Here is a 56,406-nt window from a genome sequence, read left to right as displayed (position 1 = left end):
GACGGCGCCTGGAGCCCGGTGTGGGCGTCGATGCGCGCCCTGGCGGCCGAGTACGGCGACGAGAACGTCCGCCTGGTGGTCTGGTTCGGCTGAGGCGCGCCGCGGCCGACCCGTCGAAGCCCGGCCGTCACTCCCCCGCCAGGACCACGACCTCCTCGGCGGCGAACGTCACGCCCACCCTCGCGCCCTCCTCCGGGGCCTCCCCGAGGGGGCACTCCGCCTCCAGGGCGGGGCCGTCGGCCGGGCGCAGCAGTACGGCGACGTGCCGGCCGCGGAACGTCCGGGCCTCGACGGCGCACGCCAGGCCGTCCGACGGAGCCCCCAGCCGGACGCCGCCCGGGCGTACGAGGATCTGCCGCGCCCCCTCCGGCGACCCGTCCGGGACCGGGATCTTGCCCCACACGGTCTCCGCGGCGGCGCCGGTCACGGTCCCGGCCACGATGTTGTCGAAGCCGAGGAAGCGCGCCACGAACGCGGACGCCGGCCGCTGCCACACCTCCAGCGGGGTGCCGGACTGGGCGATCCCGCCCTCCCGCATCACGACGACCCGGTCGGCGAGCGCGAACGCCTCCCCCTGGTCGTGGGTGACCGCGAGCACCGTCGTACCCAACCGGGCGAAGAGGCCCCGCAGTTCGACCACGAGCCGTTCCCGCAGCCCTCGGTCCAGCTGGCCGAGCGGCTCGTCGAGCATCAGCAGCCGGGGGCGCGGGGCGAGGGCGCGGGCGAGCGCCACGCGCTGCTGTTCGCCGCCGGAGAGCGAGGCGACGGCTCGCCCCGCGGCGCCGGGCAGTCCGACGAGGTCCAGCAACTCCCGTACGCGAGCGTCCCGTTCGGCCCGCTCCACTCCGTGCATCCGCAGCCCGAAGGCGACGTTGCCGCCCACGTCCCGCTGCGGGAAGAGCTGGTGGTCCTGGAACATCAGCCCGACGCCGCGCCGGTGCGCCGGCACCCCGGCCTGGTCCGCGCCGCCGAGCAGGATCCGCCCGCCGTCGAGCGCCTGGAGACCGGCGACGGCCCGCAGCAGCGTGGACTTGCCGCTGCCGCTCGGCCCGAGCACGCACACGATCTCGTGCTCGGCCACGGTCAGGTCCACCGAGTCGAGCACGGCCCGCCGCCCGAACCGCACGGTCGCGTCCTTGAGCGTCAGCATCAGAACTCCCCGGAGGTCCGGTCGGTGCGGAGCCGTTCCAGCAGCAGCAGGGCCACCGCGCACACCACCATCAGAATCGTCGAAAGGGCCATGGCCTGGCCGTAGTTGAGCTCTCCGGGCCGGCCGAGCAGCCGGGCCACGGCGACCGGCAGCGTCGGGCTGTCGGGCCGGGCGATGAAGACCGTCGCCCCGAACTCGCCGAGGGACACCGCGAAGGCGAACCCGGCCGCGATCAGCAGCGCCCGCCGCACCAGCGGCAGATCCACCTCGCGCCAGGCGCGCAGCGGCGACGCCCCGAGCACGGCCGCCGCCTCCCGCAGCCGCTCGTCGACCGCGCGGAGCACGGGCAGCATCGTGCGGACGACGAAGGGGACGCCGACCAGCGCCTGCGCGAGCGGCACGAGGATCCAGCTCGCCCGCAGGTCGAACGGCGGCTCGTCCAGGGTGATCAGGAAGCCGAAGCCGACGGTGACGGCGGAGACCCCGAGCGGCAGCATCAGCAGCGCGTCGAAGCCGCGCACGAGCCGTCCGGCCCGCCGGGTCAGCGCGGCGGCCGCGAGTCCGCCGATGACGAGAGCGATCAGGGTGGCGACGACGGCGTACCGGAGCGAGTTCCCGATCGTGTCCAGCAGCGGGACGAGGAAGGTGCCGGAGGGGTCCGGGGTCTGCAGCGCCCGGTAGTAGTCGAGGCCGTATCCGTCGGAGGTGGCGAAGGACCGCTCGACGAGGACGCCGAGCGGCAGCACGATCAGCAGGGCGACGGAGAGCAGGACGCCCGCGAACAGCGCCCACTGCCCGATGCCCCGGGGCCGGCGCGCGGTCTGCTCGGGCGCGACCAGCTTGAGCGCGGTCTCCCGCCGGCGCACGGTCCGGGCGTGCACGGCGAGGACCACGCCGACGGCGGCGAACTGCACCATCGTCAGGATGGCCGCCGTCGTCAGATCGAAGCGGATGACCGTCTGCCGGTAGATCTCCGTCTCCAGCGTGGAGTACGTGGATCCGCCGAGGATCTGCACGACGGCGAACGAACTCGCGGTGAAGAGGAACACCATCAGCGCGGCTGCGGCGACGGACGGGGCGAGGGCCGGCAGGGTCACGGTCCGCCAGGCGGTCCAGCGGGACGCCCCGAGCACCCGGGCGGCCTCCTCCTGGCGCGGGTCGAGCTGCGCCCACAGCCCGCCGACGGTCCGTACGACGACGGCGTAGTTGAAGAAGACGTGCGCGATCAGGATCGCCCACACCGTGGTGTCGAGCCGCACGCCCCACAGCTCGTCGAGGAGCCCGCCGCGTCCGACGAGCGCCAGGAAGGCCGTACCGACCATGACGGTCGGCATCACGAAGGGCACGGTGACGACGGCGCGCAGCAGCCCCTTGCCGGGGAAGTCGAAGCGGGCGAAGACGTACGCGCCGGGCAGCGCGATCAGCAGGGTCAGCCCGGTGGAGGCGAGTGCCTGCCAGAGGGTGAACCAGAGGGCGTCGAGGATCTCCGGCCGGCCCAGCGTCTCGCCGAACCGGCCGAACCGCCACGCGCCGTCGACCCTGAGCCCGCGCTCGACGATGGAGACGACGGGCCAGGCGAAGAAGAGCGCGAAGAAGGCGACGGGCACGGCCATCAGGCCGAGCCGCGCCGCGCTTCCCCTGCGGTCGGGAACTACTTCAGAACGAGCGACGACCACTGCTGGATCCACTGGTCACGGTTCTCGGCGATCTTCTCGGGCGCCATCGTCAGCGGCTTGTCGATCACCACGCCGTGCTTCGTGAAGAGCTCCGGCAGGGTGGCGTCCTCGGCCACCGGGTTGACGAACATCTGCAGCGGCATGTCGTCCTGGAACTTCTTGGAGATCAGGAAGTCGATCAGGGCCTTGCCGCCCTCGGGGTTCTTCGCCCCGTTCAGCAGCCCGGCGAACTCGATCTGCCGGAAGCAGGTGCCGGTGGAGACACCGGTGGGCGCCTCCTTGGGCTGCGGCTCGGAGTAGAGGACCTCGACCGGCGGGCTGGAGGCGTACGAGACGACCAGCGGGCGGTCGCCCTTGGCCTTCTTGCCGCCGGCCGAGCCGGAGAACTCCTGGTTGTAGGCGAGCTCCCAGCTGTCGACGGTCTTCACGCCGTTGGCCTTGAGCTTCTTCCAGTAGTCCTGCCAGCCGCCGTCGCCGTACCGGGCGGCGGTGCCGAGCAGGAAGCCGAGGCCCGGGGAGGAGCGCTCGGGGTTCTCGACGACCAGCAGGTCCTTGTACGCGGGCTTCGCGAGGTCGTCGAAGGTCTGCGGCGGCGCCAGCTTCTTGTCCGCGAAGTACTTCTTGTCGTAGTTGACGCAGATGTCACCGGAGTCGATCGGGGTGACCCGGCGCTCCTTGTCGAGCTGGACCTCGGCGGGGATCCGGTCCAGGCCCTTCGCCTCGTACGGGACGAAGATCCCGTTGTCGAGCGCGCGGGACAGCAGGGTGTTGTCGACGCCGAAGAAGACGTCGCCCTGCGGGGAGCCCTTGGTCAGGATCTCCTTGTTGACCGCCTCGCCCGCGTCACCGCTCTTGAGGACCTTGACCGTGAGGCCGGTCTGCTTCGTGAACTCCGCCAGCACCTCCTTGGAGGCATTGAAGGAGTCGTGGCTCACGAGGGTCACGGTCTTCGGCACGGGCTCACCGCTCTTGCCCGCCGCGCCCCTGATGTCCTCGGTACTGCAGGCGGCGAGGGCCGTGACGCCCAGCGCGGCGGCTACGCCCGCGGCGACCATCTTCTTGGTGATCACTGAAATGTCCTCCTGGGTGTGACCAGGAAGAGACGCGGCCCTGCCGACCGGAAGGCGGGCAGGGCGCAACAGCTCGAGTTACGACCGAACTTCCTACCCAGAATGACCTGGGCAAGGTTCAGAGGGTCTGCGGTCCTGACCGCACTCTCAGCGCTGTGGCGCTCCCCTGTCGGAATATGCAGATGTGTTCGAGCACAGAGTACAAGGTCAGCGTTCGGACGCCGCCAGCTGTCCACAGGCGCCGTCGATCTCCTGACCGCGGGTGTCACGGACGGTCACCGGGACGCCGTGGGCGGCGATGGCCTCGACGAACGCCTTCTCGTCCTCGGGACGCGACGCGGTCCACTTCGACCCGGGCGTCGGGTTCAGCGGAATGAGGTTCACATGGACCCTCTTGCCCTTGAGCAGCCGCCCGAGGAGGTCGCCTCGCCACGCCTGGTCGTTGATGTCGCGGATCAGGGCGTACTCGATGGAGATCCGGCGGCCGGACTTCTCCGCGTACTCCCACGCCGCGTCGAGGACCTCACGGACCTTCCAGCGCGTGTTGACGGGCACGAGGGTGTCGCGCAGCTCGTCGTCGGGGGCGTGCAGGGAGACGGCGAGCCGGCACTTGAAGCCCTCGTCGGCGAAGCGCAGCATGGCGGGCACGAGACCGACGGTGGAGACCGTGATCCCGCGCTGCGACAGGCCGAGACCGTCCGGCTCGGGGTCGGTGAGCCGCCGGATGGCGCCGACGACGCGCTTGTAGTTGGCGAGCGGCTCGCCCATGCCCATGAAGACGATGTTGCTGAGCCGCGCGGGCCCGCCGGGCACCTCGCCGTCACGCAGGGCGCGCATCCCGTCGACGATCTGGTGCACGATCTCGGCGGTCGACAGGTTCCGGTCCAGACCGGCCTGGCCGGTGGCGCAGAACGGACAGTTCATCCCGCAGCCGGCCTGCGAGGAGATGCACATGGTGACCCGGTCCGGGTACCGCATCAGCACGGACTCGACGAGCGTGCCGTCGTGCAGCTTCCACAGGGTCTTGCGGGTGGTGTCGTCGTCGCACGAGATGTGCCGGACCACGGACATCAGGTCGGGCAGCAGCTCGCCCTGCAGCTTCTCCCGCGAGGACGCGGGAATGTCGGTCCACTCGGCGGGGTCGTGGGCGTACCGCGCGAAGTAGTGCGTGGACAGCTGCTTCGCGCGGAACGGCTTCTCGCCGATCGCGGCGACGGCCTCCTTGCGCTCGGCGGGCGTGAGGTCGGCGAGGTGCCGCGGCGGCTTCTTGGCTCCGCGGGGGGCGACGAAAGTGAGTTCTCCGGGCTTGGGCATGGTGGTACCAGTGTCGCAGACGGAACCCTGTGGCCTGGGGCGGAAGCCATGGGCGGCGGTCGTCATGGCCGTCCCCGGGCGTCGCACGTGGCCCTCGGACGGCCCAGGACTTCCCTCCCCACTCTTGCTCGGCGAGCGAAACCCCAGATCAGGGCGTGTGCCATCGCCAGCGCGCCGAACCGGCGGAGGCTCTCCCTCGTCCAGGCGCACCGCCCTCACCCGACTCCCCAGGGAGGCATCCGGGCCGCCCGCGCACCTGGCCCCGCACGCCGACGGCCCGGCTCCCGCTGTGATCGGGATGCCGGGCCGTCGCCGCGTGTGCTTCGGCTCGCTGGTCTCAGGGGTTGTCGAACAGACCCGGGTCGACCCGGGCGCTGATGCCCTCGATGGCGCCGTCGGGTGCGAGCGACACGTCGACGATGACGGGCTGGACGGGGTGCGGCGGGAGGATCGGGTTCGGCGGGACGACGGGACCCGGCGGGAAGACCTTGAAGAAAGTGGGGCGGAAGGTCAGCGGGGTGACCGGGCCCGGCGGGTAGGTGACTTCGTTGGTGTCGCTGCCGACGAAGCGGTAGCTGTCGCCGCTGACCTCGCCGATGCCGGTGGTGTTCAGCAGGGTGCTGGTCACGCGGGCAGTGCCGCCACCTCCCGGCTCGGGATCGGTCACGACCCGGACCCGGACGCTGCCGGTGATGTCGATCGGCTCCGAGAAGAGCGCGCCGAACGTGCCACTCAGGGGCAGCACGACGGTCTCTCGGTCGATCTCCTGTGCGGGCTGGGCCGCCGCGGTGGTCGTGGCTGCGGTGGTGGCCAGGCCCAGCGTGGCCAGTATGAAACCGGCCTTCGTGGCGGCGCGCGTGAAAGGACCGCGCATGGGTGCTCCCATCGGTGAGGCGGGACCGCGTCGTGACGCCCGTCCCGCGAACGGAATCCCAGCCTGTCCAGTCGACCGGACACGTGTCGCGCCGGACCGGACCGGTGGAGTGACAGCGCCGCCGACGGGACCGCGCGCTCGTCGAAGCCGGTGAGTTCACCGGGCTCGGGCATGGTGCTGCCGGTGTCACAGACGCGCGCGGGTGTGGGCCGGGCCGTCCCGGCGGCCCCGGGGTACCGGAGGGGTGCCCGTAGTCCCGCTCGGCCCTCAGACGGACCGGAGCGTGTTCGCGGCGTGCTCCCGCACCGCGATCCGTGCCAGCTTCGTCAGCATCATGCCGTTGCGGACGGCGACGAGGTAGTCCACCGGCAGCCCGTGCATCCGGGTCCCCGGGCCCCGCAGCGGATGCCAGTCGAGCGTGAAGAGCGTGTGCTCGCCCCACGGGAGCAAGGTCATCGCGATCCGGGCCGCGCCGAAGGGCTCCGCCCGCGCCTCCAGCTCCAGCCGGCGCTGCGGCTCGCAGATACGGACGACGACCGTGTCGTCGAGGGTGAGGGGGCCTCCGCCGACCCGGACCTTCAGCCGCGCACCCACGTCCGGCCAGTGCGGGTCGGCCGCCAGGACCTGCTGGGTTCCCGTGACCCACTCCCCGTAACGGTGACCTTGGGACAGCAGCCGCCAGACCTCCGACGGCGAGCTCAGGATCAGACGGCGGTTCCGGGCCACGCCGATCACGCTCCTTCCGGACGGTGGGGCCGTCACGGGCTCGCCTTCCGGCGCCCCGGGCCTCACCCCCAGACTCACGCGGACCGCCCGCCACCGCCCTCCAGCACGTCCGAACGGATTCCGGCCGCCCCGCGCCCGCCCCCTCAGGTCCGCGCGGCGCCGGGCTGCCTGGAAGGGATCCGCGGGGTGAAGAACAGCGCGAGGACGGAGGACAGCGCGAGGATCGCGAGGGCGGCCCGCAGGCCGTCCAGACGGGCGGCGGCGTTCGCCTCCATCGCGGCCTGAGTCACCTCCGGCGTGGTGCCCGCCTCGTCGAGAGCCGTCATCAGCTGCTCGTCCGACAGGAACGGCACACCGCTCTGCAGCTCGACGGCGGCCTTGTTCTTGACCTCGGCCGGGATCGCCGCGTTCTGCTCGACGCTGGTCAGGAACGAGGCGGTGAGCGCCCCGATGAGAAGCGACCCGGCAAGTGCCGTACCGATCGACGCGCCGAGATTGGTCACCGCGTTCTGCACGCCGCCGACCTCCGCACTCCGGCTGTCCGGAACGGCCGACACGGTCACCGAACCGAGCTGCGAGGCCAGCGCCCCCATCCCCAGCCCGATCAGCAGCAGGGGAACGGTCACGATCTCCGCGCCCGCGTCGGCGTCGAGCGCGGCCATCATGGCGAGCGCCCCCGCCAGCAGCGCCAGCACCCCCAGCCGCACCACCCGCCGCGGCGAGACGTCCGGGAGGAAGCGCGGGATCAGGACGGCCGCCGCCAGCAGCGTCAACGAGAGCGGCAGGATGCGCGCCCCCGTCGCCAGCGCGGACAGGCCCAGGGCGATCGACAGATAGAGCGGGACGACGAAGAACACGCCCATCTGGACCAGGTACTGGAAGAAGAACATCGTCAGACCACCGGTGAGCTGCTTGTTCCGCAGCATCTCCGGGTCGACCAGCGGCTCCCGGCCGCGGACCGCGAGCCGCGCCTCCCACCGCAGGAAGAGCCACACCAGCAGCAGGCCCACCAGCATCGTCCACACGACCATCGAGACACCCAGCCACGACGGCGCGTCCGGCTTCGGCCGGAACCAGCCCCATTCGTCCGAGCGCAGCACACCGTAGACGAAGATCCCGAGCCCGAGCGCGGACAGCACGACCCCGAGGAGGTCGATCCGCGGCCGCTCCTCCCCCACCGCGTCGGCGATGCGCCGGGCGAACACCAGGATGACGAGCACCACCAGGACCTCACCGGCGAAGACCCACCGCCAGGAGAAGTACGTCGTGGCGACACCGCCGATCAGCGGCCCCAGGGCGATGGCCACCGCCCCGGCGGCCGCCACGATGCCGTACGCCCCCGCGCGCCGCTCCGTGGCGAAGTTCCCGGCCACCAGAGCCACGATCGCCGGCATGATGAGCGCCGCACCGATCCCCTCCAGGAACGACCAGCCGAACAGCAGCAGCGGAAGGTTCGGCGCCAGCGCCGTGGTCAGGGACCCGCAGCCGTAGACGACACAGCCGATCATGAACGCGCGCCGACGGCCGATCAGCGCCCCGACCTTGCCCCCGGGGATCATGAACATCGCCATCACCAGCGTGTACGCCGTGATCGCGCCCTGGATCCCGGTGACCGTGGTCCCCACGTCGTCGGCCACCGTCGCGATCGAGACGTTCATGACGGAGCTGTCGAGCGCCATCAGGAACTGACCGGCCGCAAGGGTCAGCAGGACCAGTCGCGCCCCCGCCGCCGGGCCTTCCGCGCTGCCTCCCCTGGGTGCCATGGGCGCATCGTGCCAACGCCCCCGACGGCGGAGCGACGACCCGCCGGAGACGTCCACCGCATGGCGGCACCGACAAGCGGAAAGGGCCCGCCGTCCCCCACGGGGGACGGCGGGCCCTTCACCACGAACGCCTGCCTCAGGTCGTACCGACGAACAGCACGAACAGCAGCCACACCACCGGCGCGGTCGGCAGCAGGGAGTCCAGCCGGTCCATGATGCCGCCGTGACCCGGCAGCAGCGTCCCCATGTCCTTGATGCCCAGATCACGCTTGATCATCGACTCGCCGAGGTCACCGAGCGTCGCGCTCGCCGCCACCGCCAGGCCCAGCAGCAGACCCTGCCACCACGAACCACCGTCGATCAGGAACTCCATGCACAGCGCGCCCGCCGCCATCGCGAAGCCCACCGCGCCGAACAGACCCTCCCGGGTCTTCCCCGGACTGATCCGCGGAGCCAGCTTGTGCCTGCCGAAACGCCAGCCGATCGCATACGCGCCGGTGTCGCTGACCACCGTCAGCACGAGGAACGTGAGCACGCGCTCCGCCCCGTCGTCGGCCGTGAGCATCAACGCCACGAACGTCGCCAGGAACGGCACGTAGAACGCGGCGAACACACCCGCCGTGACGTCCTTCAGATAGCCCTCGGGCGGCTCCGTCATACGCCACACCAGCACCGCGAGCGCCGTGAGGGCCATGGCGACCCACGCACCCTCGACACCCCGGACGTACCCGGCCACCACCATCGCCGCACCGCCGACGGCGAGCGGGACGAGCGGGGCCTTGATGCCCTTGCGCTCCTGCAGACGGGACGTGAGCTCCCACAGACCGACGACGACGGCGACCGCTATGACACCGACGAACGCCGCCTTCCAGATGAACAGGGACGCGACGATCACGGCGCCTAGCCCGACGCCGACCCCTATGGCCGCACCCAGGTCGCGCCCCGCGCTCTTCTTCTGCGGAGCCGCGGGCGCGGGCTGCGACGGGCTGGACATGGGCTCCTGCGGGTGCTCGTTCGGCGTCTCGTCACGGAACAGGGGACCGCTCCGCTGAGCGGCCCCCCGGTCGTGGTCGTCCTGGTGATCGCCGGCGGGGACGTCGGGCACGATGGGCATGGGCCGAGTCTGCGCCGCCTGCAGCCCATCGTATGCGGGACCCGCCGGGGCAGGCCCCTGGTCGGGCCCCCAGTAGCCGGAACCGGCCGGGGCCCCCCAGGAAGAGTCGTTCATCAGACCTCGAGCAGCTCGGCTTCCTTGTGCTTGAGCAGCTCGTCCACCTGCGCCACGTACTTCGCGGTGGTGTCGTCGAGCTCCTTCTCGCCGCGGCGACCCTCGTCCTCGCCGACCTCGCCGTCCTTGACCAGCTTGTCGATGGTCTCCTTGGCCTTGCGGCGCACGGAACGGATGGAGATCTTCGAGTCCTCGGCCTTGCCCTTGGCGACCTTGATGTACTCGCGGCGGCGCTCCTCGGTGAGCTCCGGGAACACCACACGGATGATGTTGCCGTCGTTGCTCGGGTTGACACCGAGGTCCGAGTCACGGATCGCCTGCTCGATGTTGCGCAGCGCGCTCTTGTCGAACGGGGTCACCACGGCCATGCGCGGCTCGGGCACCGAGAACGACGCCAGCTGATTGATCGGCGTGATGGCACCGTAGTAGTCGGCCACGATCTTGTTGAACATCGCCGGGTGCGCACGGCCGGTGCGGATCGCGGCGAAGTCCTCCTTGGCGACCACGACGGCCTTCTCCATCTTCTCCTCGGCCTCGAGGAGGGTCTCTTCGATCACCACTTGCTCCTGCGTGTCGTCGCGTCTTGTCCTGCACGGTGTACGACCGGCAGGGCTCTGTCCATCCCCTCGCGGGGAGGTACCCGGATTCGAGCCGAGGCTCAGGCCCGGGTGCCCTGGTCGCTCACGAGAGTGCCGATCTTCTCACCCTTCACCGCGCGCGCGATATTGCCCTCCGCGAGCAGTTCGAAGACGAGGATCGGGAGATTGTTGTCGCGGCACAGCGTGATGGCGGTGGCGTCCGCGACCTTCAGGTCCCGGGCGAGCACCTCGCCGTACTCCAGCGCGTCGAACTTGACCGCGTCGGGGTTCGCCTTCGGGTCGGAGTCGTAGACCCCGTCCACGCCGTTCTTGCCCATCAGCAGGGCCTCGGCGTCGATCTCCAGGGCACGCTGGGCGGCCGTGGTGTCGGTGGAGAAGTACGGCATTCCCATGCCGGCACCGAAGATGACCACACGGCCCTTCTCCAGGTGGCGCACGGCACGCAGTGGAATGTACGGCTCCGCGACCTGGCCCATGGTGATGGCGGTCTGGACTCGGGAGTCGATGCCCTCCTTCTCCAGGAAGTCCTGGAGGGCGAGGCAGTTCATGACGGTGCCGAGCATTCCCATGTAGTCGGAGCGCGCCCGGTCCATGCCGCGCACCTGCAGCTCGGCGCCGCGGAAGAAGTTGCCGCCGCCGATCACGACCGCGATCTCCGCCCCGTCGCGGACGACCGCGGCGATCTCGCGCGCGATTTTGTGCACGACGTCGGGGTCGACGCCGAGCGCGCCGCCGCCGGCGAACGCCTCGCCGGACAGCTTCAGCATGAAGCGGCCGGACTTTTTGCCGTGGATGTCGTCGCCCTGTGCGGCGCCCTGGTTCATGGAGATCTCCTCGTGCACATACGACGAAGGCCATTGCCGGTGGGTCCTTGCGGTTTCCCGTACGGCAATGGCCTCCTCGTCAGATCTGCGGTCGTCCTACGCGAGCGTGGACGACTGCTTCAGACCCTACCGGGGTCCGGTGTCCGTTGCGTACGGACTCAGATGCCGACCTTGATGCGGGTGAAGCGCTTCAGGGTGACACCGGCCTCGTCCAGGATCTGCTGGACGGACTTCTTGTTGTCAAGGGCGTACGGCTGGCCGAGCAGCGTGGCGTCCTTGAAGAAGCCGTTGACGCGACCCTCGACGATCTTCGGGAGCGCGGCCTCGGGCTTGCCCTCGGCGCGGGTGGTCTCCTCGGCGACGCGACGCTCGGTCTCGACGACCTCGGCCGGAACGTCCTCACGGGTGAGGTACTTCGGCGCGAAGGCGGCGATGTGCTGGGCGACACCCTTGGCGACGGCGGCGTCGTCCTTGTCGAACTCGACGAGGACACCGATCTGCGGCGGGAGGTCCGGCATCGTGCGGTGCATGTACGCGAAGACGAAGCCGTCCGAGTACTGCGCGAAGCGGTCCAGGACGATCTTCTCGCCGAGGTTGGCGTTGGCCTCGTCGACGAACGCCTGCACGGTCTTGCCGGCCTCGATCTCGGAGGCGAGCAGCGCCTCCAGGTCGGCCGGGGAGGACGCGGCGACGTGCGCGGCCAGCTGGTTGGCGACGGCCTGGAACTTGTCACCCTTGGCGACGAAGTCCGTCTCGCACTTCAGCTCGACGAGGACACCGGAGGTGTTGTCGTCGGCGATGAGGGAGACGACGGCGCCGTTCTCGGCAGAGCGGCCCTCGCGCTTGGCGACGCCCTTCTGGCCCTTGATGCGCAGGGCCTCGACGGCCTTGTCGACGTTGCCGTCGGCCTCGTCCAGAGCCTTCTTGCAGTCCATCATGCCGGCGCCGGTGAGCTCACGGAGCTTCTTGACGTCAGCGGCGGTGTAGTTCGCCATGAGTCTGAGTTTCTCTCTCGAAGTCTGAAAGATCTACGGGTGGACGGCGGGGGCTTCGTGGGCCCCCGCCGTCGACATCCGAAACAACCGGACCTGTGAAGGTCGGGCCGTGGGTCAGGCCTGCTCGGCCTCGGCGGCCGGAGCCTCGGCGGCCGGAGCCTCAGCGGCCTCGGCCTTCTCGGCCTCGGCGGCGGCCGGAGCCTCGGCCTCGTCAGCCTTCTTCTCACCCTCGAGCAGGTCGCGCTCCCACTCGGCGAGCGGCTCGCCCGCGGCCTTCTCGCCCGGCTTCGAGTCGCCGGTCGCGGCGCCGGAGCGGGCGATGAGGCCCTCGGCGACGGCGTCGGCGATCACGCGGGTGAGCAGGGTGACGGAGCGGATCGCGTCGTCGTTGCCCGGGATCTTGTAGTCGACCTCGTCGGGGTCACAGTTGGTGTCGAGGATCGCGACGACCGGGATGTGGAGCTTGCGCGCCTCACCGACGGCGATGTGCTCCTTCTTGGTGTCGACGATCCAGACGGCGCTCGGCACCTTCTGCATCTCGCGGATACCACCGAGGGTCTTCTCCAGCTTGGCCTTCTCGCGGGAGAGGACCAGGAGCTCCTTCTTGGTGAGACCCGAGGCGGCGACGTCCTCGAAGTCGATCTGCTCAAGCTCCTTGAGGCGCTGCAGACGCTTGTAGACGGTGGAGAAGTTGGTGAGCATGCCACCGAGCCAACGCTGGTTGACGTACGGCATGCCGACACGCGTCGCCTGCTCGGCGATGGCCTCCTGGGCCTGCTTCTTCGTACCGACGAACATGATGGAGCCGCCGTGGGCGACGGTCTCCTTGACGAACTCGTAGGCGCGGTCGATGTACGACAGCGACTGGAGCAGGTCGATGATGTAGATGCCGTTGCGCTCGGTGAAGATGAAGCGCTTCATCTTCGGGTTCCAGCGACGGGTCTGGTGACCGAAGTGGACGCCGCTCTCCAGCAGCTCCCGCATCGTGACGACGGCCATGGCCGTATCTCCTTGAGTTTTCTCGGTTATGTCCTGACGCCCCGACGCGCCGTGCCACAAGGGACCGAAAGGCGCTGCCACGACCGGTGAGGGTTGGGTGGCGGGGCGTGCGAAGTCGACCCGGTGACCCGGATCGCCATAGGAAGTGTACGGGACCCGGGGCGTGCCGGGTGACGGCGCTGTCCACAACCGACCGGTATTCCACAGATACCGGCCATGATCCCCATGAAGCGGGCGCCCACGCGAGGGTGATCCCCATGCACCTCACGACACTGCTCCTGACAGCCGCCCTGATCTGGCCCGTGGGACCACCCCGCCCCGAGATCATCCGCGGCTGGGACCCACCCGCCGGCCCCTACGGCCCCGGCCACCGCGGCCTCGACCTGGCCGCCCCACCGGGCACCCCGGTGAAAGCGGCGGCCTCCGGAGTCGTCACCTTCGCGGGCCGGGTGGCGGGCCGCGGAGTCCTCACGATCACCCTGCCGAACACCGGAAACCCACCACTGCGCACCACCTACGAACCGGTGGAGGCCACCGTCGCCCCCGGCACCACGGTCACCCGCGGCCAACCCGTCGCCACCCTCACCGAGCCACCCGGGGAAACCCCGCACTGCCCGGAGTCCTGCCTCCACTGGGGCCTCCTGCGCGGCGACACCTATCTGAACCCCCTGTCGCTCCTCCGCCAGGGCCCATCGAGGCTGCTGCCGGTGACAGGGATGCCTTGACGCACGACCACGACGGGGAGGGGAGGGAGGGGGGCGGGGGGAGGGAGAGGGGGGCGGGGGGGGGAGGGCCCCCAGGGGGATCAGCCGCTGACGCCTCGGAGGGCCATGGCGACCGCCGCGTCGGCGATCCGGTCCGGCTCCTCCGCGGCTCCGAGCTCGATGCGGCGTACGGCCGCGTCCACGACGCCCTGGAGGAGCATCGCACCGAGGCGGGGCTGGGCCTGGCCGAGGTCCGCGAGCGCTTCGACGATCATGGCGACGAGACCGCCGTGGGCCGCGCGGATCTTCTCGCGTGCGCCGTCGTCGAGCTCGCTCGCGGAGATGGCGACGACCGCCCGGTGGCGCCGGTCCCCCACCAGCTCCAGCTGCTTGCGCACATACGCCTCGACCTTGCCCTCAGCCGTCTCGGCCTGGGCCATCGCCGCCTCGACCTCGGCCGCCCAGACGGGGAAGTCGACGGCGCACAGCTCCTCGACCACGGCCGCGCGGGAGCGGAAGTACTCGTACACCGAGGAGCGGGCCAAGCCCGTGCGCTCGGCGAGGGCGGGGAAGGTCAGCGCCTCCGTACCGCCCTCGGACAGCAGGGATCGCGCGGCGTCCAGCAGGGCGCCGCGCTGCATCGTCCGGTGCTCGGCCACACTGGCCGCTCGAATCCTGGGCACGGCTCCACTGTACGACCGGCCCCGCGGCGTCAGCGCCCTACGTCGGCCAGCTTGGCCCGCAGCTGCAGCACCGACTTGGTGTGGATCTGGCTGACACGGCTCTCGGTGACGCCGAGGACGTGGCCGATCTCGGCGAGGGTGAGGCCTTCGTAGTAGTAGAGCGTGACGACGGTCTTCTCGCGGTCGGGAAGCGTGTTGATCGCACGGGCGAGCAGCCTTCTGAGCTCGCGGTCCTCGGCGATCTCGACGGGATTGTCGGCGGCGGTGTCCTCGAGGGTGTCCATGATGGACAGCCGGTCGCCGCCCTCTCCTCCGACGTGCAGCAGCTCTTCGAGTGCCACGACGTTCGCGAGGGACAACTGGCTGAAAACAGCGTGCAGTTCCTCCAGAGCGATGCCCATCTCGGCGGCCACCTCGCTCTCGGAGGGGGTCCGTCTCAGCTGGGCTTCGAGGGTGGCGTAGGCGCGCTCGACGTTGCGCGCCTTCTGGCGCACGGAGCGGGGGATCCAGTCCAGGGCCCTCAGTTCGTCGATCATGGCGCCGCGGATGCGGGTGATGGCGTAGGTCTCGAACTTGATCGACCGTTCGACGTCGAATTTCTCGATGGCGTCGATCAGCCCGAAGACTCCGGAGGAGACGAAGTCGGCCTGTTCCACATTGGACGGCAGTCCGACGCTGACGCGGCCGGCGACGTACTTCACGAGCGGGGAGTAGTGCAGGATCAGCTGTTCGCGCAGCCGCTCGTCGCCTGTGTCCTTGTAGGAGCGCCACAGTTCGTCGAGCGATGTCGGTGCGGGCGGTCGCACGGTGCCTCCCCGGGCTGCTGGGGGCACCGCAGCGCGGTCAGACCCGGAGGTGTGCTGGGGCATGCGTCGCCTTGAGCCGTTCTGCTGTGGAGTGGGTCGGTGGGTGTGTCCGGTAAGGAGTCCTGGTGAGCGTAGCGTGACTGGACTGTCGCGGTGAGCGAACCTCTGCGGATCGCGCCGGTCCGGGTGGCCGCCCTCGACCACACCTTCGAACCCGGGCCGCGGCGCGTGCGGGCCCCTCGGGTGCGGCCGAGAACACTCGGTTGTTCATCGGCATCACCTTTTCACCCGAATGCTCCAGGTCAAGCACCGCCTCGCCGCGCGTTCGTCCCTTCTGGGGGGCTGTTCGTCAATCGCCAGCCATCGCCTTGCCGTTCGACGAACCCGAGGGCGTGCAGTTCGTACAGCTTGGCGAGGGTGTCGTCGGGGGTGGCGGCGGCGCGGTCGGCGATCTGTGGAGTGGGGGTGGGACGGCCGGCGGGGAGGGCTTCGAGGATGTGGGCCGTGTGGGGGTCGAGGAGGTCTCTGGGGAGTACGGGGCCGCGGCGGGTGGGGGCGAGCTGGCCCATGGCGCCGACGAGTTCGATCACTTCGTCGGCGTCGGTGACGAGGGTGGCTTCGCCGCGCAGGAGTTCGTGGACTCCGGCGGAGAGGCCGCTGGTGACGGCGCCGGGGACGCCCATGGTGTGGCGGCCGAGGCGGTGGGCGTTGCGGGCAGTGACGAGGGAGCCGCTGCGGTACTGGGCCTCGACGACGACGGTGCCTCGGGTGAGTGCGGCGATGACGCGGTTGCGGAGGATGAATCGGCTGGGGGTGGGGTGGCTGCCGGGTGGCAACTCTCCTACGAGGAGTCCTTGTTCGGCGATGCGGCCGATGAGTCCGGCGTGGCCGCGGGGGTAGGGGACGTCGACGCCGCAGGCGAGGACGGCGATGGTGGCGCCTTGGGCGGCGAGGGCGCCTCTGTGGGCGGCGCCGTCGATGCCGAAGGCTGCGCCGGAGACGACGACCCAGCCGCGTTCGGCGAGTCCTGAGGCGAGGGTGGTGGCCATGTGCGCGCCGTAGGGGGTGCAGGCGCGGGCTCCGACGAGGGCTACGGAGCGCAGGGCCCAGGCACGCAGGTCGGCCGGGCCGCGGAGCCAGAGTCCGATGGGGCGGGTGTCGCCGAGGTCGTCGAGTTGCCGGGGCCATTCGGTGTCGCCGGGGATGACGAGCCGGGTGCCGTGTCGGGTGGCTGTGTCGAGGTCGCGTCGTGGTTCGGCGGTCGCGGCTCGTCGTCGCCAGCCGTCGACGCGTTTCGCTCCGGTGCCGGGGAAGTCCGCGGTGTCGTGGGGTGGGTGGTCGGTGTCGGTGCGGGCCCGGTGATCGGCTGCGGTGGGGTGGCGGAGGCGGTGGAGGAAGCCCGTGGCGCCGTATCGGCGGAGCCAGCGGCCGGCGTGTTCGTCTCCGGGTTCGACGATGCGGGTGAGCGCGGCGCGGGCGAGGCGCTCTTCGTCGGAGGTGGCGGCGAGGCGCTCTGCGTCAGGGGTGGTGGCGGGGCGCTCTGTGTCCGGGCTGCCGCGTTCTTCGTGTGGGGTGGTGCGTTCTTCGTCCGGGGTGGCGTGGGGTGTTTCTTCCGTGCGGTGTTCCGTGCCGGGGCTGCGGTGGGGTGTTGTCGCCGCGTGGGGTGTCGGGTCGGGGGTCATGGGCGGTCTCCTGCTCCGACGGGTACGCCTCGGGTGATGCCGGTGCGCAGTTGGAGGGCGAGTGCGACGTCCTGGGCGTCGGGTCGGTCGTGTCCGGCGAGGTCGGCGACGGTCCAGGCGACGCGGACGACTCGGTCGAGGCCGCGTGCGGTGAGGAGTCCGCGTTCGATGTCGCGTTCGGCGGCGGCGAGGGCTCCGGGGTGCAGGAGGTGGCGGGTGCGCAGTTCGTGTCCGGGGACTTCGCTGTTGACGTTCCAGGGGGTGTCGGCGAGGCGGGCCGCCGCGCGGGCGCGGGCTTCGCGGACGCGGTCGGCGACGGTGGCGGTGGTTTCGCCGCGGCCGCCTTGTCCGAGGAGGTCGGATCGGGTGACGGGTTCGGCTTCGACGCGGAGGTCGACGCGGTCGAGGAGGGGGCCGGAGAGGCGTGCCTGGTAGCGGCGGACGAGGGAGGCGGGGCATTCGCATCCGGCTCCGTGGAGGGTGTGTCGTCCGCAGGGGCAGGGGTTGGCCGCGAGGGCGAGGAGGAAGCGGGCGGGGAGTCGGACGACTCCGGCGGCGCGGGCGACGACGACGTGGCCGGATTCGAGGGGTTGTCGTAGGGCGTCGAGGGCTTTGCCCGAGAACTCGGGGGCTTCGTCGAGGAAGAGGACGCCTCGGTGGGCGAGGGACACGGCGCCGGGGCGTGGGAGGCCGTTGCCGCCTCCGACGAGGGATTGCATGGTCGCGGAGTGGTGGGGTGCGCAGTAGGGGGCGCGGCGGACGAGGGGTTCGCCGGGCGGGAGGATGCCGGCGACGGAGTGGACGGCGGTGACTTCGAGGGACTCCTGTCGGGTGAGTGGGGGGAGGATGCCGGGGAGTCGTTCGGCGAGCATGGTTTTTCCGGCGCCGGGTGGTCCGGAGAGCAGGAGGTGGTGGCTGCCCGCGGCGGCGACTTCGAGGGCTCGGCGGGCATTGTGCTGTCCGGCGACGTCGGCGAGGTCGGGTCCGTCGGTGGGGTCGGCGGCGAGTCCGGTGCCGATGCCGGCGCCGGGGACGAGGAGTCCGGCGAGCATGGCGTCGGGGCGGCCGTCTTCGGCGGTTTCCTCTTGGGGGACGGGTTCGTCGGAGAGTACGGCGATGAGTTGGCGCAGGCTGCGGACGCCGAGGACGGAGACTCCGGGGACGAGGGAGGCTTCGCCCGCTGTCTGTTCGGGGACGACGACGTGTCGGTAGCCGGCTTCGGCGGCGGCGAGGACGGCGGGCAGGACGCCGCGGACGGGCCGGACGCGGCCGTCGAGGCCGAGTTCGCCGATGAGGACGAGGTCGGCGATCACTCGGGGGTCGATGCGTTCGGCGGCGCCGAGGACGGCCGCGGCGACGGCGAGGTCGAAGCCGGATCCGCCTTTGGGGACGGAGGCGGGGCTGAGTCCGACGGTGAGTTTCTTCTGGGGCCATTCGGCGTCGGAGTTGACGATGGCGGCGCGGACGCGGTCGCGGCTTTCGCTGAGGCTCTTGTCCGGGAGTCCGACGAGGGTGAAGGCGGCGACTCCGGCTTCGAGGTCGGCCTGGACCTCGACGACGACGCCTTCGACGCCGACGAGGGCGACGGAGCAGGTGCGGGCGAATCCCATGTCAGGCCACCCCGCGGGCGTGGGTGAGGGCGGGGGCGCCGCGGCGGGGCAGGACGATGCCGATGAGGTCGATGCGGACGCCGCCGTCGGGTGGTGGCCCTCCGTGGCGGTCGAGCCAGCAGGCGGCGAGTCGGTTGAGTCGGTCGGCCTTGGTGGGCGTGACGGCGGCCATGGGGTGTTCGAAGGCGCCTTCGCGGCGTGTCTTCACCTCGCAGATGACGAGGGTGTCGCCGTCGCGGGCGACGATGTCGATCTCGCCGGTGCGGCTGCAGCGCCAGTTCCGCGCGAGGATGGTCATGCCGGCTTCGGTGAGTCGCCGGACGGCCAGTTCTTCTCCGTACCGTCCGAGTGCGTTCCTCGGGTTGGTCGGGCTCGTCGGCTCGGCCGGTTCGGTCGCGCCGGTCGGGTTGGTTCGGTTCGCGGGGCTCGTGGCCTTCCCGCGGCTCGTCGCCCTGGTCGCCCTGGCCTGCTGGGTCGGCCTGGCTTGCTGGGTCGCCCTGGTCGGGCTCGTTGTGGCTTTCGCGGGGGTCACGTGGGTCGTGTTCATTCGGTACCACCTCCGGTACCGACTGTGACGCTCCGCGATCGCGGGTGTGGATCATGGTGGACGGTCGCCCGTCTGTGGACAACCGTCTCACCCTTGCGGGTGGTTTGAGCCCGCGTCTCAGCTGCCGGGGAGCTCCAGGTCGCTCTTGTTGAGCTCCTCGATGTTCACGTCCTTGAAGGTGAGCACCCGGACCTGCTTGACGAACCTGGCCGGCCGGTACATGTCCCAGACCCAGGCGTCGGCCATGGACACTTCGAAGAACACCTCGCCCTGGACCGAGTGCACCTGCATCTCGTAGTCGTTGGTGAGGTAGAAGCGCCGCTCGGTCTCGATCACGTATTTGAACAGCCCGACGACATCGCGGTACTCCCGGTAGAGCTTCAGCTCCATCTCGGTCTCGTACTTCTCGAGGTCCTCGGCGCTCATGGCATGTTCCCCTTCAGCCGTGCGTCCACCTATTGTGCGCGCCAGCCGCTCGTACCCCTAGACGATTTCCGGGGCGAGCACCACCGGCGCGCTCGGCGGTCCCTCGTCGAGCAGCCGGTGCAGCAGCTCGGCGAGTCTGGTCGGGTACACCGTCTCACGCGCCGCCGACAGTTCGGCGGAGGTCCACCACCTCAGCCCCGCGGTACTGCGCGTCTCCAGCTCGGTGAGTCCGCCGGGGGCCGTCGCGGTCTGGGTGGTTCGTGCCAGGTAGTACCACTCGTCCTGGTCCCAGCGCCGTCCGTCGAAGGGGAAGGAGCAGATTCTCTGCCAGATGACGGGGCCGAGATCGACGTCGGTGATCCCGGTCTCCTCGGCCAGCTCGCGGAGCGCCGCCTCCTCTCGGGTCTCGTCGCCCTCCAGGCCGCCGCCGGGCGTGAACCACCACGTCTGGGCCGGGTCGTCGGGCTCGTACCCGTGCATGAGCAGGATGCGGTCGTCGGGGTCGAGCAGCACGACGCGTGCGACCCGCCGCAGTTCCCGCCCGGGCGTCACCGCCCCGGCCGAACCTGCGCCGGCCGAACCCGCCCCATCCGCGCCGGCCGAGCCCGTCACCCCTGCCTGACCGTCGGTACGACCGGCCGGGCCCGTCACCCCTGCCTGATCGTCGGTACGACCCGCCTGGCCGGTCGCTCCTGCCTGACCGTCGGTACGCGTCACGTGCTCACCGTCTCCTTGCCGGGCCGTCCTCCGGCCCCGTCTCCGCGCCCACCGGACGGACCGCCGGACGCTCCGCCGGATCCGGTTCCCGGGCCACCGCCCGGAGCTCCCCCGGAGCGCCGGCCGAGTCGGGCGGCCAGCGGCCCGTAGGCGGCCCCGGTCAGGATCAGTACACACCCGGCGACGATCGCGTAGAAGAGCGGCGTCACGGGCCCGGGCTGGGAGATCCCGCCCGGCAGTGCCGCGAAGCCCTGGGGTCGTGCCAGGACGCCGTTCATGGGCCAGACGACGGCGTCGACGCGGCCGGTGACCGCGGAGCGCGGCACGGAGCCCTGGCCGGCTTCCTCGAGGTGGACGCGGGAGTCGAGGGAGTTGTGCCGCTCGTCGCCGAGGAGGAAGAGGCTGCCGTCCGGCACGGTCGCGGAGAACCGTTGTCCGGAGGCGGGGGCGCCGGGGCTCAGGTACGTCTCCTCGACGGTCTTGCCGTTCACGGTGAGCCGGCCGTCCGCGCCGCAGCACGCGACGGTGTCGCCGCCGATGCCGACGACCCGTTTGACCATCGGCCCGCCGCCCCAGAGCTGGTCCTCGAAGATGACGATGTCGCCTCGTCGGACCTCGTCGCCGTCGACGCGCTGCGCGAGGACCTTGGATCCGACGGCCAGGGTGGGGGTCATGGAGTCGGTGGGCACGCTGTAGGGCTTGTAGAGGACGGCTCCCCAGACGAAGCCGCCGAGGAAGAGGACACAGCCGACGGCCACGGCGAGCCCCGACAGGATGCTGCCGAGGCGGCCGTGGCCGTCCGTTCGTATCGTTCCGCTCATCCCAGCGCTCCCCACCCTCAAGGTCGGTTCGTCGATCTGGGACGGCACCCTACCCGCGCGTTGCTACCCGGCGGTATGCCGGGACTCGAGCCTCTTCCTGCGCCACAGCACGAGGGGCACCGCGCCGGCGAGGCCGGCCGCGCCCGGGGCCACGGCCAGTGCCTGGCTGAGTCCGGGCTGGTCGAAGGTGCTGGGCACGGGGAGCGTCGCCCAGCGGGTGACCGGCCAGGCCACGACGACCGCGCGTCCCACGACCTCGTCGTTGGGGACGGCGCCGCCGCCCGGGAGGTTCTGGTGGTAGCGGGAGTCCAGGGAGTTCTGGCGGTTGTCGCCCATCACCCAGATGCTGCCGTCGGGGATGGTGATCGGCCCGAAGGGCTTGTCGCCGCAGGGCGAGGAGCCGGGGTAGATGTACGAGGTCTCGTCCAGCGGCTTGCCGTTGAGGATGACCTTGCCGCCCTCCTTGCAGGAGACCGTGTCACCGCCCACCGCGATGACGCGCTTGATCAGGTCCTTCTCCTCGGCGGAGGGCATCAGCCCGATGAAGCTCAGGAACTTCTGCAGCGCGTTCGGGTCGGGGGTGGGCTCGCCCTCCAGCCAGCCGCCCGGGTCGTGGAAGACGACGACCTCTCCGCGCTCCGGCTCGGAGCCGAACCAGGGGGTCAGCTTGTCCACCAGGACGCGGTCTCCGCGCTGGAGGGTGTTCATCATCGAGTCCGAGGGAATCGAGAACGCCTGCACCAGGAAAGTCTTGATCAGCAGCGCGAGGAGCAGCGCGATGCCGATCAGCAGGGGCAGTTCCTTCCAGAAGGAACGCGGCTTCTTCTCGCCCTGGCCGGGTCCGTCCTGCTGGTCCTGTCCGGTCTCGCCCTCGCCGTCCGCGGGGTCGGCGTCGTGCGGGCCCGAGGCGTCATCCCTCATGGCCACCGCCGATTCGGCGAGCCGCTCGGGCCTCTCCTCCGGCTCGTCGTGTCCGGATCGTGCGCCGACGGCCACATCCCCCACATCCACTCCTCAGTCCGTGCATATGCCTGCCCCGGAACAGGGACAGGCCCACCACTCCCATAACGAGCGGGAGTTCCGCAGGGGTCGGGAGCCAGGGCAATCCGTTCAGATTCCGCGAGGACACACTATGCGACACACCGTGTGCGGACACAGAACCCGAACGACCGTCCGGTACGGCCGCGAACGTGTCCGGTTCCTCCAGTCGTCGCCAGTGGCTCACCGGCCAGGCGATGACGACGGCCCGACCCACCACGTCCTCCTCGGAGATCGTCCCCTGGTCCTTCTCGTCGAGGTGGAAGCGGGAGTCGGCGGAGTCCGACCGGTGGTCGCCCAGCACGAAGATGCGACCTGCGGGCACCGTCACCTTGAACTTGATCTTCGACGGCTCGTTCCCGGGGTGCAGATACGGTTCATCCAACGGTACGCCGTTGACCTTGACCCGGCCGTCCGCGCCGCAGCACTCGACCGTGTCGCCGCCGACCGCGACGACCCGCTTGATCAGGTCCTGCTCGTCGGCGGAGGGCAGCAGTCCGATGAAGGTCAGGAACTGCTTGACCTGCTTCACGCCGATCGGGTCCTCGGTGACGGGCGCGGTGTCGTCCTGGAGCCAGTTGCCGGGGTCCTTGAAGACGACCACGTCGCCTCGTTGCGGCTTGGAGCCGAACCAGGGCGTGAGCTTGTCGACCAGGACGCGGTCGTCGATCCGGATCGTCTGCTCCATGGAGCCGGACGGGATGACGAAGGCCTGGACGAGGAAGGTCTTCAGGACGAGCGCGATCAGCAGGGCGACGGTGATGAGGAGCGGGATCTCCTTGACCGCGGAGCGCTGGCGCCTGCGCTTGACCTTGCGGGCGAGCCGACGCCGCTCGGCCCGGCCGGGCAGCGGCCGGCCGCCGGCCTGCGTCGGCCGCGTGCCGGTGGGCAGAGGGGTGTCCCCGCGGTGCCCGGCCGGCCTGCCCCGGTTACCCATGGCCGCCCGCCGCGGGAGTGGGTACGGGGTCGAACGCTCCGGTCTCCTCCACCTCGGACCAGCGGCCGAAGGGCCAGCCGATCCAGTCGGCGCGCCCGATCACCCGCTCGACGGGCACCATGCCGCCGCCCGGGCGGCCGAGGTGGTCGCGGGAGTCGCTGGACTGGCTGCGGTGGTCGCCCATGACCCACAGGGTGCCCTGGGGGACGACGATGTCGAAGGGAACCTTGGAGGGCGAGTCGCCCAGCTGGAGGTACCACTCCTGGACCGGGACGCCGTTGACGGTCAGCCGTCCGTCGGCGTCGCAGCAGACGACCCGGTCTCCGCCGACGCCCACGACCCGCTTCACGAAGTCGGTCTCGGCGGGCTCGGCGAGGCCGAGGGCGGCGGCGGCTCCGTGCAGCAGGCCGGTGACCGGGTTCTGCTCGGGGGCCTCCTGGAGGAAGGACCCGGTTCCGTCGAAGACGACGACGTCACCCCGGCGCGGCTGGTCGCCGAAACGGTACGCCAGCTTGTTCACGAGGATCCGGTCCCCGACCTGGAGGGTGGGCTCCATCGAGCGGCTGGGGATGAGGAAGGGCTGCATGACGAAGTGGCTCAGGAGCAGCAGGAAGGCCACGCAGAGGGCGCCGACGGCGCTCGTGCGGCGCCAGGTCCAGCCGCCGTCGTGCCGGTCCGGCTCCGTGGCCGCGGAGTCCGGTCCTTCGGGCCCGGAGGAGTCGGGGAGCGCGTCGGGCTTGGAATCCTGCCCGTGCGTCCCGAAAGAACGCGCGGAGCGCGACCGCTCCTCCGTCTCGGAGGAGCGGTCGCGCTCCGTGTGCTGTGCTTCGGTGTCCATCGGGGGCAGAGCCTATCCGGCCGCCCTGTGAATCATCGCTCCGAAGCGACGCGCGATCGGTGAGCCGGAGCTCAGTTGTCGCGCTTCTCCTTGATCTTGGCGGCCTTGCCGCGCAGCTCACGCAGGTAGTAGAGCTTGGCGCGACGGACGTCACCACGGCTGACGAGCTCGATCTTCTCGAAGATCGGGCTGTTCACCGGGAAGGTGCGCTCGACGCCGACGGAGAACGAGACCTTGCGGACCGTGAAGGTCTCGCTGACGCCCGAGCCCTGGCGGCGGATGACAACGCCCTTGAACTGCTGGATACGGGAGCGGTTGCCCTCGATGACGCGCACGTGGACGTTCACGGTGTCGCCGGGACGGAAGGCGGGGAGGTCGGTGCGGAGCGAAGCCGCGTTGACCGAGTCGAGCAGGGAGGCCATGGTGGTCTCTTTCCTCGCTGATGCCACAGGTCATCAGCGGAACGTTCGATAAGGAGATGGAGCGCCGGGCGTACCGGGCGGGCGTCGTCCCCCTGTGGCAGGGGCGCTCGCCGGACACACAGCAGCGGCCTATTCTTCCACGGCGTCGGGCCTGCGCCAAAATCGGCCGCCGGGCTCCGGGGCCCAGCCCATCAGGGAGAGGATCTCCCGGTCCTTCTTGTCGAAGGCGGCGGGGTCGCAGCGTTCGATCAGGTCGGGCCGGTTGGCGGCCGTACGGCGGAAGGCCTCGTCGCGGCGCCAGCGCGCGATCTTTCCGTGGTGGCCGCTGAGGAGTACGTCGGGGATGGCGCGGCCTCGCCACTCGGGGGGCTTGGTGTAGACGGGGCCTTCGAGGAGATTGGCCATGGCGCCGGGGGCGAAGGAGTCGTCGCGGTGGGACTCGGCGTTGCCGAGGACGCCGGGCAGGAGCCGGGCCACCGCTTCGGTGATCACCAGGACGGCGGCCTCCCCGCCGGCGAGGACGTAGTCGCCGATGGAGACCTCGTACACCGGGAGGCGGGTGGCGTACTCGTCCATGACGCGCCGGTCGATGCCTTCGTAGCGGGCCGGCGTGAAGATCAGCCAGGGGCGCTCGGAGAGCTCGACGGCGAGCTCCTGGGTGAAGGGGCGTCCGCTGGGCGTGGGGACGACCAGTGCGGGGCCGTGGGCGCCCGCTTCGAAGCCGTCGGCGAGGGTCTGGTCGAGGGCGTCGCCCCAGGGCTCGGTCTTCATGACCATGCCGGGGCCGCCGCCGTAGGGGGTGTCGTCGACCGTGTTGTGCCGGTCGTAGGTCCACTCGCGCAGGTGGTGGACGTGGACGTCGAGCTGTCCGCGCGCGCGTGCCTTGCCGACCAGGGAGACGTTCAGGGGTTCCAGGTACTCGGGGAAGATCGTGACGACGTCGAGCCTCATGCGCCGGCGTCCCCGGACGTGGGCTCGTCCCCCGTGGAGTCGTCGCTCTGGGCGGCGTCCTCGTCCCGGGAGGAGACGATCTCGGCGCGGTCGTCGATGAGTCCGGGCGGCGGGTCGATGACGGCCCGCTGCGTCTCCAGGTCGATGTCGGTGACGATCTCCTCGACGAAGGGGATCATCAGCTCGGTGCCGTCCGGCCGCTCGACGATGAAGAGGTCCTGGGACGGCAGGTGGCTGATCTCGGTGATCCGGCCGATCTCGGTGCCGTCCGCGAGCACGACGTCCAGGTCCATGAGCTGGTGGTCGTAGTACTCGTCCTCGCCCTCCGGCAGTTCCTCGGGGTCGATGTCGGCGATGAGCAGGGTGTTGCGGAGGGCCTCGGCGGCGTTGCGGTCGCGTACGCCCTCGAAGCGGAGCATCAGCCGACCGCTGTGCACGCGACCGGTCTCGACGGTCAAGGGTCCGGCGGTGGCCGGATCGGTGAGCAGGACCGCTCCGGGGCTGAGCCTCAGCTCGGGCTCGTCCGTCCGTACCTCGACGGTGACCTCGCCCTTGATGCCATGGGCGCGGCCGACCCGCGCGACTACCAGCTGCACGACTTCATTCTCTCCTGTCCGACGACGACGGGCCGGGGAGGGCCCGAAGGCCCTCCCCGGCCCGTGCCGGTGTGTCCAACTTGCTCAGCGGACCTGGTCCACGTCGACGAGGTCGACGCGGATGCCACGGCCGCCGATGGCGCCCACGACGGTGCGCAGCGCACGCGCGGTGCGGCCGTTGCGGCCGATCACCTTGCCGAGGTCATCGGGGTGGACCCGAACCTCGAGTACGCGGCCGCGACGCAGGTTGCGCGAGGCGACCTGCACTTCGTCGGGGTTGTCGACGATGCCCTTCACGAGGTGCTCGAGAGCCTCCTCGAGCACGATCAGGCCTCGGTCGACTCGGTGGACGCGGCCTCGGCCTCGTCCGCCTTCTTGTCGGCCTTCTTCGCCTTCGGGGTGATGGCCTCACCCTTGGCGTCGTCGCCCTCGAGGGCCTTGGCGAACGCGTCGAAGGAGGCGCGCTTGTCCTCCTTCGTCGCCGGCTGCAGCAGCGGCGCCGGGGCCGGGAGGCCCTTGTGCTTCTGCCAGTCGCCGGTGAGCTTCAGGATGGCGAGGACCGGCTCGGTCGGCTGGGCGCCGACGGACAGCCAGTACTGCGCGCGGTCCGAGTCGACCTCGATCTTCGACGGGTTGTACGTCGGGTGGTACAGACCGATCTCCTCGATCGCACGACCGTCCCGGCGGGTGCGGGAGTCGGCGACGACGATGCGGTAGTGCGGCTGGCGAATCTTGCCGAGGCGCTTGAGCTTGATCTTGACTGCCACTGGAGTGGTGTCTCCTGGTCTTGACGTGGTTGGGCACATGAGATGCCACGTGGGGTTGCGGTACTCGGGTGCCCGATGGACGCGTCAGCCGGAGGAGAGAGGGGTCCTGTGCGACTGTCGAGTACAGCTAGCCATTGTGCCACACGCCTGTGGCACGCCGGACCCGGTGCCCGCTCCGGCTCAGCTCGCCGCTCCCACCGTTTCCGGGATGCGGAAGGGCTTGCCGCAGCCGCCGCAGACGATGGGCGCCTGGGCGAGGACGGACGGGACCACGCGGACGTTGCGGCCGCAGTCGCAGACGGCCTTCACACGGACGCCTCCGCCCGAGGAGCCGTGGCGCGCGGCCGGACCCCGGAAGGAGCGCTTGGTGTCCGCGGCCGTCGCGACGGTGTGGGCCTTGAGGGCGCGCTGGAGCCGCTCCATCGTGGGCCGGTACCGCCGCTTCGCCTCGGGGTTGAGCGTGACCAGGGAGAAGCCGCTGCTGGCGTGCGGCTCCTCGGGGTGGTCGAGGCCCATCTCCTCGGCGATGGCCAGGAATCTGCGGTTGTGGTAGCGGCCGGCGCGTGAGGTGTCGCGGACTCCTCGGGCGGCGGCGATGCCGTGGACTGCCTCGTGGAGCAGTCGCTCGAAGGAGAGCTCGGCGCCGCAGGCGGACGAGGACTCTCCGATCAGGGACTCGGGCGCGGCAAGATCCGGCAGTTCGGGGTGGTGCCGCTGAATGTCGGCCCACGCCTGTGCCAGCTCTGCGGCGAGAACAGGTGGTGTCGTGCTCACGTCGCGTACAACGAGCCGACGTGCCCCCGGGTTCCATTCCGGGGCATCCCAAATAATTTGCACGTACCCGTCAGTTGCCGTTCATGCGTCCGGACGAGGGTCAGTGCGCCGATCTGCGGAGAAGGCTCGCAGGTCGCGGCAAGGTGGTGCGTAGTGGCGCATACGCGTCGGCGCGTATGCGGCGCTCCTGGCAGCCGGGGGGCCGACGTGGCCCGACGCGGGGACAGTACCGGGTCGGGACGCAAGGCGGCGCACCGGCCCCGCCCGGAAGGGGAAGTGGTCCGGCGCGAGCACTGGACGCGGGGACGGATGCGCAGTTCCCTGACATACGGGGGGATGCGGGCGCACGTACACGGGGGCTGTCGACCAGGCACTGATTGGGGCGCTTTCCATGACACCTACGCTCGTCCGGCACGATCCCGCGCGCGACTGGGCCGAGATCCAGGAGCGGATGCTCGTGCCGCTCTACGAGGCGGTGTACGACCGTCTCGACGTGGGCCGCGGCTCGCGGGTCCTGGGACTCGGCTGCGGTTCGGGGCTCGCGCTGTTGATGGCGGCCTCCCGGGGGGCCGCCGCCACCGGCGTGGACCGGGACCACGCGCGCGTGGAGCTGGCCAGGGAGCGGCTGCCGGAGGGGGCGGGGCACGCGGTGGTCGAGGGGGATTCGGCCGACGTGTCGGCCGTCGGGGGCGCGCCGTACGACGTGATCACGGCCTTCCACGCCTCGGCCGGGCTGGGCCGGACGCTGGCGGGCGTCACTCCTCTGGCGCAATCGGGCACGGCGATCGTGCTGGCGGGCTGGGGGCCGCCCGAGCGGTGCGCGACGGCGTCGGTGCTGCGGGTGGCCGCGAGGCTGACGGGCTGGCGGCCGGCGCTCCGCGACGACCTGGAGCAGGTGGTGGCGCGGGCCGGTCTGAAGCCGGACGGTTCGGGCCGGGTGTCGTGCCCGTTCGGGTACGCGGACCGGGACAGTGCGGTGCGGGGGCTGCTGTCGACGGGCGAGTTCGACGCGGCGGTGCGGGCGACGGACCCGTCCCAGGTCGAGAAGGAGATCACGGAGGCGCTGGATCCGTTCGTGCGCGGGGACGGGACGGTGTGGATGCCGAACGTCTTCCGGTATCTGATCGCGCGGGTGCCGTAGCCGGCGGCGCGCGACGGCGCGCCCGGGGGCCTTCGGACGGGCGGGCCCGGTGTCGTCCACGGACACCGTGCGGGGCCGGTGCCGTCCGCGTACGCCGCGCGGGGCCCGGTGCCGTCCGCGTACGCCGCGCGGGGCCCGGTGCCGTCCGCGTACGCCGCGCGGGGCCGGTGTCCGTGGCCCCGCTCCCCGTTCCTACGGCTCCTTCTTCAGGCGGGTGATGCCGGCCGCCCGGTAGGCGGCGTCCTCCTCCAGGGTTTCGTTGGCCAGGAGGGCGGTCGCGAGGGCGTCGAGCTTGTCGCGGTTCTCGCGGAGCTGGCGGAGGGCGCTCTCGTAGCACTCGTCGACGATCCGGCGCATCTCGTCGGCGACCATGTCGAGGGTCGCGGGGGCCGCCGAGAGGCCGTACGCCTGTTGGGCGTCGCCGGGGATGGCGGTGAGGCGGCCGACGCGTTCGCTCATGCCCCAGCGGCCGGCCATGCCGCGGGCGATGTTGGTGACCTGTTCCAGGTCGCTCTCGGCGCCGGTGGTGATGACCCCGAAGACGACCTGTTCGGCGGCCATGCCGCCGAGTGCGCCGATGATCCGGCCGCGCAGGTACTCCTCGGTGTAGGCGTACTTGTCGGCGTCGGGTGTGGACAGGGTGACGCCGAGGGCGCGGCCGCGGGGCACGATGGTGATCTTGCGGACCGGGTCGGCGCCGGGCTGGAGCATTCCGAGCAGGGCGTGGCCGCTCTCGTGGTAGGCGGTGCGGCGCCGTTCCTCCTCGGGCATGACGAGGGGGCGTTCCGCGCCGAGCTGGACCTTCTCCAGGGCGTCGGAGATGTCGGACTGGGTGACGGACTTCTGTTGTCGTTTGACGGCGAGGAGGGCGGCCTCGTTGGCGAGGTTGGCGAGTTCCGCTCCGGTCATGCCGGGGGTGGTGCGGGCGACCTGGACGAGGTCGACGTCCTGGGCGAGGGGGATCTCGCGGGTGTGGATCTTGAGGATGGCCTCGCGGCCGCCGCGGTCGGGCGGGTTGACGTGGACGATCCGGTCGAAGCGGCCGGGGCGGGTCAGCGCGGGGTCGAGGACGTCGGCGCGGTTGGTGGCGGCGATGACGATGACGCCTTCGGAGCCGGTGAAGCCGTCCATCTCGGTGAGGATCTGGTTGAGGGTCTGCTCGCGTTCGTCGTGGCCGCCCATGCCGGAGCCGCCGCCGCGGGCGCGGCCGATGGTGTCGATCTCGTCGATGAAGATGATCGCGGGGGCGACCTTGCGGGCCTCGGCGAAGAGTTCGCGGACGCGGGAGGCGCCGACTCCGACGATCATCTCGATGAACTCCGACGCCGAGGCGGAGAAGAAGGGCACTCCGGCCTCGCCGGCGACGGCCCGCGCGAGGAGGGTCTTGCCGGTTCCGGGCGGGCCGGCGAGGAGGACGCCGCGTGGCATCTTGGCGCCCATCTCGCGGTAGGCGGAGGGGTTCTTGAGGAAGTCGACGACGTCGTTGAGTTCGCCTTCGACCTCGTCGATGCCGGCGACGTCGTCGAAGGTGGTGCGGGTGGCGCCGGGTTCGAGTTCGACGGGTTTGGGCGGCGCCTTGCGTCCGAGCATGCCGCCCGCGCCGCCGAGGCCGGAGCTCATGCGGCGGGCGATGAAGATCCACAGGGCGACGAGCAGCAGCATCGGCGCGAGCGAGATGAGCAGGTTGGCGAGGAAGCTGCGTTCCTGGACGACGGGCTCGGCGGTGACGGTGACGCCCTTGGCGGTCAGCTCGGCCCAGAGGTCGTCGTCGGCGAAGGCGGGCCGCTGGGTGACGAACTTGGTGTAGTCGCCCTTGTCGCCGTTGGGCAGGGGCTGTTTGTTCTTCAGCTCGCCCTGGATGGCGTCGCCCTTGGAGTAGATCTTGGTGACGTTGCCCGAGGTGACCTGTTTGCTGAATTCGGTGTAGGAGATCGTCGGCTCGTCGCCGCGGTTGAAGAACGACAGGACGAGGTTGGCGATGAGGTAGACGACCAAGGCGGTGAGGATGAGCCCGCCCCAGCCGCCGGGCATCTTCCGCTTCGGCGGTGCGGGCGGTGGTGCGCCTTCCGAGCGCCAGGGCTGGTCGGTCCGGTCGCGAGGGGGTACGGGGTTGGCCACGCTGCTCTCCTCACGCCGACGTCAGCCTCATTATTCGAGGACCTGATCAATGCGGCATTACGGGCATGGCGTGGGTGCGAAAAGGGGCCCGGGGCGGTTTCGCACTGCCCCGGGCCCCCTTCTCGTACGGGTGTCAGCCCATGAACTTCTTGAACTCGTCCGGGAGCTCGAAGTCCTGCGGGCCCTGTCCTGCGGCCGGCAGACCGAACGCGCCGCCCTGCTGGGCCTGCTCGCGGCGGGCCGCGGCGGCCTCCTCCTCGGCCTTGCGCTTCATCGGGTTGCCGCTCTTGCGCTTGCCCTTGGCCTGCTTGATCTGCTTCTTCTGGCGGCCGGGGCCGCCACCCATGCCGGGCATCCCGGGCATCCCCGGCATTCCGCCGCCCTGGGCCATGCGGGACATCATCTTGCGGGCCTCGAAGAACCGCTCGACCAGGCCCTTGACCGCGCTGACCTCGACGCCGGAGCCCTTGGCGATACGGGCGCGGCGCGAGCCGTTGATGATGGTCGGGTCCTGGCGCTCGCCCGGGGTCATCGACTTGATGATCGCGGCCGTGCGGTCGACGTCCCGCTCGTCGATGTTGTTGATCTGCTCCTTCATCTGCGCCATGCCGGGCAGCATGCCGAGGAGCTTGCTGATGGAGCCCATCTTGCGGACCTGCTCCATCTGGGCCAGGAAGTCGTCGAGCGTGAACTCCTGTCCCTTCTTGGACGCCAGCTTGGAGGCCATCTTGGCGGCCTCTTCCTGGCTGAAGGTCTGCTCGGCCTTCTCGATGAGCGAGAGCATGTCGCCCATGCCGAGGATGCGGGACGCCATGCGGTCCGGGTGGAACGCGTCGAAGTCGTCCAGCTTCTCGCCGTTGGAGGCGAACATGATCTGGCGGCCGGTGACGTGCGCGATGGAGAGCGCGGCACCGCCTCGGGCGTCGCCGTCGAGCTTCGAGAGCACGACGCCGTCGAAGCCGACGCCGTCACGGAAGGCCTCGGCGGTGTTGACCGCGTCCTGACCGATCATGGCGTCGACGACGAAGAGGACCTCGTCGGGGCTGACGGCGTCGCGGATGTCCGCGGCCTGCTGCATCAGCTCCTGGTCGATGCCGAGGCGGCCGGCGGTGTCGACGATGACGACGTCGTACATCTTGGTCCGCGCGTGCTCGATCGAGTCCTTCGCGACCTGGACCGGGTCACCGACGCCGTTGCCCGGCTGCGGGCCGTAGAAGGCCACGCCGGCGCGCTCGGCGACGACACCGAGCTGGGTGACGGCGTTGGGGCGCTGGAGGTCACAGGCGACGAGCAGCGGGGAGTGGCCCTGGGCCTTGAGCCAGAGGCCGAGCTTTCCGGCGAGGGTGGTCTTACCGGCACCCTGGAGACCGGCGAGCATGATCACGGTCGGCGCGGTCTTGGCGAACCGCAGGCGCCGCGTCTCGCCGCCGAGGATGCCGATGAGCTCCTCGTTGACGATCTTGATGACCTGCTGGGCGGGGTTCAGCGCCTGGGAGACCTCGGCGCCGGCGGCCCGCTCCTTGACCTGCTTGATGAACGCCCGGACGACGGGCAGGGCGACGTCCGCCTCGAGGAGGGCGATACGGATCTCGCGCGCGGTGGCGTCGATGTCCGCCTCGGACAGGCGCCCCTTGCCCCGGAGATTCTTGAATGTCGCTGCAAGGCGGTCGGAGAGGGTATCGAACACGGCGGTCGCGGATCCTCGGTGTCGGGGGCGGGCGGACGGATTGCCCTCAAGGGTATCTGCCTCGCCGAAGGACGTGCCCCCGCCCGTCGAAACGGGCGGGGGCGGGGCGCTCTCAGCGCAGCGCCCCCTCCAGGGCCCGGGCCAGGTCGGAGGCGTCCTCGTCGGGCAGGAGCGAGCCGTCGGGGCGGGTGACGTAGAGGGTGTCCACGGCGTTGGCGCCCAGGGTGGAGACGTGGGCGCTGCGGACCCGGACGTCCGCGCCCTCCAGGGCCCGGCCGATGCGGTGCAGCAGCCCGGGCGCGTCCTGGGCGCGGACCTCGATGACGGTGGCGAGGCGGGAGCCGGCGGCGGCGACGGTGACGCGGGGCGGCGGGGCGGTGACTCCGCGTCGACGGGGGTAGGCGGCCTCGCGTTCGGCGAGGCGGGCGCGGATGTCCAGGCTGCCGTCGAGGGTCCGCACGAGGTCGGCGCGGAGGCGGGCGGCCTGGGGCAGGGATCCGTACTCGGCGGCGACGCGCCAGTTCAGTACGAGGACGGCGCCGGGGCCGAGCTCGGTGGGGAGCTCGATGGCGCGCAGGTCGGCGGCGCGGACGGTCAGCCGGTGCAGGGCGAGGACGCCGGCGACGGCGGGCAGGACGCCGGGCTGGTCGGGCAGGACGCCGGGCTGGTCGGGCAGGGCGATGAGGAGCTCGACGCCGACCGGTTCCGGTTCGCCGTCGTCCGGCTGGGTCTCCGGCTGGGTGTGGAGGGCGAGAACGGGCTCACCGGTGCGCAGTGCCTCGATGGCGAGGCGTTCTTCCTCCGCGCTCGGAGCTGTGGGCTCCGGTTCCGGTTGGGGTTCTCCCGCGAGGACGGCGCCGACGCGTTTGACGAGGTCGGCGACGAGTGAGGCGCGCCAGGACGACCAGGCGGCCGGGCCGGTGGCGAGCGCGTCCGCCTCGGTGAGGGCGTGCAGCAGTTCCAGCGCGCCCTGGGTGCCGACGGCGCCGGCGACGGACCGCACGGTGGCGGGGTCGTCGAGGTCGCGGCGGGTCGCGGTCTCGATGAGCAGCAGATGGTGGCGTACGACGGTGGCGACGACGGCGACGTCGGCGCGGTCGAAGCCGATGCGGGTGGCGACGTCCCGGGCGATGGTCTCGCCCGCGACGGCGTGGTCGCCGGGCCAGCCCTTGCCGATGTCGTGCAGGAGCGCGGCGACGAGCAGTAGGTCGGGCCGGCCGACCCGGCGGGTGAGCGAGGACGCGCGGACGGCGGTCTCGACGAGGTGCCGGTCGACGGTCCAGGTGTGGACGGGGTTGCGCTGCGGGCGGCAGCGGACGCGTTCCCAGTCGGGCAGGAGCCGGGTGATCAGTCCTTCCGCCTCCAGTGCCTCCCAGACGGGCACGGTCGGCTCCCCGGCGCCGAGCAGGGTGACCAGTTCCTCGCGTGCCTCGGCGGGCCAGGGCACCGGCAGCGGTCGGGCGGCGGCCGCGAGCCTGCGGACGGCGTGCAGGGAGAGGGGGAGCCCGGACTGGGCGGCGGCCGCGGCGGCGCGCAGGGGCAGGACGGAGTCCCGTTCGGGTTTGGCGCTGAGGGCGAGGACGACCTCGCCGTCCATCTCCACGACGCCTTCGGCGAGGGGGGTGCGTTCGACGGGCGGCTTCGCGCCGGACCGGCCGCCGAGGAGGGTGCGCAGCCGGGGCCGGGCGGAGCGGGCCTTGAGGACGCGGTTGACCTCGCGCCAGGTGACGTCGGTGGCGTAGGAGATGGTCCGTGCCGCCTCGTACACCTCGCGCAGCAGGGTGTCGGCGTCGAGGAGGCCCAGTTCTTCGGCGACGGCGTCCTGTTCCTGGAGGGCGAGCCGGTCGGTGGCGCGGCCGGTGGTCAGGTGGAGCGCGTCGCGGGCGTCGAGGAGGCGGCGGCGGGCGCCGTCCAGGCCCTCGCGGGGGGCGTCGGCGAGCCAGGAGGCGGCGACGGCGCGCAGGACCTGGGCGTCGCGGAGTCCTCCCCTGGCCTCTTTCAGGTCGGGTTCGAGGAGGAACTGCAGCTCCCCCATGCGCTCGGCCCGTTCCCGGCACAGCGCGTCGAGTTCGGGGAGCCGCTTGGGGGCCTGGTTGCGCCAGTCGGCGAGGACGGCGGTGCGCAGTGCGGCGACGAGGCCGAGGTCGCCGGCGACGGGGCGGGCGTCGAGGAGCCCGAGCTGGACCTTGAGGTCGTCCGCGGCGGTCTTGCGTGCCTCGGCGGGGGTGCGTACGGAGTGGTCCAGGGCGAGGCCGAGGTCCCAGACCGGGTACCAGATCCGGTCGGCGAGGGCGGCGACGGTGCCCGCGTCGGCGGTTCCGTCGTGCAGGAGCAGCAGGTCGAGATCGCTGCGTGGGGAGAGTTCACCGCGCCCGTAGCCGCCGACGGCGACGAGCGCCACCCCTCGTGGCGGCTGGGCGGCGGTGAACAGTCCGGTCAGCCAGTCGTCGGTGAGCCGGGCCAGGGCGGCACGGCGCGGCGGCCCGGACTGCGCCTTCTCGGTGAGAAGGCGCAGCCGGGCCGCCGCGTAGCCGCTGGGTCCCGAGTCTTCCGCTCGTGTACTCGTGTCGACGCTCGTCACCCAGCAGCTCCCTCGTGCTCCGCGTTTACAGTGCGTCCGGACCGCGTTCGCCGGTGCGGACCCGTACGGCGGTCTCGACCGGCACGCTCCACACCTTGCCGTCACCGATCTTGCCGGTTCGGGCGGCCTTGACCACGACATCGATGAGCTGTTCGGCGTCGTCGTCCTCGACGAGCACCTCGATGCGGATCTTGGGGACGAGGTCGACGGTGTACTCGGCACCGCGGTAGACCTCGGTGTGGCCGCGCTGGCGGCCGTAGCCGCTGGCCTCGGTGACCGTGAGGCCCTGGACCCCGAAGGCCTGGAGGGCCTCCTTGATCTCGTCGAGCCGGTGCGGCTTCACGACCGCGGTGATGAGCTTCATGCGTCCACCTTCTTGTTCTCCGTGACGGCGGGGGCGGGGGCGGCGGCCGTGGAGCGCGAGGAGGCTCCGCCGCCGGCTCCGCTGAAGTCGTACGCGGTCTCGGCGTGCTCGACCTGGTCGATGCCGGAGACCTCGTCGTCCTCGCTGACCCTCATGCCCATCGTCTTGTCGATGAGCAGCGCGAGGATCGCGGAGGCGATCAGAGAGTAGGCGAGGACGGCGACGACGCCGATGGCCTGCTTGCCGAGCTGGTCGAGGCCGCCGCCGTAGAAGAGGCCCTTGGCGTCGGACTGGACGCCGCCGGTGGCGAAGAAGCCGACGAGCAGGGAGCCGATGACACCGCCGACGAGGTGGACGCCGATGACGTCGAGGGAGTCGTCGTAGCCGAACTTGTACTTGAGGCCGACGGCCATGGCGCAGACGAGACCGGCGATGGCACCGATGGCGATGGCGCCGAGCGGGGAGCAGGAGCCGCCGGCGGGGGTGATGGCGACGAGGCCGGCGACCGCGCCGGAGGCGGCGCCCAGGGTGGTGAAGGAGCCGTGGCGGATCTTCTCGTAGAGCAGCCAGGCGAGCATGGCGGCGGCGGTGGCGACCTGGGTGTTGACGAACATCACCGCGCCGACGCCGTCGTCGTTGCCGAGCCAGGAGCCGGCGTTGAAGCCGAACCAGCCGAACCAGAGCAGGCCGGCGCCGAGCATGACGAGCGGGAGGCTGTGCGGGCGCATCGGGTCCTTCTTGAAGCCGACGCGCTTGCCGATGACGAGGATCACGCCGAGGGCCGCGGCGCCGGCGTTGATGTGGACCGCCGTACCGCCGGCGAAGTCGATGACGCCCATCTCGAAGAGCCAGCCGCCCGCGCCCCAGACCCAGTGGGCGACGGGGAAGTAGACGACGGTGACCCAGAGGGCGATGAAGAGGGCCCAGGCGGTGAACTTGACGCGGTCCGCCAGGGCGCCGCTGATGAGGGCGGGGGTGAGGATCGCGAACATCAGCTGGAAGACGGCGAAGACGTACACCGGGATGGTGTAGCCGTCCCACAGTTCGGTGACGCCGATGCCGCTGAGGCCGACGTACTCGGAGGACCAGCCGATGAGCGATCCGGAGTCGGTGCCGAAGGCGATGCTGAAGCCGTAGAGCACCCAGAGGATCGTGACGATCCCGAGGCTGATGAAGCTCATCATCAGCATGTTCAGGGTGGACTTGACGCGGACCATGCCTCCGTAGAAGAAGGCGAGTGCCGGGGTCATCAGCATGACCAGGGCGGAGCAGATGAGCATGAACCCGGTGTTGGCTGCAGACAGCTCGTCTGCGGCCAGGGTCGTGATGGCTGGTGCCATCGGCGTCTCCTCGTCGTCGGTACGGCCTGTGCGGGGGCGGGGCCGGAGAGCGGCTTGGCCGTGAGGGGTGGCCGGTTATGCGCCAGAGATTCGCGCAGCGCGGTTTCCGTCGATGCCGCACGATGTTTCGCCGCAGTGACGAAGGGGTGGGACGTGTTACGCGACTGTGAACGGCAAGGTCACGGATATGTAACGCGTGCGTTCCCGGGCGCGACCGTCGGATGAGCGGCCATGGGGGCGGTCGGCCGCCTCCGTGAGCGCGCGCGGCGCGGTGGCCGCGAAGAGGACCGGCCGCGGCAGCGTCCCTGTGTCCTGGCGGCGGGGGAGCCGAGTCGGGCAGTGGGGGACGGCTGTCGCGGCCGGAGTCCGAGGGGTGGCGGCGCTCAGACCGCCTCGGCGGTCTCGGGCAGCAGGGCGGTGAGCCGGTCGGTGAGCTGGACGACCTCGGCGACGTCGCGGAAGTCGCGGGCGGCGGTGTCGACGGTCTTGCGCAAGCGGGTGTTGACGCGCTCGGAGCGGACCCTTCTGGCGACGCCGAGGGCCTTCTCGACGAGGGTGACGGACTGCTCGGGCTCCCGCTTGAGGAGGTGCACGGTGGCCATGCCGATCAGGTTCAGCGCGTACGAACGCTGGTGCTCGCTGTCCTTCTCGAAGAGGGCGACGGCCCGCTCCATCACCGGTTCGGCGAGGGAGGCGTAGGTCGGGGAGCGGCCGGCGACGTAGGCGAGGTCGCGGTAGGAGTGGGAGTTCTCGCCGTTGAGTTCGGCCTCGGAGAAGAAGCGGATCCAGTCGGGCTCGGGCTCGCCGTCGAGGCCGACGTCGGCGAAGGTGTCCTCGGCCATGCGGACGGCCCGCTTGCACTTGGAGGGCTGGCCCATGTTGGCGTAGGCGCGGGCCTCCATCGCATACAGCATGGCCTGGGTGCGCGGGGTGGCGCAGTCGCGGCTGCCGTACTGGGCGAGGTGGATGAGTTCGAGGGCGTCGTCGGGCCTGCCGAGGTGGATCATCTGGCGGCTCATCGAGGAGAGGATGTACGAGCCGAGCGGCTTGTCGCCCGCCTCCTTCGCGGCGTGCAGGGCGAGGACGAAGTACTTCTGGGCGGTGGGCTGCAGGCCCACGTCGTAGCTCATCCATCCGGCCAGTTCGGCCAGTTCGGCCGCGCACTTGAAGAGGCGCTGGGCGGTGGCGGCCGGCTGGGGCTCCTGGAGGAGGTCGGTGACCTCGTGGAGTTGGCCGACGACCGCCTTGCGGCGCAGCCCGCCGCCGCACTGCGCGTCCCACTGGCGGAACATCGCCGTGGTCGATTCGAGGAGGTCGAGCTCGCCCGGGGAGAGGCGGCCGGGGCGTCGGGTGTCGACCGGCGGTTCGGGGCGCTCGGGTTCGCCGGCGGGCGTGGGGACGAGCCAGCGCTGCATGGGCTCGATGAGGGAGGGGCCGGCGGCGAGCGAGAGGGCGGAGCCGAGGAAGCCGCGACGGGCGAGCATCAGGTCGCTGCGGGAGAACTCGCTGAGCAGGGCGACGGTCTGGGGGCCCGCCCAGGGCAGGTCGACACCGGAGACGGACGGTGACTGGTGGGCGGCGCGCAGTCCGATGTCCTCGACGGCCACGACGGCGCCGAAGCGTTCGGAGAACAGTTCGGAGAGGATCCGCGGGATGGGTTCGCGGGGCTGCTCGCCGTCCAGCCAGCGGCGGACGCGGGAGGTGTCGGTGGAGATGTGGTGCGCGCCCATCTGGCGCGCCCTGCGGTTCACTTGGCGCGCCAGCTCGCCCTTCGACCAGCCGCTTCGCACGAACCACGAGCTCAGCTGCTCGTTCGGGCGCTTGCCGGCAGTCGTACCGTCTGCGCCGTTGCCGCCCACAGGAACGCCCCCATCCACGTCGATGCCTCTGCTACGCGAACCCCTATCAGAATGCCGTGTGTTGCGGCGTTCGTCTGGAGCTTGGACTCCTTCGAACTGGAAAGCGGGTTGCCCCCGGCATACCCACGCGCGCAACGAGCTCCGGGGTTCGTGCACCGAAAGTAATCCTACGATCACCCCCTAGCGAGGCGGTTTCAAGAAACGCCACCATTCGCCACCCCTTCGAATGAACTCGCCTGCCGCCGAACACGATTCACTTGACATGCGACGACCTGGGTCGGCGGAGTGTTGCGCGAGGAGGCGTGCGCGACGCACCGCACCACCCCGACCGCGACGGCGCGCCATCCGTGGCGACGGAGCGTGACGGCGATGCTCCGGGTCGTAACCACCGGCGCGTCCGACCCGTTGGAGGGGGCATGGGCTTCACGATCGGCGGCATTCGTGAGATGCGGTCCGGCTCACGCCGCCGCGTCCGCACCACAGAGTGCACAGCGGTGGCCGAGTACACCGGACTGTGGGGCTGGGACGTGGTCCCCGGAGCACGGGCCGTCTCCGGCCAGTGCTCCTGCGGGGATCCCTCGTGTACGGCTCCGGGGGCGCATCCGCTCTCGTTCGCCGCGGAGGTTCCGGCGGGCGCGGGGCTGGACGACGCGACGAAGGCGTGGTCGGAGTATCCGGGGGCGGCGCTGCTGCTGCCGGTGGGCCGCACCTTCGACGTGATCGAGGTCGCCGAGCCCGCGGGGCGCCGGGCGCTGGTGCGGCTGGAGCGCATGGGCCTGCCGCTGGGCCCGGTCTGCGCGACGCCGACGGGACGGGCGTGGTTCTTCGTGGCGCCGGGAGCCGCGGCGGAGCTGCCGCGGCTGCTGTACCGGATGGGCTGGGACGACGCGGACCTGGACCTGCGGGGCCTCGGGCCCGGTGACCATGTGACGGCGCCGCCGTCGGATCTCGGGGGCCTGGGGCCCGTGCGGTGGCTCCGGCCGCCGACGCTGGACACGGCCGGCGCGCCGCCGCAGGCGCGGCTGCTTCTCGGGACCCTGGCGTACATCTGCCATCGCACCCACTTCTAGCCGACGAGCGCGCCCGAGCGTCGGCGCTCGGGCCGGCGAGGCTCCGAAACACCCCCGGGAAGGACGCGGCCCCGGCCCACCACTGGTGGGCCGGGGCCGCGTCCTGCTGCCGTGGGCTCCTAGGCGCCGTCGCCGATCAGCGCGTCGACGAAGGCCGCCGGCTCGAAGGGGGCCAGGTCGTCCGGACCCTCGCCCAGGCCGATCAGCTTGACCGGGACGCCCAGCTCGCGCTGGACCGCGACGACGATGCCGCCCTTGGCCGTGCCGTCGAGCTTGGTGAGGACGATGCCGGTGATGTCGACGACCTCGGCGAAGACCCGGGCCTGGACCAGGCCGTTCTGACCGGTGGTGGCGTCCAGCACGAGCAGGACCTCGTCCAGCGGGCCGTGCTTCTCGACGACCCGCTTGACCTTGCCGAGCTCGTCCATGAGGCCGGTCTTGGTGTGCAGCCGGCCGGCGGTGTCGATGAGGACGACGTCGGCTCCCTCGGCGATGCCCTCCTTGACCGCGTCGAAGGCGATCGAGGCGGGGTCGCCGCCCTCGGGGCCGCGGACGGTCCGCGCGCCGACCCGCTCGCCCCAGGTCTGGAGCTGGTCCGCGGCGGCGGCGCGGAAGGTGTCGGCGGCGCCGAGGACGACGGAGCGGCCGTCGGCGACCAGGACCCGGGCGAGCTTGCCGGTGGTGGTGGTCTTGCCGGTGCCGTTGACGCCGACGACCATGACGACGCCGGGGGTGCCGGGGTCGCTCTCGGTCTTCACGGTGCGGTCGAAATCGGGGCCGAGGAGGGTGATGAGCTCCTCGCGGAGCAGCCCGCGCAGCTCCTCGGGGGTGCGGGTGCCGAGGACGCGGACGCGCTCGCGCAGCCGCTCGACCAGCTCCTGGGTGGGCGCGACGCCGACGTCGGCGGTGAGGAGGGTCTCCTCGATCTCCTCCCAGGTGTCCTCGTCGAGGTTGTCCCGGGACAGGAGCGTGAGCAGCCCCTTTCCGAGGGAGTTCTGCGAGCGGGCGAGGCGGGCCCGGAGCCGTACGAGACGGCCCGCGGTGGGTTCCGGCACCTCGATCTCGGGCGCGGGCGCCTCGGCGACGACCGGGTCCTCGACGGCCGCCGGGGCCTCCACGGCCTGCTCCGCGGTCGGGAGGTCGACCTCTTCGATGCTCCGGCGTGGTTCTTCCCGCGGTGTCTCCGCCTCGTCGCCGACGTGCGGCTCGGCGGGCGGAGCGGTGATGGTCGGCGTGGTGGACGGGGACTCGGGCGGCGGCAGCTGCTTCTTCTTGCGGCCGCTGATCACGAGCCCGCTGGTCACGGCGACGGCGACGACCAGGGCGATGACTACAGCAAGAATGAGTTCCATAACCGCTCCAGTATCGGCCACGACGGGACCCGAGGAGGAGCACGTACGCTGGGTGGGTCCCCCACACCCCGCACGGAGTACCCCCATGCCCCCTGCCGCCGAACCCGCCGCCGAGAACGCGGGCGCCGTCGAGACCCGCGGTCTCGAACCCGTTCCCGACGCGGAGCGCACCGGCCATGTCCGAGAGCTGTTCCCGACCTGGGTCGCCGCCAACATCAGTGTGCTGTTGCTCACCATGGGCGCGGGCCTGGTCGTCTTCAACGGCCTGAACCTGTGGCAGGTCCTGGTGGTCGCGACGGCCGCGCCGGTCCTCTCGTACGGGATCGTCGGGCTGATATCCATCGCCGGGAAGCGCGGGGGCTCGCCCGGCATGGCCCTGTCGCGGGCCGTCTTCGGACAGCGGGGCAACCTCTTCCCGGGATCGCTGATCTGGGTGGCCCGCTGGGGCTGGGAGACGATCAACGCGGTCACCGGCGCCTACGCGGTGCTGACGGTGCTCGATCTGCTCTTCGGCATCGAATCGAACACCGCGCTGATCGTCATCACCCTGATGCTCTTCGTGGCCTGCACCTTCCTGGTGTCCGGGCTCGGCATCAACGCGCTGCGGGTGTGCAGCAAGTGGTCGACGTACCTGTTCGGCGCGTTCTCGGTGCTCGTGCTCGGCTATCTGGTCGCCCACACCGACTGGTCGGCGGTCTTCGCCAAGCCGGCCGGTTCGACGGCGATGATGATCGCGGGTATCGGCACGATCGCGGCCGGCGGTATCAGCTGGGTCCCCTCCGGTCCGGACTTCACCCGCTATCTGCCGCGTACGGCCTCCTCGAAGGCGATGGTCGGCTCGACGATCGGCGGCGCGGGGATCGTGGTGCTGCCGATGGTCCTGATGGGCGCGGTGATGGCGGTGGCGACCCCCGGGCTGGCCTCGGCGCAGGACCCGGTGTCCTTCATCGGTGAGCTGCTGCCGACCTGGATCTCCGTGCCGTACCTGGTGATCGCGCTGATCGGGATGCTGCTGATCAACTCGATGTCGATGTACTCGGCCGGGTTCACCGCGCAGACCCTGGGCATCAAGGTGTCGCGGGCCGCGGCGGTGAGCGTGAACGCCGTGATCAGCCTGGTCTTCGGTTTCCTGCTGATGGTGGTGGCGACCAGCTTCATCGGTTCGTTCATCTCGTTCCTGACCCTGCTCGCGGTGGCGTTCTCCGCGTGGATCGGTGTCTTCGGCGTCGACATGCTGCGCCGGAGGACGTACGACGGCGAGGCGCTGATGGACGCCACGCGCGCCAGCGCCTACTGGTACCGGGGCGGCTTCGCCTGGCAGGCCATGACGGCGTGGGCGGTGGCCCTGCTGGTCGGTCTGCTGTTCACCGGGGTCGACTGGTTCTCGGGGCCGCTCGCCTCGTCCTGGATCGGGGAGCACGGGCTCGGCTGGGGCGTCACGATCGTGGTCGCGGGTGTGCTGTACGCGGTGCTGCCGCGGACGCCCGCGCCGGCGGCCGGGGAGCCGGCCGGGGTCCGCGAGACTGTTTCCATCTGACGCAACGTCAGATAGCGTCCCCCTTCGCCGGCATCCCACGCTCGCGGAGGGGGACTTCCCATGCCGTTCACCGTCGTACGGTTCAACCTCGTCGATCCGCATGCGACCCCCGAGTCCCTCTCGGAGCGCTATCGCGCCGCCCTCGCCATGGCGGCCTACGCCGACGAGCACGGCATCGACACCGTCCAGACCGAGGAGCACCACGGCGCCGCCAACAACTGGCTGCCCTCCCCCTTCGTCTTCGCGGGGGCCGTGTTCGGCGCCACGAAGAGGATCGCGGTCACCGTCTCCGCGATCATCGGGCCGCTCCACGACCCGCTGCGGCTCGCCGAGGAGATCGCGGTCCTCGACCTGCTGAGCGCCGGGCGTCTGGTGACGGTCGCGGGCATCGGCTACCGGCCGGAGGAGTACGAGGAGCGCGGGGTCGACTGGGGCCGCCGGGGGAAGTTGCAGGACCTGCTCCTGGAGACCCTGCTGCGGGCGTGGTCCGGGGAGCCGTTCACGTACCAGGGCCGTACGGTGCGGGTCACTCCGCGGCCGTTCACCCGTCCGCACCCGCTGCTGCTGGTGGGCGGTTCCTCGAAGGCGGCGGCGCGCCGGGCCGCCCGGCTCGGGCTGCCCTTCTTCCCGAGCGCGCATCTGCCGGAGCTGGAGACGTACTACCGGGAGCGGTGCGCGGAGTACGGCACCGACGGCTGGACGATGATGCCGGCCGAGCAGACCCCGCTGCTGCATCTCTCGGAGGACCCGGACCGGTCCTGGGAGCTGTACGGGGAGCACTTCCTGCACGAGGCGCGGACGTACGCCTCCTGGCAGTCGAAGGACATCCGCTCGGCGGTGCGCTCGACGGCGACGACGGTCGGGGAGCTGCGGGCGGAGGGGGTGTACCGGATCGTCACGCCGGACGAGTGCGTGGCGCTGGGGCGGGAGCTGGAGAGCCTGGTGCTGCATCCGCTGTGCGGCGGGATGCCGGTCGAGGAGGCGTGGCGGAGTCTGCGGCTGCTCGGCGAGACGGTGCTGCCCCGGCTCTCGGCATAGGGCCGGGAGCCGGGGCAGTTCCGGATTCGAGGAGAGGGGCAGCGGGGTTTAGCCCATCTCCTCCAACGCCTTGCCCTTGGTCTCCTTGACGTACCTGAGCACGAAGGGGATGGAGAGCACGGCGAAGACCGTGTAGATGATGTACGTGCCGGAGAGGTTCCAGTCCGCGAGGGACGGGAAGCTCGCGGTGATGGCCCAGTTGGCGATCCACTGCGCGGAGGCGGCGACGCCGAGCGCGGCGGCGCGGATGCGGTTGGGGAACATCTCGCCGAGGAAGACCCAGACCACCACGCCCCACGAGAGGGCGAAGAAGAGTACGAAGACATGGGCGGCGACGAGCGCGACGACGCCCTCGGTGTTCGGGAGCTTGCCGTCGACGAGGTCGGCGGAGAAGGCCCATGCCTCGAAGGCGAGGGCGATGGCCATGCCGACGGAGCCGACGAGGGCGAGGGGCTTGCGGCCCACCCGGTCGACCAGGACCATCGCGATCACGGTGCCGATGATGTTGATGATCGACGTGGTGAACGAGTAGAAGAACGAGCTGGAGGGGTCGATGCCGACCGACTGCCAGAGCGTCGAGGAGTAGTAGAACGCGACGTTGATGCCGACGAGCTGCTGGAAGACCGAGAGCCCGATGCCGACCCAGACGATCGGGAGCAGCTTGAAGCGGCTGCCGACGACGAGCAGGTCCTTGAAGGTCGACTTGTGCTCGCGGCGCATGGCCTGCTCGATCTCGGCGACGCGGTGGTCCAGGTTCACCCCGTGGCCCTCGACCTCGGAGAGGACCTCCTTGGCCTTGTCGGTCTTGCCGACGGAGATGAGGAAGCGGGGGGACTCCGGGATGGCGAAGGAGAGCAGACCGTAGAGGACGGCGGGGACGACCATGACGCCGAGCATCCACTGCCAGGCTTCGAGGCCGCCGATCTCGCCGCGCTGGTCCCCGTCGGCGAGCTGCAGGATGCCGTAGTTGACGAGCTGGGAGACGGCGATGCCGATGACGATCGCGGCCTGCTGGAAGGAGCCGAGGCGGCCGCGGTAGGCGGCGGGGGCGACCTCGGCGATGTAGGCCGGGCCGATCACCGAGGCCATGCCGATGGCGAAACCGCCGATGATCCTCCAGAACGCGAGGTCCCACAGGGCGAAGGGCAGGGCCGAGCCGACGGCGCTGACGGTGAACAGCACGGCGGCGATCTGCATGCAGCGGATGCGGCCGATCTTGTCGGCCATGCGGCCGGCGGTCGCGGCGCCGATGGCGCAGCCGATCAGGGCGATGGCGATGACCTGGGCCAGCGTGCCGGAGCCGATGTCGTAGCGGTCCCGGATGGCCTCGACGGCGCCGTTGATGACGGAGCTGTCGTAGCCGAAGAGGAAGCCGCCCATCGCGGCCGACGCGGTGATGAAGATGACGTGGCCGAGGTGGTCCGGGTGGGCGGCCCGGCCTTCGGAAGGCGGCGGCGTGGGGGCCTGCGTGCTGGTCACATGGACTCCTACGGGCTCCGGCAGCGTCGCCGGGGCGTGGGGGGCGAGCCCTTCAAGTGGCGCACAACATCGCGCCGCCCACCACGTGAAGGTAAAAGCAACGTTGCAGAGACTATGCCTTCAAGTTCCGAAGTCAAGAGGTGATGTCGTATGACTTGAAACCGCGAATCGAACCGTTTGAGTTCAATACTTGAAGTTGATCATCACCGCAGTCGTTGGCTGATGACCTTCGATACCCCGTCGCCCTGCATGGAAACGCCGTACAGCGCGTCCGCGACCTCCATCGTCCGCTTCTGGTGCGTGATGACGATGAGCTGCGAGGACTCCTGGAGCTCCTGCATGATCCGGATCAGCCGCTGGAGGTTGGTGTCGTCCAGGGCCGCCTCCACCTCGTCCATCACATAGAAGGGGCTGGGGCGCGCCTTGAAGATGGAGACCAGCATCGCCACGGCCGTCAGCGAACGCTCCCCGCCGGAGAGCAGCGAGAGCCGCTTGACCTTCTTGCCCGGCGGGCGGGCCTCCACGTCGACACCGGTGGTGAGCATGTTGTCGGGATCGGTCAGGACGAGCCGTCCCTCGCCCCCGGGGAACAGCCGCGAGAAGACACCCTCGAACTCGCGCGCGGTGTCCCGGTACGCCTCGGTGAAGACCTGCTCGACCCGTACGTCGACCTCCTTCACCACCTGAAGGAGGTCGGCCCGGGTCTTCTTCAGGTCCTCCAACTGCTCGGAGAGGAACTGGTGGCGCTCCTCCAGCGCCGCGAACTCCTCGAGTGCCAGCGGATTCACCTTGCCGAGCTGCTGGTACGCCCGTTCGGCGGCCTTGAGCCGCTTCTCCTGCTCCGAACGGACGAAGGGGCGCGGCTGGTTGCGCGGATGCTCCGGGTCCTCCGGCAGTTCCTCGCCCTCCGCGGGCGGCGACGGCGGTACGGGCTGATGGGGGCCGTACTCGGAGACCAGGCTGGCGGGCTCGACGCCCAGCTCCTCCAGGGCCTTGGTCTCCAGCTGCTCGATCCGCATCCTCTTCTCCGCGCCGAGGACCTCGCCCCGGTGGACGGAGTCGGTGAGCTTGTCCAGCTCGGCCTTCAGGTCGCGGCCCCGGTTCCGTGCCCCGGCGAGGCCCTGCTCACGGGCGCCCTTGGCGGCCTCGGCGAGCGCGCGCTCCTGCTCGGCCCGCACCAGGGAGACCTCGATGTGCGCGAGCAGCTGCCGGGCGCCCGCGGCGACGGCCCCGGCGACCTCCGCCTCGTGGCGCAGGCGGGCGCGGCGTCGCTCGGCACGCGCGCGTGCCTCGCGTTCGGCGCGGGCGCCCCGGTCGAGGGAGTCGGCGCGTCCCGCGAGGCCCTTGACCCGCTCCTCGTGGGTACGGAGCTGGAGCCGGGCCTCCATCTCGGTCTGGCGGGCGTTGGCGCCGTCGGCGGCGAGCCGGTCGCGCACGGAGGTGTCGGGCTCCTCCTCGGCCGGGGTCTCCTCGGCGACCAGCAGCCGCTCGGCGAGCTCCTCGGCCTCGTACAGCGCCTTCTCCAGGGCCTCTTCGGCGCGGGCGGCGGCCGCGGTGGTGCGCTCGGCCTCCCCCGCGGCGCCGCGTGCCTGTCCCGCGAGCCGGCCCAGCTGCTGCGCGACCTGGGACTTCTCGCGGTCGGCGGCGCGGCGGCGCTCCGCCAGCTCGTCGACGAGCACGGCGGACGCGCGCCGGCGTTCGGCTGCCTCCTGCTGGACGGCGGCCAGCCGTGCGCAGCGCGACTCCAGCTCGTCCAGTTCGGCGGCCGCCTCGTCGACGGACGCCTGCACCTCCAGGAGACTGGGCGCCCCTGCGGAGCCGCCCTGCGCGAAGTGCGCCCCGAGCACGTCCCCCTCGGCGGTGACGGCGGTGAGGGACGGCTGGGCGTAGACCAGCTCCTCGGCCTCCTCCAGCGTCCCGACCACCACGACCCCGGCGAGCAACCGTCGTACGGACGTCATGAGTTCCTCGGGTCCGCGCACGAGGTCCGCGGCGCGCGGGTGTCCGCCGGCGGGCTCCGGGGACTCCGCCGGAGCCTCCCCGCCGGCGAGCAGCAGGGCGGCGCGGCCCGCGTCCTGCTTGCGGAGCAGGCGCAGCGCCTCGGCCGCCGCCGAGGGGCCGGAGACGGCGATCGCGTCCGCGGCGGCGCCGAGGGCGGCCGCGAGCGGGACCTCGTGTCCCGGGGTGACGGTGAGCAGTTCGGCTGCCGGGCCGAGCACGCCGCTCAGGCCGTCCCGGGCGCCGAGAAGCGCTCCGGTGCCGTCCTTGCGGCGCAGTCCGAGCGAGAGCGCCTCGTGCCGGGCGCGGGTGGCGGCGCGGCTCCGGTCGGCCTCCGTGGCCGCCTCCCGGGCGGCCGTCAGCTCCCCCTCGGCCGCGGCGAGGTCCCGTCGGGCGGTCTCGTGCCGCTCCCCCAGTTCCGTGTCACCCGCGTCGAGTCCGTCGACCTCGGCCTTGAGCTGCTCGTACTCCTCCTGCGCCGCGGCCGCCCGTTCCCGGGCCTCGTCCCGGGCGGCGGCGAGCCGGTCGATCTCGGCCTGCGCCGACGCGGCGCGCGAGCGAGCGGCGTTGACCTGACCGTGCAGCCGGGCAAGACCCTCGCGCCGGTCGGCGATGGCGCGGGCCACGTCCTTGAGCCTTCGCTCCTCCACCGCGAGTTCGCGCTCCAGATCGGCGCGGTGCGCGACGGTGTCCTCCAGGGCTCGTTCGGCCGCTTCGAGTGCGGCCTCCAGCTCGGCCTCCTGCTCGCGGATCCGGGCCGCCTCGCGCTCCATGTCCTCGGGGTCCCGCCCCCGGCGCTCCTCCGGCGGCTGAGCGGTGGCGCTCTTCACCCGCGCGTCGGCCAGCGACACGGTGCCACGGACCCGCTCGGCGAGCTGGGAGAGCTCGTACCAGGTCTGCTGGGCGCGCTGGAGGCGCGGGGCGAGCCTGCGGACCTCGTCCTCCAGCTCGGCCTCCTTGGCGAGCGCGGCCCGGAGCTCCGCCTCGGCGCTCTCCTTGCGCTCCTTGAGCGCGGCCTCGTCGGCGACCTCCGCCTTCAGCCCCTCCTGAAGGCGTACGAGGTCGTCGGAGAGCAGTCGCAGCCGGGCGTCCCGCAGATCGGCCTGGATGACCGCGGCGCGGCGGGCCACCGCCGCCTGCCGGCCGAGCGGCTTGAGCTGGCGGCGCAGTTCGTCGGTGAGGTCCTGCACGCGCGCGAGGTTGGCCTGCATCGCGTCGAGCTTCCGCAGCGCCTTCTCCTTGCGCTTGCGGTGCTTGAGGACGCCCGCGGCCTCCTCGATGAAGGCGCGGCGGCCCATCGGGTCGGCGTGCAGGACGGAGTCGAGCTGGCCCTGGCCGACGATGACGTGCATCTCGCGGCCGATGCCGGAGTCGGAGAGCAGGTCCTGGATGTCGAGCAGCCGGCAGGTGTCGCCGTTGATCTGGTACTCGCTGCTGCCACCCCGGAACATGATCCGGGTGATGGTGACCTCGGCGTAGTCGATGGGGAGCGCGCCGTCGGAGTTGTCGATGGTCAGCGAGACCTCGGCACGACCGAGCGGTGGCCGCCCGGTCGTGCCGGCGAAGATGACGTCCTCCATCTTGCCGCCGCGCAGCGACTTGGCGCCCTGCTCTCCCATGACCCAGGACAGGGCGTCCACGACGTTGGACTTGCCCGAGCCGTTCGGCCCGACGACACACGTGATTCCCGGTTCGAACCGCAGCGTGGTGGCGGACGCGAACGACTTGAAACCGCGGAGGGTCAGGGCCTTGAGATGCACGCCCCCGGACTCTACCTGTGGTTGCGCGTTTCACCCATGAAGACGCAGGGCACACCCTCCCCTAAGGAACGGTGGGGCATGGGGGGCTCATGGGGGACTCAAGAAAGAAGGGACGCCGGAGCGCCCCTTGCATATCCAGCTGTGCTGGCGTGAGTGTTTCTCACCTGGCCCCGGCACGGGGCTGACTGTCAGGTGAGCGCAGGCTCCGCCTGGGGAACGTCGAGGTCGATGCTGTCGAGCAGCGACTCACCGTGCTGTGCGGCGGCAGCGTTGAGCGCGTCGTTCTCGGACTGGATCCGAACGAGCTCGGACTCCAGGTCCTGGACGCGCTGCTGAAGCCGTCGCATCTCGGCGAGGAGTCGCGGGTCGGAGCCGCCGACGTAACCGAGAAGCGCCTTTGCCATGATGGATGGTCCTCCACACTGAGTGACCGACCGAAGCGGTGTGGGTCGTGAGGGATTTCGCACCCGCGGTGCTCGGCAGTGCTTCATGTCGTGCCGGTTCGTACTGCCAAACAGCTAAGGTGCGCGGGGATTCCAGCGTCTCACCAAAAAGTTTGACGGTCAACACGATCACGCCCCGTATCAAGGGCGACCAAGGGGTCCGCGGCCGTGGAACAGGCGGCGGCGCCTCGCAACTCGGTGCCTCAGGGGCGTAGCGATCATCCTTCCGCGCGGAGCGCTCGACCGCAAGCCCCTCTCGGCAACCATCAGGCCATTTCCGCTTCCACGGCTCGCCACCGAACGTCCGCACGGGGGTCGAGCAGGCCACCGGACGGGGCTCGGCCGAGCCGTCCGTCAGCGGATCGCGAAGCTCTCGTAACCGCCGCGCGGAGTGGCCCAGATCTCCGTCACTCCGTCGACCCGCCCGGGAGTGTCGCCGGAGCGGAGCCAGTCGAGCAGACGGTGGCAATTCTCACTCGGCCCCTCGGCCACGACCTGCACGCGCCCGTCGTCGAGGTTGAGGGCGAAGCCGACGAGCCCTCCGATCTCCAAGGCGTTTGCCCTGGTGAACCAGCGGAAGCCCACTCCCTGTACTCGGCCGCGCACCCAGGCGGTGAGCCGTACGTCTTCATTCATGGCTGCACGCTAACGGGCCAATCGGCGAAGGAGCACGTCGCCCCGGCGCGTCATGGCGTACAGTCCCGACGGAATGAGGCTCACCCGTTCGGGTGCGCCTCTTCGAGCAGGCCCGCCATGGGCACGCAGAAGCAAAGATCAGCAAAGAGTCCAGCACAGGTCGTCAGGAAGGCAGAGCAGATGGGACGCCATCGTCGCTCCGGCGCCGCGCCCGCCGCAGAAGATTACGCGGCGGGTTCGGACCGCCGGCACCGGGGTGAACGCCGCAGGAAGCGCGGCATGCGTACGGGACTTCTCGGCGCGTCCGCCGCGGTGGCGGTCGGCGCGGTCGCCGTCGCCTCGGGCCTTCTGCCCGGCGGGGAGACCCTGACCGTGGGCAGCGCCGGTTCCGGTGAGCGGCAGACCTCCACGGAGTACCGCCAGACGCCGGAGCTGACGACCCAGGGCGGCTCGTCCGCGACGCCGACGGCCCAGTCGCCGAGCGCAGGTACCGGCACGGCGAGCGGCAAGACGTCCTCGCCCTCCGCGAAGCCGTCGGCGAAGCCGAAGCCGAAGCCGTCGAAGACCACCGCGTCGCCGGCGCCGAAGAAGCCGGCCCCGCAGCCGTCGAAGACGACCGCGAAGCCGAAGCCCAAGCCGGCGCCCACGACCGAGAAGCCCGTCGTACGCACCCCCGCTCCCGCGCCGACCACGTCCGCGCCGAGCCGGGCCGAGGCCGCCGAGGCCGAGGTCGTACGGCTGGTCAACGTGGAGCGGGCCAAGGTGGGCTGCACGCCGGTCCGGTCCGACGGCGCCCTCGCCGCACTGGCGGGTGCCTTCAGCCAGGACATGGCGCAGAGGGGCTTCTTCGACCACACGGACCCGGACGGCGACACCCCCTGGGACCGCGCCGAGCAGGCGGGCGTCACCGGCATGGGCGGCGAGAACATCGCCCGCGGCCAGGTGGACGCCGCGGCGGTGATGGCGTCGTGGATGAACAGCGACGGCCACCGCGCGAACATCCTGAACTGCGACTACAAGACCATGGGCGTCGGCGTGCACTTCGCGGACGGCGGCCCCTGGTGGACCCAGGAGTTCGGCTTCTGAGCCGTCGGGATCGGCCTCTCGGCCGTCCGCACGAGAAGGACCCCGTCACCGGATGGTGGCGGGGTCCTTCTCGTGGTGCGGGGGTCAGGCGGCGGCGCGGCCCGTGGCGAAGGTGCGGGCGGTCGTGGCCACGCGGCGGCCGAGGTGTTCGGCGGTGGCCAGGTCGGCCTTGTGGACGCCCTCGGGGCCCAGGTCGTTGTGGGTCTGTGCGGCGGCGCCGGAGAAGAAGCCGAGGCGGTTGATGTCGTTCTCCGACGCCTCGGTGGTGTTCCAGCCCGGCTTCAGGCCGAGGTTGACCCAGGTCATCCCGTGCTGGGCGGCCAGGGTCTGGAAGAACTGCAGGGTGTGCAGCTTGTCGCCGCTCTTGGACGCGGAGTTGGTGAAGCCCGCGGCCAGCTTGTCGATCCAGGCGTCCGTGAACCAGCGCTTGGAGCTGTCCTCGGCGAACCGGTGGAACGCGCCCGAGGCCGTACCCATGTACGTCGGCGAACCGAAGACGATCGCGTCGGAGGCGTCCAGCAGCTCCCACTGGGCGTCGGTGATCTCGTCGACCTTGATCAGGTGGACGGTGGCGCCCGCGTCGAGCGCCCCGGCGCGGACGGCCTCGGCGACGACGGCGGTGTGGCCGAAGCCGGAGTGGTAGGCGATGGAGACGACAGGCGTGGACATGGAGGGACTCCTCATCGGCAAGGGGGACGAGGAGAAGTAGAGCACTAACTTTCCGGAAGTGCAATCCTGGGGAGAGCGCACTCTCATGGTTAGCGCTGCGCGCGAGTATGGTAGAGGGCATGACTGCTGACGACCTCGTGTTCGACGTGTTCGCCCGGGCCTGTACCTCGCGCGAGACGCTGGAGCATGTGACGGGCCGGTGGGGCACGCTCACGCTGGGCGCGCTCCATGAGGGCACGTTCCGGTTCAACGAACTGCGCCGCCGGGTCGACGGGGTCAGCGAGAAGATGCTGGCGCAGACCCTGCACGCGCTGGAGCGCGACGGGCTCGTCCACCGCGAGGCGCAGCCGACCAACCCGCCGCGCGTCGACTACCGGCTGACACCGCTGGGCCGCGAGATCGCGGAGCGGCTGCGCGCGCTGATCGACCTGGTCGAGGGCCGGATGCCGGACGTCCTCGCGGCCCGCGAGGGCTACGACGAGGCGCGGACGGCGGCTGCCCGCGCCTGAGCGACCGCGACCGTCGGCACGCGGCGACCGGGCGTCGTCCCCCGGAGGGCGACCGTCAGGCCGTGGTGCGCGGCGGGCGCTGGCAGCGGGGGCAGAAGTAGCTGGAGCGGTTCATCCACGGCCGGCGCCGCATCGGCGTACCGCAGCGACGGCACGGCTCGTCCTCGCGCCCGTAGGCGTCCAGCGACCGGTCGAAGTAGCCCGACTCCCCGTTCACATTGACGTAGAGGCTGTCGAAGCTGGTGCCGCCCGCGGCGAGGGCCGCGTTCATGACGTCCCGTACGTGCCCGAGCAGCTCGGCGGAGCGCGGCCGGGTCAGCGTCGCGGTGGGGCGTTCGTAGTGCAGCTTCGCCCGCCACAGCGCCTCGTCGGCGTAGATGTTGCCGACCCCGCTGATCAGCGTCTGGTCGAGCAGCGCGCGCTTGACGGTCGTACGGCGCAGGCGCAGCGCCGTCTGGAAGGCCGCGTCGTCGAACGCCGGGTCCAGCGGATCCCGGGCGATGTGCGCGATGACGTCGGGAAGACCGTCCGCCGTGTTCTCGTGGATCGAGAGCCCGCCGAAGGTCCGCTGGTCGACGAAGCGCAGCTCGGTGCCGAGGCCGTCCTCGAAGCGGACGCGGATCCGCAGATGCTTCTCGTCGGGGGCGTCCTCGGGCTGCACGAGCAGCTGCCCGCTCATGCCGAGATGCCCCAGGACGGAGACCTCGGCGTCCGCGAGCGGGATCCAGAGGTACTTGCCGCGGCGCCGTGCCGTCCCGAAGCGGTGCCCCTTGAGCCGGGCGGCGAAGTCCGCCCCGCCGGCCGGGTGGCGGCGCACGGCCCTCGGATGCAGCACCTCGACCTCACCCACGGTGCGCCCGTCGACCCAGCGCTCAAGACCGCGTCGTACGACCTCGACCTCGGGCAACTCGGGCACGGGACTCCTCCGGAGGGATGCGGGAAAGGCGACGCCCGCAGCCTACCGCCCGGACCGGAGGCGTCCGGCCGGATGCGGACGACCCCGCCCGGAGGCCCTTGGGGGCCCCGGACGGGGTCGTCGAAAAGCGGTGCCGTCGGGAAGCGAGGGCTTCAGGCCGTGGCCTGGTCCGCGGGGGAAGAGGTGTCGGCGGCCTCTTCCGGCGTCGTCTCGGCCGCCGCGTCCGCCGCGGCCTTCGCCGCCGCGAGACGCTCGTCCGCCGCCGCGCGAATCGCGCGCCATGCGGACTCCGCCGCCTGCTGCTCCGCTTCCTTCTTGCTGCGGCCGGTGCCGGTGCCGTACGAGACACCACCGACGCGGGCGGCAGCGGTGAAGGTCTTCTCGTGGTCCGGACCCGTCTCCGTGACGAGGTACTCCGGAACACCCAGCCCCTCTGCCGCGGTCAGTTCCTGGAGGCTGGTCTTCCAGTCCAGTCCTGCACCGAGGTTCGAGGACTTCTCGATGAGCGGGTCGAAGAGCCGGTGCACCAGCTCCGAGGCCGCGTCGAGGCCCTGGTCGAGATAGACCGCACCGATCACCGCTTCAAGCGTGTCGGCGAGGATGGACGCCTTGTCCCGGCCACCCGTTCCCTCTTCACCCCGGCCGAGCCGGATGAAGGAGCCGAGTTCGAGGCCGCGACCGACCTCCGCCAGCGCACGCGAATTGACCACCGCGGCCCGCAACTTGGCCAGCTGGCCTTCGGGCAGGTCGGGGTGGGTGCGGTACAGCGTGTCCGTGACCACCAGGCCGAGCACCGAGTCCCCGAGGAACTCGAGCCGCTCGTTGGTGGGCAGACCGCCGTTCTCGTACGCGTACGAGCGGTGCGTCAGCGCACGCACCAGAAGGGCGGACTCGAGCTGATACCCGAGCCGCCCTTCCAGAAGCGTGTGGGACGAGGCATTGTCCGTCTTGTTGGACTCAGACATTGCGCCTCTCACCAGCCACTCAGACCGAGAGGACCTGGCGCTTGTTGTAGGTGCCGCAGCTCGGGCACGCGATGTGCTGCTGCTTCGGCTCCTGGCAACGCTCACACGAAACCAGGGTGGGGACCGCAGCCTTCCACTGCGACCGGCGGTGGCGCGTGTTGCTGCGCGACATCTTCCGCTTCGGAACAGCCACGGCTACTTCTCCTGCTTCTCGTCGACGCCAGCTTCGGCGCCGCTCATGTTGTCCTTCTCATCGGTTCCCAGCGAACCGGCGAGTCCCTGCAGTGCCGCCCAACGAATGTCGACGGCTTCATGGTGGTGGTCCGGGTTCTCGTTCAGGTTGGTCCCGCATTCGGAACACAGACCCGCACAGTCCTCCCGGCACACCGGCTGCATCGGAAGTGCGAGCACCACCGCATCACGCAGCACGGGTTCGAGGTCGAACATGCCGTCCTCGAGGGGGATCATGTCCTCGTCGTCCTCGGCTTCGTCGTCCGCGGCCGCCTTGGAGCGGCCCCGGTCGTCGGAGTCGGGGTACGAGAACATCTCCTGGAAGTCCACGTCGAGATCGAGCTCGACGGGCTCCAGACACCTTACGCACTCCCCCTCGGCCGATGCACGGGCGGTGCCTGTGACGAGCACCCCTTCCATGACCGACTCGAGACGGAGGTCGATTTCCACGGGCGAGCCTTCCGGCACGCCGATGACCCCTTCGACACCGAAGTCCTTGGGGGCCGACGCCGAGCGGGAGATCCTCTGAAGGGCACCAGGACGCCGCCCCAGCTCGTGCGTGTCGAACACGAGGGGGTTGCGGTGGTCGAGGCGCGTGCTCAGGGCTCTTCCTGCTTTCGGATCGTGAGGGGGCTGCCGTGTTCGAATCGAGAGACGAAGCGGGCAGCATGGATCGCGGGCATACGCGCGACCGAAGAGCCAGGATACTGGACGCTTCGCTCAGGGCCCAATCCGGGCATGGCCGGAGCCGGCTCAGTGCCCCTGGCCGTGCCCCTGCTCGTACCGACGCAGCTGCTCCAGGTCGATCATGCTCGTGTCGAAGAAGCTGGTCTCGTCGAGCGCGGCCGCCTGCGGCTGCTGGTAGTCGTAGACCGGCTGCTGCTGCGGCTGCTGGTACGCGTAGGGGTCCTGGGTCGGGTAGCCGTACGGATCCTGGGCCTGGGCCTGGTAGGCGTACGCGTCCTGGTGCTGCGGCTGCTGGTACCCGTACGGGTCCGGCTGCTGCGCGGGGATCTGCGGGACCTGCTCGTGGACGGGCTGCTGGACCGGCTCGGGGTCGGCCAGCTCCGCGAGTCCGGCCAGGTAGTCCGCGTCGCTGGTGTGGACCGCGCCGCCCGCCGCGTCCTGGGCCGCCATGTGGGCTCCGAGGTCGTCGGTGGCGATCCGGCCGTGCAGCTTCTGCCGGCCGCGGCCGACCGCCTCCAGGGTCTTGGAGAGCACGGCCTCGAAGGCGCCCAGCTTGGCGTCCACGTACTCGTCGGCCCGGTGGATCAGCGTCTGCGGGTCCGCGCTGTACTCGGGGGCGTCCTCGTCGGCGTAGCCCTGGGCGTCCAGTCCCGGGCCGCGGCCGAGGAGCTTCTCGCGACCGCGGTCGACGGAACCGATCGTCTTGTTGAGGACGACCTCGAAGTTGGCGAGCTTGGAGTCGACGTAGTCGTCGGCCTCCGCCTTGATCTCCTCGGCCTCCCTGCGGGCCTCGGAGAGGATCCGGTCCGCCTCGTCCTGGGACTGGCGGGCGACCTGGGTGTCGGAGATCAGCGAGCCGCGCTCGGCATGGGCGGCCTCGATGATCCGCTCCGCCTCCTGGCGGGCATGCTCCACCATCTGCTCCCGGCCGCCCAGGAGCTCCTGGGCCTGCGCCAGGGAGCCCGGCAGGGCGTCCCGCACCTCTTCGAGCATGGCGAGCAGCTCGGCGCGGTTGACCACGCAGGACGCCGACATGGGCATGGAGCGGGCGTTTGTGACCGTCGCGACGATCTCGTCGAGCTTCTTCTGCACGTCCACCGGATGCTCGCCACTCTCTACAGCTGGATGGAGACGGACGGGACGACTTTAGGGCAGTCGCCCCCGGCCCGAGACCAGATGACGGACCGTCAACGACGGTCGCTCGCGGTCACCTCCGGGGTCACTGACCGCCGCGCTGCTCGGCGAGGCGCTCGGTGAGCCTGCCGAGGACGGCCGGAGGCACCAGGTGGGAGACGTGGCCGCCCCCCGCGGCGGCCCCCAAGGCCCGGGGGGGCGGCCGGCATGTGGGGGGTGGGGTGGGGGGGGCGAAAAGGGGGGGGACGGCCGCGCGGCCCGGGTTGAGG

General features: G+C 71.1%; 54 protein-coding genes and 1 riboswitch (1 of these 55 only partly in view). Of the genes, 8 read left to right on the top strand and 46 right to left on the bottom strand.

Annotated elements, in window-relative coordinates; translation table 11 throughout:
• Nucleotides 1-93 carry the 3' portion of a hypothetical protein gene (locus AB0D99_RS28240; RefSeq protein WP_362368175.1) on the top strand. Its footprint begins 507 nt before the window's first position, so 93 of the gene's 600 nt are visible here — the last part of the coding sequence; its start codon lies off the left edge, out of view; the stop codon is at nt 91-93.
• A gap of 34 nt (nt 94-127) precedes the next feature.
• On the opposite strand, the gene AB0D99_RS28235 is transcribed toward AB0D99_RS28240, so the two are convergent.
• From AB0D99_RS28235 to rpsB, 12 genes are all read right to left on the bottom strand, one after another.
• On the bottom strand, nt 128-1,150 hold the full coding sequence (locus tag AB0D99_RS28235; RefSeq protein ID WP_362368172.1) for an ABC transporter ATP-binding protein: 1,023 nt from the start codon (nt 1,148-1,150) through the stop codon (nt 128-130).
• Nucleotides 1,150-2,763: an iron ABC transporter permease gene (locus tag AB0D99_RS28230; protein ID WP_362368169.1), complete on the bottom strand. Its 1,614-nt coding sequence runs from the start codon at nt 2,761-2,763 to the stop codon at nt 1,150-1,152. Before AB0D99_RS28230 ends, AB0D99_RS28235 begins: the two co-directional genes overlap by 1 nt.
• A gap of 38 nt (nt 2,764-2,801) precedes the next feature.
• Entirely contained in the window at nt 2,802-3,881 is a 1,080-nt protein-coding gene (locus AB0D99_RS28225) for a thiamine ABC transporter substrate-binding protein (protein ID WP_362368241.1), read from the bottom strand.
• Between the two features lie 87 nt (nt 3,882-3,968).
• Nucleotides 3,969-4,074: riboswitch (TPP riboswitch) on the bottom strand.
• A 29-nt stretch (nt 4,075-4,103) separates the two neighbouring features.
• Complete coding sequence (gene rlmN, locus AB0D99_RS28220; protein WP_361850956.1) at nt 4,104-5,210, bottom strand: 23S rRNA (adenine(2503)-C(2))-methyltransferase RlmN; 1,107 nt, start codon at nt 5,208-5,210, stop codon at nt 4,104-4,106.
• Nucleotides 5,211-5,547: 337 nt separating this feature from the next.
• Nucleotides 5,548-6,084, bottom strand: a complete 537-nt coding sequence (locus AB0D99_RS28215) for a hypothetical protein (protein ID WP_362368166.1) — start codon at nt 6,082-6,084, stop codon at nt 5,548-5,550.
• Nucleotides 6,085-6,351: 267 nt separating this feature from the next.
• Nucleotides 6,352-6,810: an SRPBCC family protein gene (locus AB0D99_RS28210; RefSeq protein WP_362368163.1), complete on the bottom strand. Its 459-nt coding sequence runs from the start codon at nt 6,808-6,810 to the stop codon at nt 6,352-6,354.
• Between the two features lie 143 nt (nt 6,811-6,953).
• On the bottom strand, nt 6,954-8,573 hold the full coding sequence (locus AB0D99_RS28205; RefSeq protein WP_362368160.1) for an MFS transporter: 1,620 nt from the start codon (nt 8,571-8,573) through the stop codon (nt 6,954-6,956).
• Nucleotides 8,574-8,709: 136 nt separating this feature from the next.
• Nucleotides 8,710-9,801 (bottom strand): phosphatidate cytidylyltransferase, encoded by a 1,092-nt coding sequence (locus tag AB0D99_RS28200; RefSeq protein WP_362368157.1) that lies wholly within the window; start codon nt 9,799-9,801, stop codon nt 8,710-8,712.
• Nucleotides 9,801-10,358 carry a ribosome recycling factor gene (gene frr / locus AB0D99_RS28195; RefSeq protein WP_158990977.1) on the bottom strand — a complete coding sequence of 186 codons (558 nt, stop codon included), beginning with the start codon at nt 10,356-10,358 and terminating at the stop codon, nt 9,801-9,803. Before frr ends, AB0D99_RS28200 begins: the two co-directional genes overlap by 1 nt.
• 101 nt (nt 10,359-10,459) lie before the next feature.
• Nucleotides 10,460-11,224, bottom strand: a complete 765-nt coding sequence (gene pyrH, locus AB0D99_RS28190) for a UMP kinase (protein WP_362368153.1) — start codon at nt 11,222-11,224, stop codon at nt 10,460-10,462.
• A gap of 158 nt (nt 11,225-11,382) precedes the next feature.
• On the bottom strand, nt 11,383-12,219 hold the full coding sequence (gene tsf / locus AB0D99_RS28185; RefSeq protein ID WP_362368150.1) for a translation elongation factor Ts: 837 nt from the start codon (nt 12,217-12,219) through the stop codon (nt 11,383-11,385).
• A 114-nt stretch (nt 12,220-12,333) separates the two neighbouring features.
• Nucleotides 12,334-13,218, bottom strand: a complete 885-nt coding sequence (rpsB, locus tag AB0D99_RS28180; protein WP_362368147.1) for a 30S ribosomal protein S2 — start codon at nt 13,216-13,218, stop codon at nt 12,334-12,336.
• 257 nt (nt 13,219-13,475) lie between these two features.
• Here rpsB and AB0D99_RS28175 point away from each other — a divergent pair, with 257 nt between their 5' ends.
• Complete coding sequence (locus AB0D99_RS28175) at nt 13,476-13,943, top strand: M23 family metallopeptidase (RefSeq protein WP_362368145.1); 468 nt, start codon at nt 13,476-13,478, stop codon at nt 13,941-13,943.
• Between the two features lie 80 nt (nt 13,944-14,023).
• On the opposite strand, the gene AB0D99_RS28170 is transcribed toward AB0D99_RS28175, so the two are convergent.
• From AB0D99_RS28170 to AB0D99_RS28090, 17 genes are all read right to left on the bottom strand, one after another.
• Nucleotides 14,024-14,581: a helix-turn-helix domain-containing protein gene (locus AB0D99_RS28170; RefSeq protein ID WP_362368238.1), complete on the bottom strand. Its 558-nt coding sequence runs from the start codon at nt 14,579-14,581 to the stop codon at nt 14,024-14,026.
• A gap of 53 nt (nt 14,582-14,634) precedes the next feature.
• Entirely contained in the window at nt 14,635-15,474 is an 840-nt protein-coding gene (gene whiG / locus AB0D99_RS28165) for an RNA polymerase sigma factor WhiG (protein ID WP_362368142.1), read from the bottom strand.
• A gap of 239 nt (nt 15,475-15,713) precedes the next feature.
• On the bottom strand, nt 15,714-17,093 hold the full coding sequence (dprA, locus tag AB0D99_RS28160; RefSeq protein WP_362368139.1) for a DNA-processing protein DprA: 1,380 nt from the start codon (nt 17,091-17,093) through the stop codon (nt 15,714-15,716).
• Entirely contained in the window at nt 17,090-18,703 is a 1,614-nt protein-coding gene (locus AB0D99_RS28155; protein WP_362368136.1) for a YifB family Mg chelatase-like AAA ATPase, read from the bottom strand. Before AB0D99_RS28155 ends, dprA begins: the two co-directional genes overlap by 4 nt.
• Nucleotide 18,704: 1 nt before the next feature.
• On the bottom strand, nt 18,705-19,250 hold the full coding sequence (locus tag AB0D99_RS28150) for a YraN family protein (RefSeq protein WP_362368133.1): 546 nt from the start codon (nt 19,248-19,250) through the stop codon (nt 18,705-18,707).
• A gap of 117 nt (nt 19,251-19,367) precedes the next feature.
• Entirely contained in the window at nt 19,368-19,676 is a 309-nt protein-coding gene (locus AB0D99_RS28145; RefSeq protein ID WP_005311352.1) for a DUF2469 domain-containing protein, read from the bottom strand.
• 57 nt (nt 19,677-19,733) lie between these two features.
• The gene (locus tag AB0D99_RS28140) at nt 19,734-20,228 is read right to left on the bottom strand and encodes an NUDIX hydrolase (RefSeq protein ID WP_362368234.1); all 495 of its coding nucleotides are present in this window, start codon (nt 20,226-20,228) and stop codon (nt 19,734-19,736) included.
• Between the two features lie 161 nt (nt 20,229-20,389).
• The gene (gene lepB, locus AB0D99_RS28135) at nt 20,390-21,214 is read right to left on the bottom strand and encodes a signal peptidase I (RefSeq protein ID WP_362368131.1); all 825 of its coding nucleotides are present in this window, start codon (nt 21,212-21,214) and stop codon (nt 20,390-20,392) included.
• A gap of 63 nt (nt 21,215-21,277) precedes the next feature.
• Complete coding sequence (lepB, locus tag AB0D99_RS28130; RefSeq protein ID WP_362368231.1) at nt 21,278-22,210, bottom strand: signal peptidase I; 933 nt, start codon at nt 22,208-22,210, stop codon at nt 21,278-21,280.
• Nucleotides 22,125-23,189, bottom strand: coding sequence for a signal peptidase I (gene lepB / locus AB0D99_RS28125; RefSeq protein ID WP_362368128.1), 1,065 nt, complete (start codon nt 23,187-23,189; stop codon nt 22,125-22,127). Before lepB (AB0D99_RS28125) ends, lepB (AB0D99_RS28130) begins: the two co-directional genes overlap by 86 nt.
• Nucleotides 23,182-24,027 carry a signal peptidase I gene (gene lepB, locus AB0D99_RS28120; RefSeq protein WP_362368125.1) on the bottom strand — a complete coding sequence of 282 codons (846 nt, stop codon included), beginning with the start codon at nt 24,025-24,027 and terminating at the stop codon, nt 23,182-23,184. Before lepB (AB0D99_RS28120) ends, lepB (AB0D99_RS28125) begins: the two co-directional genes overlap by 8 nt.
• 71 nt (nt 24,028-24,098) lie before the next feature.
• Nucleotides 24,099-24,449 carry a 50S ribosomal protein L19 gene (gene rplS, locus AB0D99_RS28115; protein ID WP_356894105.1) on the bottom strand — a complete coding sequence of 117 codons (351 nt, stop codon included), beginning with the start codon at nt 24,447-24,449 and terminating at the stop codon, nt 24,099-24,101.
• 129 nt (nt 24,450-24,578) lie between these two features.
• Nucleotides 24,579-25,400, bottom strand: coding sequence for a tRNA (guanosine(37)-N1)-methyltransferase TrmD (trmD, locus tag AB0D99_RS28110; RefSeq protein WP_362368122.1), 822 nt, complete (start codon nt 25,398-25,400; stop codon nt 24,579-24,581).
• Nucleotides 25,397-25,996, bottom strand: a complete 600-nt coding sequence (gene rimM / locus AB0D99_RS28105; RefSeq protein ID WP_362368119.1) for a ribosome maturation factor RimM — start codon at nt 25,994-25,996, stop codon at nt 25,397-25,399. Before rimM ends, trmD begins: the two co-directional genes overlap by 4 nt.
• Nucleotides 25,997-26,080: 84 nt before the next feature.
• The gene (locus AB0D99_RS28100) at nt 26,081-26,320 is read right to left on the bottom strand and encodes an RNA-binding protein (RefSeq protein WP_020868149.1); all 240 of its coding nucleotides are present in this window, start codon (nt 26,318-26,320) and stop codon (nt 26,081-26,083) included.
• A gap of 2 nt (nt 26,321-26,322) precedes the next feature.
• On the bottom strand, nt 26,323-26,763 hold the full coding sequence (rpsP, locus tag AB0D99_RS28095; RefSeq protein ID WP_362368116.1) for a 30S ribosomal protein S16: 441 nt from the start codon (nt 26,761-26,763) through the stop codon (nt 26,323-26,325).
• 180 nt (nt 26,764-26,943) lie between these two features.
• Complete coding sequence (locus AB0D99_RS28090; protein ID WP_150232028.1) at nt 26,944-27,537, bottom strand: hypothetical protein; 594 nt, start codon at nt 27,535-27,537, stop codon at nt 26,944-26,946.
• Nucleotides 27,538-27,928: 391 nt separating this feature from the next.
• Here AB0D99_RS28090 and AB0D99_RS28085 point away from each other — a divergent pair, with 391 nt between their 5' ends.
• Nucleotides 27,929-28,678: a methyltransferase domain-containing protein gene (locus AB0D99_RS28085; protein ID WP_362368112.1), complete on the top strand. Its 750-nt coding sequence runs from the start codon at nt 27,929-27,931 to the stop codon at nt 28,676-28,678.
• A 192-nt stretch (nt 28,679-28,870) separates the two neighbouring features.
• Here AB0D99_RS28085 and ftsH read toward each other — a convergent pair whose 3' ends face one another.
• The 6 genes from ftsH to AB0D99_RS28055 form a co-directional block, all read right to left on the bottom strand.
• Nucleotides 28,871-30,796 (bottom strand): ATP-dependent zinc metalloprotease FtsH, encoded by a 1,926-nt coding sequence (gene ftsH, locus AB0D99_RS28080; protein WP_362368109.1) that lies wholly within the window; start codon nt 30,794-30,796, stop codon nt 28,871-28,873.
• A 133-nt stretch (nt 30,797-30,929) separates the two neighbouring features.
• Complete coding sequence (ffh, locus tag AB0D99_RS28075; RefSeq protein WP_362368106.1) at nt 30,930-32,483, bottom strand: signal recognition particle protein; 1,554 nt, start codon at nt 32,481-32,483, stop codon at nt 30,930-30,932.
• Nucleotides 32,484-32,595: 112 nt separating this feature from the next.
• Complete coding sequence (locus AB0D99_RS28070; RefSeq protein ID WP_362368102.1) at nt 32,596-35,064, bottom strand: [protein-PII] uridylyltransferase; 2,469 nt, start codon at nt 35,062-35,064, stop codon at nt 32,596-32,598.
• 25 nt (nt 35,065-35,089) lie between these two features.
• Nucleotides 35,090-35,428 (bottom strand): P-II family nitrogen regulator, encoded by a 339-nt coding sequence (locus AB0D99_RS28065; RefSeq protein ID WP_101390346.1) that lies wholly within the window; start codon nt 35,426-35,428, stop codon nt 35,090-35,092.
• Nucleotides 35,425-36,768, bottom strand: a complete 1,344-nt coding sequence (locus tag AB0D99_RS28060) for an ammonium transporter (protein ID WP_362368098.1) — start codon at nt 36,766-36,768, stop codon at nt 35,425-35,427. Before AB0D99_RS28060 ends, AB0D99_RS28065 begins: the two co-directional genes overlap by 4 nt.
• A 383-nt stretch (nt 36,769-37,151) precedes the next feature.
• Nucleotides 37,152-38,627, bottom strand: a complete 1,476-nt coding sequence (locus AB0D99_RS28055) for a hypothetical protein (protein ID WP_362368095.1) — start codon at nt 38,625-38,627, stop codon at nt 37,152-37,154.
• Nucleotides 38,628-39,043: 416 nt separating this feature from the next.
• On the opposite strand from AB0D99_RS28055, the gene AB0D99_RS28050 reads away from it, so the two are divergent.
• Nucleotides 39,044-39,697 carry a bifunctional DNA primase/polymerase gene (locus AB0D99_RS28050; RefSeq protein WP_362368092.1) on the top strand — a complete coding sequence of 218 codons (654 nt, stop codon included), beginning with the start codon at nt 39,044-39,046 and terminating at the stop codon, nt 39,695-39,697.
• Nucleotides 39,698-39,816: 119 nt separating this feature from the next.
• Here AB0D99_RS28050 and ftsY read toward each other — a convergent pair whose 3' ends face one another.
• Nucleotides 39,817-41,049: a signal recognition particle-docking protein FtsY gene (gene ftsY / locus AB0D99_RS28045; protein WP_362368089.1), complete on the bottom strand. Its 1,233-nt coding sequence runs from the start codon at nt 41,047-41,049 to the stop codon at nt 39,817-39,819.
• 85 nt (nt 41,050-41,134) lie between these two features.
• On the opposite strand from ftsY, the gene AB0D99_RS28040 reads away from it, so the two are divergent.
• Nucleotides 41,135-42,586 carry a cytosine permease gene (locus tag AB0D99_RS28040; RefSeq protein ID WP_362368086.1) on the top strand — a complete coding sequence of 484 codons (1,452 nt, stop codon included), beginning with the start codon at nt 41,135-41,137 and terminating at the stop codon, nt 42,584-42,586.
• Between the two features lie 60 nt (nt 42,587-42,646).
• The gene (locus tag AB0D99_RS28035) at nt 42,647-43,624 is read left to right on the top strand and encodes an LLM class flavin-dependent oxidoreductase (RefSeq protein ID WP_362368083.1); all 978 of its coding nucleotides are present in this window, start codon (nt 42,647-42,649) and stop codon (nt 43,622-43,624) included.
• Between the two features lie 48 nt (nt 43,625-43,672).
• On the opposite strand, the gene AB0D99_RS28030 is transcribed toward AB0D99_RS28035, so the two are convergent.
• The 4 genes from AB0D99_RS28030 to AB0D99_RS28015 form a co-directional block, all read right to left on the bottom strand.
• Complete coding sequence (locus AB0D99_RS28030) at nt 43,673-45,103, bottom strand: sugar porter family MFS transporter (protein WP_362368080.1); 1,431 nt, start codon at nt 45,101-45,103, stop codon at nt 43,673-43,675.
• A gap of 203 nt (nt 45,104-45,306) precedes the next feature.
• Nucleotides 45,307-48,861, bottom strand: coding sequence for a chromosome segregation protein SMC (gene smc, locus AB0D99_RS28025; RefSeq protein WP_362368077.1), 3,555 nt, complete (start codon nt 48,859-48,861; stop codon nt 45,307-45,309).
• A 188-nt stretch (nt 48,862-49,049) separates the two neighbouring features.
• The gene (locus tag AB0D99_RS28020; RefSeq protein WP_215066520.1) at nt 49,050-49,265 is read right to left on the bottom strand and encodes a hypothetical protein; all 216 of its coding nucleotides are present in this window, start codon (nt 49,263-49,265) and stop codon (nt 49,050-49,052) included.
• A gap of 393 nt (nt 49,266-49,658) precedes the next feature.
• Nucleotides 49,659-49,940, bottom strand: coding sequence for an acylphosphatase (locus tag AB0D99_RS28015; RefSeq protein WP_362368073.1), 282 nt, complete (start codon nt 49,938-49,940; stop codon nt 49,659-49,661).
• Nucleotides 49,941-50,120: 180 nt separating this feature from the next.
• Between AB0D99_RS28015 and AB0D99_RS28010 the strand changes: the two genes are divergently transcribed.
• A complete protein-coding gene (locus tag AB0D99_RS28010; protein WP_362368228.1) occupies nt 50,121-51,026 on the top strand; it encodes a CAP domain-containing protein in 906 nt (301 codons plus the stop codon).
• A gap of 84 nt (nt 51,027-51,110) precedes the next feature.
• On the opposite strand, the gene AB0D99_RS28005 is transcribed toward AB0D99_RS28010, so the two are convergent.
• Nucleotides 51,111-51,695: a flavodoxin family protein gene (locus tag AB0D99_RS28005; RefSeq protein ID WP_362368070.1), complete on the bottom strand. Its 585-nt coding sequence runs from the start codon at nt 51,693-51,695 to the stop codon at nt 51,111-51,113.
• Between the two features lie 119 nt (nt 51,696-51,814).
• Here AB0D99_RS28005 and AB0D99_RS28000 point away from each other — a divergent pair, with 119 nt between their 5' ends.
• Nucleotides 51,815-52,204 carry a helix-turn-helix domain-containing protein gene (locus AB0D99_RS28000; RefSeq protein ID WP_362368067.1) on the top strand — a complete coding sequence of 130 codons (390 nt, stop codon included), beginning with the start codon at nt 51,815-51,817 and terminating at the stop codon, nt 52,202-52,204.
• A gap of 55 nt (nt 52,205-52,259) precedes the next feature.
• Here the strand turns inward: AB0D99_RS28000 and mutM are convergent, their stop codons facing one another.
• The 5 genes from mutM to AB0D99_RS27975 form a co-directional block, all read right to left on the bottom strand.
• A complete protein-coding gene (gene mutM / locus AB0D99_RS27995; RefSeq protein ID WP_362368064.1) occupies nt 52,260-53,120 on the bottom strand; it encodes a bifunctional DNA-formamidopyrimidine glycosylase/DNA-(apurinic or apyrimidinic site) lyase in 861 nt (286 codons plus the stop codon).
• Nucleotides 53,121-53,272: 152 nt separating this feature from the next.
• The gene (rnc, locus tag AB0D99_RS27990) at nt 53,273-54,085 is read right to left on the bottom strand and encodes a ribonuclease III (protein ID WP_362368061.1); all 813 of its coding nucleotides are present in this window, start codon (nt 54,083-54,085) and stop codon (nt 53,273-53,275) included.
• A 19-nt stretch (nt 54,086-54,104) separates the two neighbouring features.
• On the bottom strand, nt 54,105-54,278 hold the full coding sequence (rpmF, locus tag AB0D99_RS27985) for a 50S ribosomal protein L32 (RefSeq protein WP_030496967.1): 174 nt from the start codon (nt 54,276-54,278) through the stop codon (nt 54,105-54,107).
• Nucleotides 54,279-54,280: 2 nt separating this feature from the next.
• On the bottom strand, nt 54,281-54,886 hold the full coding sequence (locus AB0D99_RS27980; protein WP_362368057.1) for a DUF177 domain-containing protein: 606 nt from the start codon (nt 54,884-54,886) through the stop codon (nt 54,281-54,283).
• Nucleotides 54,887-55,069: 183 nt separating this feature from the next.
• Nucleotides 55,070-56,101 carry an ATP synthase F0 subunit B gene (locus tag AB0D99_RS27975; protein ID WP_362368054.1) on the bottom strand — a complete coding sequence of 344 codons (1,032 nt, stop codon included), beginning with the start codon at nt 56,099-56,101 and terminating at the stop codon, nt 55,070-55,072.
• Nucleotides 56,102-56,406: the final 305 nt, after the last annotated feature.

Source organism: Streptomyces sp. NPDC047971, assembly GCF_040653355.1.
Taxonomy (GTDB): Bacteria; Actinomycetota; Actinomycetes; order Streptomycetales; family Streptomycetaceae; genus Streptomyces.
This window is presented reverse-complemented; position numbering and strand designations above follow the sequence as displayed.

Coding starts and splice junctions, on each gene's coding strand:
- rlmN (WP_361850956.1), bottom strand. CDS start 5,210: ATGCCCAAGCCCGGAGAACTCACTTTCGTCGCCCCCCGCGGAGCCAAG.
- AB0D99_RS28015 (WP_362368073.1), bottom strand. CDS start 49,940: ATGAATGAAGACGTACGGCTCACCGCCTGGGTGCGCGGCCGAGTACAG.
- dprA (WP_362368139.1), bottom strand. CDS start 17,093: ATGACCCCCGACCCGACACCCCACGCGGCGACAACACCCCACCGCAGC.
- tsf (WP_362368150.1), bottom strand. CDS start 12,219: ATGGCGAACTACACCGCCGCTGACGTCAAGAAGCTCCGTGAGCTCACC.
- AB0D99_RS28040 (WP_362368086.1), top strand. CDS start 41,135: ATGCCCCCTGCCGCCGAACCCGCCGCCGAGAACGCGGGCGCCGTCGAG.
- AB0D99_RS28145 (WP_005311352.1), bottom strand. CDS start 19,676: ATGAGCGCCGAGGACCTCGAGAAGTACGAGACCGAGATGGAGCTGAAG.
- AB0D99_RS28020 (WP_215066520.1), bottom strand. CDS start 49,265: ATGGCAAAGGCGCTTCTCGGTTACGTCGGCGGCTCCGACCCGCGACTC.
- AB0D99_RS28200 (WP_362368157.1), bottom strand. CDS start 9,801: ATGAACGACTCTTCCTGGGGGGCCCCGGCCGGTTCCGGCTACTGGGGG.
- whiG (WP_362368142.1), bottom strand. CDS start 15,474: ATGCCCCAGCACACCTCCGGGTCTGACCGCGCTGCGGTGCCCCCAGCA.
- rplS (WP_356894105.1), bottom strand. CDS start 24,449: ATGGCCTCCCTGCTCGACTCGGTCAACGCGGCTTCGCTCCGCACCGAC.
- rpsB (WP_362368147.1), bottom strand. CDS start 13,218: ATGGCCGTCGTCACGATGCGGGAGCTGCTGGAGAGCGGCGTCCACTTC.
- lepB (WP_362368131.1), bottom strand. CDS start 21,214: ATGAGCGGAACGATACGAACGGACGGCCACGGCCGCCTCGGCAGCATC.
- AB0D99_RS28235 (WP_362368172.1), bottom strand. CDS start 1,150: ATGCTGACGCTCAAGGACGCGACCGTGCGGTTCGGGCGGCGGGCCGTG.
- lepB (WP_362368125.1), bottom strand. CDS start 24,027: ATGGACACCGAAGCACAGCACACGGAGCGCGACCGCTCCTCCGAGACG.
- AB0D99_RS28060 (WP_362368098.1), bottom strand. CDS start 36,768: ATGGCACCAGCCATCACGACCCTGGCCGCAGACGAGCTGTCTGCAGCC.
- rnc (WP_362368061.1), bottom strand. CDS start 54,085: ATGTCTGAGTCCAACAAGACGGACAATGCCTCGTCCCACACGCTTCTG.
- pyrH (WP_362368153.1), bottom strand. CDS start 11,224: ATGAACCAGGGCGCCGCACAGGGCGACGACATCCACGGCAAAAAGTCC.
- AB0D99_RS28205 (WP_362368160.1), bottom strand. CDS start 8,573: ATGGCACCCAGGGGAGGCAGCGCGGAAGGCCCGGCGGCGGGGGCGCGA.
- ftsY (WP_362368089.1), bottom strand. CDS start 41,049: ATGGAACTCATTCTTGCTGTAGTCATCGCCCTGGTCGTCGCCGTCGCC.
- AB0D99_RS28010 (WP_362368228.1), top strand. CDS start 50,121: ATGGGACGCCATCGTCGCTCCGGCGCCGCGCCCGCCGCAGAAGATTAC.
- lepB (WP_362368128.1), bottom strand. CDS start 23,189: ATGGGTAACCGGGGCAGGCCGGCCGGGCACCGCGGGGACACCCCTCTG.
- AB0D99_RS28050 (WP_362368092.1), top strand. CDS start 39,044: ATGGGCTTCACGATCGGCGGCATTCGTGAGATGCGGTCCGGCTCACGC.
- AB0D99_RS28035 (WP_362368083.1), top strand. CDS start 42,647: ATGCCGTTCACCGTCGTACGGTTCAACCTCGTCGATCCGCATGCGACC.
- AB0D99_RS28215 (WP_362368166.1), bottom strand. CDS start 6,084: ATGCGCGGTCCTTTCACGCGCGCCGCCACGAAGGCCGGTTTCATACTG.
- AB0D99_RS28065 (WP_101390346.1), bottom strand. CDS start 35,428: ATGAAGCTCATCACCGCGGTCGTGAAGCCGCACCGGCTCGACGAGATC.
- AB0D99_RS28175 (WP_362368145.1), top strand. CDS start 13,476: ATGCACCTCACGACACTGCTCCTGACAGCCGCCCTGATCTGGCCCGTG.
- AB0D99_RS28230 (WP_362368169.1), bottom strand. CDS start 2,763: ATGGCCGTGCCCGTCGCCTTCTTCGCGCTCTTCTTCGCCTGGCCCGTC.
- trmD (WP_362368122.1), bottom strand. CDS start 25,400: ATGAGGCTCGACGTCGTCACGATCTTCCCCGAGTACCTGGAACCCCTG.
- AB0D99_RS28005 (WP_362368070.1), bottom strand. CDS start 51,695: ATGTCCACGCCTGTCGTCTCCATCGCCTACCACTCCGGCTTCGGCCAC.
- AB0D99_RS28000 (WP_362368067.1), top strand. CDS start 51,815: ATGACTGCTGACGACCTCGTGTTCGACGTGTTCGCCCGGGCCTGTACC.
- AB0D99_RS28150 (WP_362368133.1), bottom strand. CDS start 19,250: ATGAACACGACCCACGTGACCCCCGCGAAAGCCACAACGAGCCCGACC.
- AB0D99_RS28085 (WP_362368112.1), top strand. CDS start 27,929: ATGACACCTACGCTCGTCCGGCACGATCCCGCGCGCGACTGGGCCGAG.
- AB0D99_RS28225 (WP_362368241.1), bottom strand. CDS start 3,881: ATGGTCGCCGCGGGCGTAGCCGCCGCGCTGGGCGTCACGGCCCTCGCC.
- AB0D99_RS28155 (WP_362368136.1), bottom strand. CDS start 18,703: ATGGGATTCGCCCGCACCTGCTCCGTCGCCCTCGTCGGCGTCGAAGGC.